We start from the raw sequence: 57,274 nt of genomic DNA on the forward strand, positions 1-57,274 counted from the left end.
CCTCGAAGTCACCGGCTCCGGCCAGGAACTCAAGGTCAACGACGCCAACGTCGTCTGCGGCGGCGTCCAGACCGCCAACGCCGTCGTCTACCTCATCGACACCGTCCTCACGCCCCCCGCCGGCTAAGGACCACGCAGACCTCCCTGGTGTCGTCCTCTAACGTGATCCAGGGACTACGGACGGACCCCTCACCCTCGTGGTGGGGGGTCCGTCCTGCATTCCCCCGCGGCCGCTCCTGGGTGGAACGGACAGGACGATCACCTACACTTGGGCTTCCAGACACCCCGCTCCCGAAGGATCGGGAGACCCCTGCCTGTTCGGAGATCGAAGCCTGTGAAGACCCCTGCCCCGCGCCGCACCCGCCACCGACGGGTCGGCGGTGGCGCGCTGGCAGCGTCCGTGGCGGCGGCTCTGCTCCTCACCTCCTGCACCGCGGGCGAGGTCGCTCCCCCGCAACCGTCCGCGACGACGGCGACACAGGCAGCGGAGGCCTCGACCTTCACCTTCGGGACCTCCGCGGACCCGAGGACGCTCGACCCCGCACTCGCCAACGACACCGAGTCCTATCGCGTGACGCAGCAGGTCCTGCAGGGACTCGTCGGTGTCGACCCCCTCACCTCCGGGCCGGCACCGCTGCTGGCCGAGGAGTGGGAGGAGAAGGACAGCGGTCGGGCCTACGAGTTCACCCTTCGGAACGACGTCGTCTTCCATGACGGCGAGCCCTTCGACGCGACGGCCGTCTGCGCCAATTTCGACCGCTGGTACAACCTGCCGGCGAGCGCCCGCTCCGGCACCTCCCGCCTGCCGTTCGAGAACGTGTTCAAGGCCTTCTCCGACCAGCCCGACGTCAGCCTGTACAGGGGCTGCACGGCGACGTCGGACGAGACGGTGGAACTCCGCCTCGCGAGCCGGATCACCGGGCTCGTCCCCGCGCTCGCCGCCCCGGCCTTCGCCATGTCCTCCCCCGCCGCCCTCGAGGCAGGTGCGGCCGACGAGCCGAGCGAATCGGAGGGCGGGACGGCCGTGTCCCGCTACGGCCGGGCGCCCGTCGGGACCGGCCCGTTCCGCTTCGTCTCCTGGGAACCGGGCGCCGTCGAGCTCGCCTTCTTCGACGGGTACTGGGGTGAGCGCGGCGACGTGGACCGTGTGCTGTTCACCACCATCGCCAACCCCGACTCGCGTGCCCGCGCCCTGACCTCGGGACGCATCGACGGGTACGACTTCGTCTCCGTCGACAGCGCCGTGGACCTCGCCCGCAACGGCCTGCAGTTCCTCCAGCGCGACCCGTACTCCGTGCTGTACCTCGGGTTGAACGAGGCGTTCCCGGGCGTCGACGACGTCCTGTTCCGACAGGCCGTCGCGCACGCCATCGACAAGGACTCGCTGATCGACGGACGGTTCCTCGAGGGGACGAAGCCGGCGCGGCACTTCATCCCAGAGAAGCTGGGGGTGGGTACCGACGCGGTCGAGGACTACGGCTACGACGTCGATCGCGCCCGGGAGCTGCTGGAGCAGTCCGGCTACGACGGGCGTGAGCTGCCGTTCTACTACCCGCGCAACGTCTCGCGGGCCTACCTGCCGTCGCCCGAGAAGGCCTACGCGGAGCTCAGCCGCCAGCTGACCGCGGCCGGCTTCAACATCAGGCCCGTGCCGGTCGAGTGGAGCGAGGGCTATGTGGACGCCGTCCAGGCATCCGGTGACCGTGCCTTCCACCTCCTCGGCTGGAGCGGGAGCTACCAGGACCCGGACAACTTCGTCGGCGCACTCTTCGGGAGCTACAGCGACGAGTTCGCCTACGAGGATCCGCAGCTGTTCAGCAAGATCAACCGTGCGCGGGGTCTGCCCGACGGCGAGGACCGGACGGAGGCCTACGCGGATATCAGTGCGCAGGTCTCGGCGCGGCTCCCGGCCGTCCCGCTCGCCTTCCCCATCTCGGCGCTCGCGATGAGCGCCCGCGTCACGACCTACCCCGTCAGCCCCGTGATGAACGAGGTCTTCAACCGGATCGATCTGGCGGACGTCGAGCCCCGGCCCACTCCCTCCGGATGACACACCGGCCGTGCCAGCGGAACGCCTCCGGGGGCTTCCCTGATTTAAATAAGGTCACTGCCAGACGCTAGGCTTTCCCTGCTAGGACCTCGCGACTGGAGACAACGTTGACCACACACAACCAGGGCACACCCGCCACGACAACCGACGTCGTACTGATCGGCGGCGGGATCATGAGCGCGACGCTCGGCGCCTTCCTGCGCCAGCTCCAGCCCGAGTGGGACATCTCCCTGTTCGAACGCCTCGACGCTGCCGGCCTCGAGAGCTCCGACCCCTGGAACAACGCGGGAACCGGACACTCGGCGCTGTGCGAACTGAACTACTCGCCCGCCGGCAAGGACGGTTCCGTGGACCCGGCGAAGGCCGTGGCGATCAACGAGCAGTTCCAGGTCTCGCGCCAGTTCTGGTCGCACATGGTGTCCGAGGGGCACCTGGGCGATCCGAGGAACTTCATCAACGCCGTCCCCCACATGAGTTTCGTCTGGGGCCAGGCCAACGCGGCCTACCTGCGGAAGCGCTACGAGGCGCTGAGCCCGCAGCCGCTGTTCAGCACCATGGAGCACAGCGAGGACCACGACACCATCGCCGGGTGGACGCCGCTCCTGATGAAGGGCCGCAATCCCTCGCAGCCCGTCGCCGCGTCGCGTGTCGAGGGCGGGACCGACGTCGATTTCGGCGGCCTGACCCGCCAGCTCACCGGCTACCTCGAGGGCGCCGGCGTCGATCTGCACTACAGCTTCGACGTGCTCGACGTCGCGCGGGCGACCGACGGCCGGTGGGACGTCAAGGTCCGGAACAGGGCCACGCGCGAGACGAGCACCGTCACCACCAGGTTCGTCTTCATCGGCGCCGGCGGCGGTGCCCTGCACCTCCTGCAGCGCAGCGGCATCCCGGAGGGCAAGGGATTCGCCGGCTTCCCGGTATCGGGCCAGTTCCTGCGCTGCACGGACCAGGAGCTCGTCGCACAGCACAACGCCAAGGTGTACGGGCAGGCGTCGGTGGGTGCTCCCCCGATGTCCGTCCCCCACCTGGACACACGCTTCGTCAAGGGCGAGCGGTCGCTGCTCTTCGGCCCCTACGCCGGTTTCTCCACCAAGTTCCTGAAGCGCGGCTCCTACCTGGACCTCCCCACCTCCATCCGGACCTCCAACCTGGTGCCGATGCTCGCCGTGGCCAAGGACAACATGTCGCTCACCAAGTACCTCGTCACCGAGGTCCTGAAGAACCGCGACGCCAAGAACGAGTCGCTCAACGAGTTCCTCCCGACGGCCGAGGGCGGCAGCTGGGAACTGATCTCCGCGGGCCAGCGGGTGCAGGTCATCAAGAAGGCCCCGAAGAAGGGTGGCGTCCTCCAGTTCGGCACCGAGGTCATCACATCGTCGGACGGTTCCGTGGGAGCACTGCTCGGCGCCTCGCCGGGCGCCTCGACCGCGGCCCCGATCATGGTCGAACTGCTGAAGCGGTGCTTCCCCACCAGGATGGCGGACTGGGAGCCCAAGCTGAAGGAGATGCTGCCCGGGTACGGGGTGCGGCTCAACGAGAACCCGTCCCTCGCCGCCGAGGTGCAGTCGCTCACCGATCAGGTCCTCAAACTCAAGTAGCCACGGCGCCGCCGGCCAGCCAGGCGACCGTCAGCATCGAAGGCAGGTCTCTTGTTCCGTCTGGCACAGCTGTCCCTGGGCAACCGGGCGCTCATCGCGCTCATCACCATCCTCGCTTCGGTCTTCGGCGTCATCACGCTCGGGTCGCTCAAGCAGGAGCTCATCCCGTCGCTCGAGTTCCCGCAGATCACGGTGCTGTCCTCGGCACCGGGCGCCTCGGCCGAGTATCTCGACCAGCAGGTCGGTGAGCCGCTCGAATCCGCACTCAGCGGGGTCGAGGGCCTGGAGTCGTCCTCGTCCACGTCGCGCACGGGTGTCTCGACCGTCAGCCTCGTCTTCGTGTACGGGACGGACCTGGACCGCGCGAGGGCGCAGGTGGACCGGGCGATCTCCACGGTGCGACCCACCCTCCCCGAGGACGTCGAGCCACAGGCGCTCGCCGGCAGTATCAGCGACCTGCCCATCGTCTTCATGGCGGTGTCCTCGGACCAGTCGCTCAGCGAACTCAACGGCGACCTCGCCCGCCTCACCGTCCCGAGACTCCAGAAGATCGAGGGCGTGCGGACCGCGGACGTCTCCGGCGGGACCACCCAGCATGTCGCGATCCTGCCGCGGGCCGGCGCCCTCGAAGCCGCAGGGCTGACCGTCGCCGACCTCACCAGCACGCTGGAGGACAACGGCGCGCTGTTCCCGGTCGGGACCCTCGAGGAGGACCCGCGGTCGCTCACCATCCAGGCCGGCAGCCGGATCGGGTCGCTGGAGGACATCAGCGCCCTGCCGGTGCTGCCCTCGTCCGGCAGCGCACCGTCAGGTCGGGCGACCACGATCGGCGACGTCGCGGACGTCGACCTCGCCGATGACGAGCCGACATCGATCACGCGGACCAACTCGGTGGAGACGCTCGCGCTCGCCGTGACCAAGGTGCCCGACGGCGACACCGTCGAGATCTCCCAGCAGATCGTGGCCCTGGTGCCCGAGCTCGAGGCCGAGCTCGGCAATGCCGCCGACATCACGGTCGTGTTCGACCAGGCGCCCTTCATCGAGCGCAGCATCGACGATCTGACCACGGAGGGCATCCTGGGACTCGGCTTCGCCGTGGTCATCATCCTCGTCTTCCTGCTGTCGGTCCGGTCGACGCTGGTGACGGCCATCTCGATCCCCCTCTCGTTGCTCATCACCTTCATCGGGCTCTACGCCGCGGGCTATTCCCTCAACCTGCTGACGCTCGGCGCCCTGACGATCGCCATCGGCCGCGTGGTGGACGACTCCATCGTCGTGATCGAGAACATCAAGCGGCACCTCGGCTACGGCGAGGAGAAACGGGTCGCGATCCTCACCGCGGTCCGTGAGGTGGCCGGTGCCATCACCGCCTCGACCCTCACCACGGTCGCCGTCTTCGCCCCGATCGGGTTCGTGGGCGGCCTCGCGGGCGAACTCTTCCGGCCTTTCGCCGTCACGACCGGCATCGCCCTCCTGGCATCCCTGGCCGTCGCGCTGACCATCATCCCGGTGCTCGCCTACTGGTTCCTGCCCCGCACGGCGTCGCGCGGCCGGCACGGGGCCCGCCACGATGCCACCGATGCCACCGATGCCACCGACGCCACCGGCGACCCGGCCGCGTCGCATGCCCCCGACCGCCCGTCGTTCCTCCAGCGCGGCTACCTCCCGATCCTCGCCGGCACCCAGCGGCATCCCGTCATCACCCTCGTGAGCGGTGTGGTGGTGCTCGGCGCGACGGCCGCCATGGTGCCGTTCCTCCCGACCAACCTCCTCGGCGGGTCGGGCCAGAACAGCTTCTCCATCACCCAGACCCTTCCCCCGGGGTCGAGCCTCGCGACGACCACGGAGGCAGCCGGCCGCACCGAGGAGATCCTGGCGGACACGCCGGAGGTCCAGGACGTCCAGCTGACCGTGGGCAACGCACAGGGCGGATTCGCGGCCCGGTTCTCGGGTGGCGCCTCCGTGGCGTCGTTCACGGTGATCACCGACGAGGAGGCCGATCAGGAGGACCTGCAGGAGTCGGTGCGCCGGGAGCTCGAGGCGCTCGAGGGTGCCGGGACGTTCTCGCTCTCGAGCCAGCAGGGCGGTTTCGGTACCTCGAGCACCATCGACATCGACATCACGGCCCCGGCGAGTGCCGATCTCGAGTCCGCCAACAGCGCCGTCCTCGATGGCATGCAGGGACTCGAGGGCGCAGGTGAGGTCTCGAGCAACCTGTCGGCCGCGCAGCCGCAGGTGCAGATCGACGTCGACCGGGCGGCTGCCGTGGCGGCGGGACTGAGCGAGGGCCAGATCGCCGGACTCCTCGGTGGCAGCATCAGCCCCGTGCCCGCCGGGTCGGTGCGTTTCGACGCCGACGACTTCCCGGTCCTGATCGGCGAGGGGACGCCCGTCACGAGCCTCGGCCAGTTGCGTGACCTGCAGATACCGACCGCCCGGGGGCCGATCCCGCTGACGGCGGTCGCGTCGGTCGAGGAGGTCCAGGTACCGCTCTCCGTCACGAGTTCCAACGGGGAGCGCACGGCGAGGGTCTCCGTGACGCCGTCCGGCGACGACCTCGGAACCCTCACGGCAGAGGTCACCGAGCGTCTCGACGCCATCGACCTCCCTGCCGGCGCCACCGCCACCATCGGCGGCGCCTCGAGCCAGCAGGCAGAATCCTTCGACCAGCTGTTCCTGGCGCTGTGGGCCGCCGTGGCGATCGTGTACGTCATCATGGTCGCAACCTTCAAGAGCCTCGTGCAGCCCCTGATCCTCCTCGTGTCCATCCCCTTCGCCGCCACGGGCGCGATCGCCCTGCTCCTGATCACGCGGATCCCGCTCGGACTGCCGTCCCTCATCGGCATGCTGATGCTCGTCGGCATCGTCGTCACGAACGCCATCGTGCTGATCGACCTCATCAACCAGTACCGGCGGCCGCAGGACGGGTCCCGCGGCCTGCTGGTCGCGGATGCCATCCGGGAAGGCGCTCGGCAGCGCCTCCGGCCGATCCTCATGACCGCTCTCGCCACGATCTTCGCACTGACGCCGATGGCGCTCGGGCTCACGGGCGAGGGCGGCTTCATCTCGCAGCCCCTGGCCGTCGTCGTGATCGGCGGGCTCGTCTCGTCGACGGCCCTCACGCTCGTCCTGGTACCGGTCCTGTACCGGCTGGTCGAGGGGCGGCGCGAGGAACGGGCCCTGCGCCGGGCGGCGACGCCCGCGGGCTGATCCACCTGCCGCGCAACCGCCGCCGAGCGTATACTAGATGCAAAGACATCTAGTTGCCGGTTCGCCGGCAGGAGGCGGGAAGCAGTCATGGCTGACCAGGTGGACGCCGCGGCGGAGCAGCGGGAGGCGGTGGCGACCGGCGACGACGGAAGCGGCGCCTCCGTGCGGCAGGCCTCCGAGAGCTGGGAATCGCTCTTCCGTGCCCAGGTCGGCGTCATGCGCCGCCTCCGGCAGGATCCGGTGTTCCGGGAACTGCCGATCGGCGAGTACGATGTCCTGTTCAACCTCAGCCGCTGCCCGACCGGATGGACGCGCCTGAACGAGCTGAACCACCACCTGCTCATCAGCCAGCCCAGCCTCAGCCGCATGGTGGACCGCCTCGAGGCCAAGGGGCTCGTGCGGCGCCGGCCCGCCGAGACCGACCAGCGCGGCGTCGAGCTCGCTCTGACGGACGAGGGCCGAGCCCTCCAGCGACGCATCGGCTCCGCCCACGTCCACCGCATCCAGGAGGTGCTCGCGCCCGTCCTCGATCCCGCCGAGATGGCGCAGCTGAAGGCGCTGACCGACAAGATCAACGCCGCGCTGGCCTGATCCCGACGGCGCTCCCCCGGAGCGTGGTCAGCGGAGGAAGTGCCTCTCGCCCGTCCGTTCCAGCGGGAGGTCGTCGACCGTCGCGGTCACCGTCAGGCGGGTCAGCTGCAGCGAGCCGCCGACCGTGGAGAGGAACGCGGTGTCGGTCGCGTCCCTGCCCGTCGCGATGCGGAGCATCGAGGCACGAGGGGCCAGGCCGGTCGCATCCAGGAGGTGCCAGCCGCCGTCGGTCCAGGCCTCGACGACGGCGTGGAAATCCATGGGGCTGAGCCCGGGCGCGTAGACGGACGCCAGCCGCGCCGGGATGTCGCGGGACCTGAGGAGGGCGATCACCAGGTGGGCGTAGTCCCGGCACACCCCCCTCCGGGACAGGAGGGTGTCCACGGCGCCGTCGGTGAAACGGGACGACCCGGGGACGTAGGACAGTTCACCCGACACCCAGTCACGGATACCCTGGACGAGCTCGGCGCCCTGCAGGCGGGGGAAGAGGGCGTACGCCGTCGGGAGGATCCTGTCCGATTCGCAGTACCGGCTGGGTCGCACGTACCGCACCAGGTCGACGTCGTCCCCGGGGGACCGCTCCGAGGTCCCCGTCACGGTGGCCCGGTACTCCACTTCGAGTGATGACGCGTGCGGCGTCGTGAGCAGGTGCAGTCGCGTGCCGTCCCCGGCCTGCCGTTCGCGGACCTCCGCCGGCTGCCCGTCGACCAGGACGGACAGGCGCTCGTCGACCTCGCGGTAGTCCCCGGGGTGTGCGACGGCGATCGACAGGACCACCTCGGTGCCGGCGATCGTCGTGGCACCGAGGTCGGCGGAGACAGTGCGTCGCATGGTTCGTTGCTCCCGGTAGGCGGCGTGATCGCCTCCAACTCTAAGCTGTTGGAGGCGGCGACCCTCGACGCCGGCCGGCATCATCCGGCCGGGCAGGACGCACCAGCACGGAAGGCTCCCCATGAGCAGTTTCACCGCGGACGCGATCGGCGATCTGACGGACAGGCGTGTCATCATCACCGGCGCCAACAGCGGGCTGGGACTGCAGACCGCCGTCGCCCTGGCCCGCAGGGGCGCCGACGTGGTCCTCGCCTGCCGCAACGAACAGCGCGGGCGGGACGCCGAGCAGAAGGTCCGGGCCCTGTCCGGCAGCGAGCGCGTCGGGATGCGCCTCCTCGACCTCGCGAGCCTCGCCTCCGTGCGGGCCTTCGCGGCCGACGTCACGGGTCCCGTCCACATCCTCGTCAACAACGCGGGGGTCATGGCCACGCCGAAGTCCACGACGGCTGACGGCTTCGAACTGCAGTTCGGCACCAACCACCTGGGTCACTTCGCGCTCACCGGCCTCCTGCTGCCGAATCTCCGGGAGGCGGGTCCGGCGCGCGTGGTCACGCTGTCGAGCCTCGCCCACAAGGGCGGACGCATCGACTTCGACGACCTGCAGTCCGAGCGCAGGTACCGCAGGTGGCGCGCCTACGGACAGAGCAAGATCGCGAACCTGTACTTCATGGTCGAGCTCGATCGGCGTGCGCGCGCCGCCGGCTGGGACCTGACCTCCGTGGCCGCCCACCCGGGCCTCGCCGACACCAACCTGACGGCAGGCATGCAGGCGCCCGCCGTGCTCGACGTCCTCGCGGGCTTCTCCAGACTGATGAGCCAGTCCGACGCCGCGGGAGCCCTGCCGACCCTGTACGCGGCAACCGCCGACGATGTCCGCGGCGGCGACTACTACGGGCCCTCCGGCCCGGGCGAGACGCGCGGCGCTCCCCGCCTCGTCGCCCCCGTGGCACGGGTGCTGGACCACGACATCGCCGTGCGGCTCTGGAATCGCAGCGTCGAGCTGACCGGGGTGGACTTCGCGGCCCTGCAGCCCGCCGCCTGACCCTCAGCTAGGCCGCGGGCTCGGCGGCGACTTGCACGGACCGGATCATCTCGCGGATGATCGCGAAGTCCGGCGTGGCGTAGTAGGCCTCGGCCTCCCCGAGGGTGCCGAAGGACACCGTCTGCGGACCGGTGTTCGCCGGTGCCTTCGGCGCCAGCGCCTCGAGGTCGCCGAAGCTGAACCGGCCGAGTGCCTCGCTCCCCTGCACGGTGTTCGGCAGGGAGCAGGCAAGGCCGTCCGCGCCGCCCACCTGGTCCGTGATGCCGTAGGCGCCGAAGAAGCGGAAGCCGGTGATCAGGCGGACCACGAAGCGTGGCTCGATGCCGGTGTCCGCCGGCGGTCCCCCGGTCAGCGCGAGCGGCTCGCTGCCGATCACGTAGTAGGAGGTGCGTTCGGCATCGGGACAGGGCAGTTCCGGCGTCAGGATGCCGGAGTGCAGTTCGGCCGCCGTCGTTCCCTCCGGTGTACGGACGGCATAGTGCAGCGAGTCCGGGGCGTAGGCGCCCGGTGCAGGTTCCAGCGGCTGCACCACCCAGGCCTCCGGCAGTTCGAAGCTCACGAGCCGGCCGGGGTCGGTGAAGATCTTCCAGCCCTCGCGCGCCTCGCGCAGGGGCACCGGCGGCACCGTCGGGGTGGCCGAGGGGGCGTCCGACGACGGCGCAGCGCTTCCGCCCTCCGGGCTCCCGGTGCACGCTGTGAGCAGCAGCGCTGCGAGCGCCCCGCCGGCGACGGCCCGGAGCACGCGCCGCACCGACAGCCGTGCCGCACTACCGTTGTCCATGGCGTCCCTCCCCGGCGGAATCCGGTGCCGCAAGTCTAGGCTCCACGCGCCGCGCCGAGCGATCGCACCGCCTCGACCGACGCGATCACGGCGCGTGCCGCCTCCGCGAGATCCGTCGGCGGGGTGTCCTGTGTCCAGGACAGCCGGACGGCGGAGTGGGCGGTCCCTTCGTCGATCCCGAGTGCCAGCAGCACGGCCGACGGCTCGGACGAACCGGCGGCGCAGGCCGAACCGCTGGAGCAGACGACCCCGCGGCGCTCGAGTTCCAGCAGGACCGCCTCACCGCCGACCCCCGGGAAGCAGAACGAGGCGAGGTTCGGGAGCCGCGCGTCGGGGTCACCCGTGACGAGGGCGCCGGGCACCGCGGCGAGGACGGCGGCGACCAGCGCGTCCTGCGCCGACCGCGATCGGGTGGCCGCGGCCGGCAGGGCGCGCTGCGCGAGGCCGAGCGCTCGCGCCAGCCCGACCGCTCCGGCGACGTTCTCCGTTCCCGAGCGACGGCCGCGCTCCTGGCCGCCGCCGTGCAGGACGGGTTCGCAGGGGGTGCCCGCGCGCAGGTACAGCAGGCCGATGCCTTTCGGGGTGCCCAGCTTGTGGCCCGAGATGCTGAGCGCGGTGACGCCCAGGGAGTCGACGTCGAGGGGAAGCCATCCCGCCGCCTGCACGGCGTCGGTATGGAAGGGGACTCCGGCGTTCCGGCAGACCGCCGCCAGCGCCGGGATGTCCTGGACCGTGCCGACCTCGTTGTTCGCGTACATGACGGTGCACAGCGTCGTCCCGGCTTCGAGCGCGGCCGCCAGCTCCTCCGCGGCGACCCGTCCTGTTCCGGAGACGGGCAGGGTCGTGATGCGGAAGCCGTGGAAGTCCCGGAGGTAGGACAGCGCGTCCAGCACTGCCGGGTGCTCGATGGCGCTGGTGACGATGTGGCGTCCGCGAGGCGCGGCCAGGGCGATGCCCTTGAGCGCGAGATTGTCGGCCTCGGTGCCGCCCGAGGTGAAGATGATCTCCGCGGGACGGCATCCGAGCAGACCCGCGATCCTCGACCGGGCCGCGGCGAAGGCGTTCGCGGCTGCCTCGCCGTAGGCGTGGTGGCTGGACGGATTGCCGAAGGTCGACGTCAGCAGGGGCCACATCTCCTCGAGGACCTCGCGGCGTGCCGGTGCCGTGGCGGCGGCGTCAAGGTACAGCATGGCCGCCGACCGGGGGCTGGTGGACCGGCGGGACGAAGTCCAGGCCGAGATCGAGCGATCGGACGCTGTGGGTGAGTGCCCCTGCGGAGATGATGTCCACGCCGGTGGCGGCGATGGCCGCCACGGTGTCGAGCCGTACGTTGCCGCTCGCCTCGACGAGCGCCCGGCCGGCCACCCGCCGCACTCCCTCCGCGAGGTCCTCGACGGTGAAGTTGTCCAGCATGATCGTGTCGACCTCCGCAGCGAGGACCGGTTCGAGCTGGTCCAGCCCGTCCACCTCGACCTCGACATGCACGGTGTGGGGCAGCCGGGACCTCACCGACCGCAGTGCGGCCGTGAGTGCGGCGGGCCCGTCGACCGCCAGCAGCGCCAGGTGGTTGTCCTTGACCATCACGGCGTCGGACAGACCGGCGCGGTGGTTCGATCCGCCCCCGCAGCGGACGGCCCAGCGTTCCAGGACCCGCAGCCCCGGTGTGGTCTTGCGGGTGTCGACGATGCGGGCACGCGTACCACCCGCGGCGTCGACGAAGGCCCGCGTCATGGTCGCGATCCCGCTCAGGCGCTGCACGATGTTGAGGGCCGTGCGCTCCGCGGTGAGGATGCCGGCCGCGGGCCCGCTGAGGTACGCGATCGTGTCGCCGGTCCCGAACGGCGTGCCGTCGGTCCTCGGGAAGGCGACGTGGATGCGCGGGTCGGTGAGCCTCATCGCCGCCTCGATCGCCGAGGTCCCGCAGAGGATGCCGGGCTCGCGTGCGGTCACGGCCGCCGTCGTCAGCAGATCGGGGTCGATGAGGGACTGGCAGGTCACGTCACCCCACGGCGCGTCCTCGGCGAGGGCCGCCGCGACGATGGCGTCGACCAGGTGCTGCGGTGGCCGCGCCGGCGCTGCGGCGGTGTCCAGCGGGCTGTCGGCGGTCTGCGTCATGGCTGTGTCCCTTCGGGGATTCGGAGGTAGGACCGGCTCGGGGCGGGCCGGCGGAGTGCGGGGTCGGGCTGGTCGGAGCGGTGGTGCGCTCCGCAGGACCCGGGCCGGTCCGAGGCGGCGCGCACGAGCAGCCGCGCGCACAGCAGCAGGTTCGCCGTCTCCGGATCGGTGCCGGCGCGATAGGACGCGAGCTGCTTCGCGGCGACGTCCAGACCGCTGCCCGTCCGCAGGACGCCGGCGTGGTCTGTCATCACTGCCTGGAGCTCGCGGCGCGTCACGGGGTGGGTTCCGGTCTCCGCGTCGAGGTCGAGGACCTCGGCCTCGAAGACCGGCGCCGCGCCGTCTCCGTCGGAGAGCGCCGCCGCGCACCGCGTAGCGAAGACCACGGCCTCGAGGAGGCTGTTGGAGGCCAGCCGGTTGGCGCCGTGCACACCCGTGCGCGCCACCTCACCGACGGCGAAGAGGCCCTGGACGGAGGTGCGCCCGTCCGTGTCCGTCCGCACGCCGCCCATCCAGTAGTGGGCGGCCGGGACCACCGGGACGACGGCGGCGGACCAGTCGTACCCGTGCCGTGCCGTCAGCGCGGTGAGCGACGGGAAGCGCCGGGCGAGGAAGTCGGCACCGAGGGCCGTCGCGTCCAGGTAGACGCACCGTGCCCTGCGGTCACCGGCCGCGGCCCCGGTACGGACGCCCGGGGCGTCGGTGGGCTCCTGGGCGAGGTGGCGCGCGATGCTGCGCGAGACCACGTCCCGCGGCGCGAGGTCGCCGTCGGGGTGGTAGTCCGCCATGAACCGGTGGCCACGGGCATCGACGAGGTGCGCGCCCTCGCCGCGCACGGCCTCCGAGATCAGCGGGTTCCCCGGGACGTCGAGCGCCGTGGGGTGGAACTGGAAGAACTCGAGGTCGGCGACCACCGCGCCGGCCCGCCAGGCCAGCGCCACGCCGTCCCCCGTGGCGATCGCCGGGTTCGTCGTGTGGTCGAAGAGCTGTCCGGCCCCGCCGGTCGCCAGCACCACGGCGGAGGCCGCGATCGGGCGCCGGATGCCGTCCTGCAGCACCTCGACGCCGGCGGCACGCGGCGGTCCCCCGGCGCCGTCGAGCAGTATCCGCTCGACGAAGGCGTTCTCGAGGACCCGGATCGCCGGGTCCCGGCGCACCGCCGCCGTGAGGGAGGCGATGAGCCCTGCGCCGGTCGCATCGCCGCCGAGGTGGAGGATCCGTGCCGCGGAGTGAGCCGCCTCGCGGCCCAGTGCGGGCGACGACGCGTCGTGCGGCGCGGCGTCGAAGACCACCCCGGCCCGCTGCAGGGCGTCGATCCCCTCGGCTGCGCCCCGGCAGAGGACTTCGACCGCCTCCGGGTCCGCCAGCCCGGCGCCGGCCGCGAGGGTGTCCGCGATGTGTGCCTCCACCGAGTCGCGACGGCCGCCGGCCGGTCCGGACGGGCGGCCGGACGCTCCGTGCCCGGCCGCGAGCACCGCGGCGATGCCGCCCTGCGCGTAGCCCGTGTTGCCGGAGCCGAGCGCGGCTTTGGAGACCAGCACGACGTCGGACCGGGGGTCGAGCCGCCGCACGGCGAGTGCCGTCTGCAAACCGGCGATGCCGGAGCCCACGATCACCACGCGGAGCGGCCCCCGGGTGGCCTCCGGCTCCTCCCGCACGCGTCCGGAGGTCACGGGCGGACCGCGAGCATCCGGTTCAGGGCCACGCGTGCCGGCCCGGCGACGCTCTCCGGCACGGTGATGCGGTTCGGCACGCGTCCTTCGACGAGGCCCTCCAGCACCCAGGCCAGGTAGCCGGGGTGGATGCGGTACATCGTCGAGCAGGGGCAGATGACGGGATCGAGGCAGAAGATGGTGTGCTGCGGGTACTGCGCGGCGAGCCGGTTCACCATGTTGATCTCCGTCCCGACGGCGAAGGTGCTGCCCGGTGCGGCTGCATCGATCGCCTTCCGGATGTAGTCGGTCGAGCCCGCCTCGTCGGCGGCGTCGACGACGGGCATCGGGCACTCGGGATGCACGATCACGCGCACTCCGGGGTGTTCCGCCCTCGCCTTCTCGATCTGGGCCACGGTGAAGCGCTTGTGGACCGAGCAGAACCCGTGCCACAGGATCACCCGGGAGTCGCGGAGTGTCTGCTCGTCCGTGCCGCCCCACGCCTTGCGGGGATTCCACAGGGGCATCCGCTCGAGCGGGACGCCCATCGCCTTGGCGGTGTTGCGGCCGAGGTGCTGGTCGGGGAAGAACAGCACGCGCTGCCCCCGCTCGAACGCCCACTCGAGCACGGCAGCCGCGTTCGACGACGTGCAGACGATCCCGCCGTGTTCTCCGCAGAATCCCTTCAGCGCCGCGGAGGAGTTCATGTACGTCACGGGGATCACGGGCCGCCGGCCGTCCGCGTCGGGCTCCGATCCGAAGAGCGCGGTCAGCTGGTCCCAGCACTCCGTCACCGAGTCGATGTCCGCCATGTCCGCCATGGAGCACCCCGCCGCGAGGTTGGGCAGGATCACGGCCTGCTCCGGCGTCGACAGCATGTCCGCGGTCTCCGCCATGAAGTGGACACCGCAGAAGACGATGGCCTCCGCGGCACTGCGCTCGGTGGCTGCGCGGGCGAGCTGGTAGCTGTCGCCGACGAAGTCCGCGTACTTCACCACCTCGTCGCGCTGGTAGAAGTGGCCCAGGACGACGACGGACTCCCCCAGCGTCTCCTTGGCGGCGAGGATCCTCCGATCGAGGTCGTCGGCGGAAGCGGTCCGGTACTCCTCCGGCAGCTCACCCTGGCGCGGGGTCGTGGGAGGGACCGGGTCGTGCATGGAAGCACCGGGGCCGTAGTCGGGCAGAGGGAGAGCGTCGAAGACCCACGGATCACGCGCCAGGTCGGGTGTGCAGGTGGTCGCGGGCGCAGGGAATCCTGCCTCGCCTCGCGAGATGAGCTGGATGGCGGTGGAAACGGACACGTGCTTCTCCCTCGATGGGCCGGCGCCGGGCTGGGCGGCGGACTGGGGTCGTGGACGGGGTGGGTTGCAGGGCTCGAGGTGCATCGCCCGGGGCCGGGCGTCGGACCCGTCTAGGACGGAGGCCGTCCGGCGTGCGGCCCGGTGTACCTGTACAGGCGCGGCGGCCGGTTGCGCCCGCCCTGGAGCACCTCGTCCGTGGCGGCGATGTCCTTCGCGGAGCGGAGCTGTCGCCGGAAGTTCGCCGGATCGAGGTGCCGTCCGAGCACCGCCTCGTAGACGCCGCGCAACTGCGCCAGCGTGAAACGGTCACCGAGGAAGTGGTAGGCGACCGATCCGTACTCGATCTTGCCGCGGAGCCGTTCGAGGGCGTAGGCGACGATCTCGTCGTGGTCGAACGCGAGCCCGACGACGTCGGAGGCCCGGAACCACCGCACGTTCTCCGATTCCTGCGCCAGATCGGCCTGGTCCGGGCGCACGAGCGCCCAGTAGACGATCGACACCAGGCGCTGCGTCGCCGAACGATCGAGCCCGCCGAAGGCGTAGAGCTGCTCGAGGTAGGTCGGCTCGAGCCCCGTGGTGTCCCGCAGGTTCCGTGCCGCGGCGTCCTGCAGGGACTCGCGGCCGTCGAGCGGGCCGCCCGGCAGCGCCCAGCGCCCGAGGTGCGGCTGGCGGATACGTCGGACGAGCGGGAGCCAGATCTCCGATCGGTCCGAGGCCGCATCCGTCCGGAGCGCGAAGATGACGGTCGAGATGGCGAGGGAGGGCGCCTGGGCCTGCCGTTCCGAGACGTTGGCGGAGCTGTACATGACCGGCCTTCCGCCTGGGTGATCGTCGACGCCTTGTTAGAGTCAGGATGACTATAACTCATGGCAGGCAGCCGACGGTCATGGTCCGTCGAGGAGTTCTGGACGGGGAGCCTCAGTCAGCGGGTTGCCACCGCTCCCGAAAGTGTCTAAAGTCACAGTCGTCGGTCCGCAGGGGCCGCGCGGCGGAGATGTGTTCAAGGACGCACATATCTCTGCCGCCCTTACGATGGGGTCATGGACCACCATTCCGTTCACGACGTCGAGGGTATCGATCCCCGCCTGGCCATCACCCGCAGCGACGCGGACACTCCCCGAGCGTTGCCCCCGATCCTCCTGCTGCACGGGTTCGGCTCCTCGTCGCGGCAGAACTGGGTGGAGACCGGCTGGGTCCGCTTCCTGAACGACGCCGGCCGCTCCGTGGTCATGGTGGACCTCCCGGGACACGGTGATAGCGCGGCGCCGGACGACGCCGGCGCCTACGCACCCAGCCGCATGCGCGCCGACATCCTGCAGGCGCTCTTCGACGAACGCATCACCCCCCTCCGGGAGGACGACCCCGCCTCCGGCGTCGATCTGCTCGGCTACTCCCTGGGATCCCGCCTCGCCTGGGAGTTCGGCGCGACGCAGCCCGAGCTCGTGCGCAGGATGGTGCTCGGGGGGCCCGGCAGCGACGACCCTCTCGCCGCATTCGACCTCGAGGGAGCCGAGCGCCACCTCGCCGGGGGGCCCGCCCCGCAGGACGCGACGACGGCGGACCTCCTCCGGATGGCCCAGGCGGGGTCCGGCAACGATCTGCCCTCGCTCCTTGCCATGGTCTCGGCCATCAAGACGGAACCCTTCGACCCCCGGGGCGCCGTCCCGAAGATGCCCCTGCTCCTCGTCGCCGGGGACCAGGACGACTACGCCGGCGGTATCGGCGACCTCGCCGACTGGGCCCCGTTCGCCGAGACGGCGACCCTGCCCGGCAGGAGCCACTCGAACGCCATCACCTCGCGACTGTTCAAGGATGCAGCCCTCGCATTCCTCTCCTGAGAGCCGGACCGGGCTCCGGCGGTGCGCGCGTCGCTGCCCGTGCAGGAGCGCGGCCGGTATACTCGGAACTGATCAGCAGCCTTATGGTGGGGCTCGGCGATGATCCACAATTCCAATCTGCTGCGGGAGGACACCCATGGATGTGCTCCTTGCTGACCGGTACCAGACCATGGAACTCCTCGGCGTCGGCGGAGCCGCGTCGGTCTACCGGGCCGTCGACCGGAACCTCGGACGCGACGTCGCCATCAAGATCTTCAATCCGACGACGGCGGACGACGACAACTACCGGCGCCAGCACACGGAAACGATGCTGCTGTCGACCCTCAACCACCCGGGCCTCGTGACGCTGCACGACGCAGGCATCCACGAGGACGACACGGGACGGACCACCGGCTTCCTCGTGATGGAACTCGTCGACGGCGAGGACCTCCGGCACCTGCTCAAGCGCGGCGCCCTCCCAGCGGAGGACGTGGCCCAGCTCGGCGCGGACCTCGCCGATGCACTGGCCTACATCCACTCCGAGGGCGTGGTGCACCGGGACGTGAAACCGGCGAACATCCTCATGTTCCACAGCGGGGACAACGCGACCCGCCTGTACGCCAAGCTGACGGATTTCGGCATCGCACGGATGGTGGAGGCCACCATGGCGACCGCCGCGGGAGCCACGATCGGCACCGCCAACTACCTCAGCCCGGAACAGGCCGAGGGCGGTCCGCTGGACGAGCGCAGTGACATCTACTCGCTGGGGCTCGTCCTCCTCGAGTGCCTGACGGGAGTGAAGGCCTTCCCCGGACCCGTGGTCGAGGCTGCCCTCGCTCGGCTGCTGCGGGATCCCGAGGTGCCGGATTCGCTCGGACCGGACTGGAGCGCCCTGCTGCGGAGGATGACATCGAGGAATCCCTCGGCCAGGCCGTACGCGCACGACGTGGCACTGCAGCTGCGGAACTATGCCGACGAGCACCTCGGAGCCCCGGGGCCGGCGGCCGGAGCCGCCAGGCCCGTGCTGTCCGCCTCCGGCTCCCCCGAGGCGGAGAGCGTCACCGGCGGAGTCTTCACGGGTAACGTCCGGATTCCCGAACCGCCCGATCGGGCCCCCAGCATCCGGTGACGCCCGGGCGGCCTAGGAACCGTCGCCGTCGTCCTCCTCGGGTTCGAAGTTGCTCGCCTCGTCCGTCGATCCCGCGGCCACCCCGTCGTCACTGACCGGGATCGTCCCCTCGGGACCCAATCCGCCGGTCGCATCCTCGGTGTCGTTCTGCTTGCTGCCTTCGGTGCTCATGCGTCCTCCTGCGTCTTGGATGTCCTTCGATCCTATGCTCGGCCCGGGCGGTTGCACAGCCGGCTGATGAACCTGCCTCAGGCTCTGCTGGTGCTCCGCAGGGCGACGGCCGATGCCGCTCCGAGCAGCAGCAGGACGCATGCTGCTGCTGCCGGGACCACCGAGGCGCCCGCCGGCCCGGAGGCTTCGGCGAGGGCCCCTGCCAGCGCCGAACCGGTCGCCGTGCCGGTGACGATCCCGGAGGCGAGCAGCGTCATGACCGTACCCAGCCGGTGTGCCGGCGCGACCATCGAGCCGATCGAGAAGATCGTCACCATGGTGGGACCCACGAAGATGCCGAGGAGGAAGAGCGCTCCCAGCATCGTCGGGATCGCGCCGGGCAGGGCCAGCGCGGCGGCGGCCATCGCCATGGCGGCAGCAGCCACCATCCACCGGCGTGTAGGGCCGAAGCGCTCGGGCCAGTAGGCGACCGACAGTGCGGCCACGGCCGAGCTGAGGCCCATGACCGCGTACAGGAGCCCGGAGGACTCGGCTGCCCCGAACTGGCCCGCGAACGCGGTCAGGAACGTCTGCGTGGAGCCGAAGAACGTCCCCATGGCGATCATCCCGGCGACGGGCAGCAGGACGAGCGCGGGGCGGTACTCCGCGGACTCCGGGGGCTGATCGCCGTCGTGCCCGTTCCCGTCGGCACCGGGATCGCGGCCCGCATCGCTGAAGGCGACCGTCGGGTGGACGGCGAACGCACTGACGAGGGTGATGGTCAGCACCGCGGCCAGGGCGAGTGGGAGCCAGGGGGCGATCAGGCTCGCGAGCAGGCCGACCAGGGCGGGGCCGAGGACGAAGGTGAGCTCGTCCGCCGTCCCCTCGTAGGAGAGGGCGGTGTCCAGGGCCGAGCGTGGGCTGCGGCGGGTCATCGCCATCCAGCGGACCCTGGCCAGCGGGCCGATCTGGGGACACGTGAACCCCATGGCGAGTGACGCCGCGAGGACGAGGGCGAGGGTGCTGCCCGTGATGCTTCCGCCGCGCAGCGTCACGACGAGCACGCCCGCGATGGCCAGGGTGTTCAGGACCGCCGAGACCAGGAGCACGATGCGCTGTCCGTGCTTGTCCGCGAGGAGGCCGAGCAGCGGGGCCCCGAGCGCCGAGCCGAGCCCGACCGCTCCGGCCGCGAAACCTCCCGCGGCGTAGGAGCCGCTGGCGGTCGTGACGAGCGTGAGGGCGCCGACCGTGAGCATCGCGAGGGGCAGCCGCGCGAAGAGGCCGATCAGGAGGAAGGAGGTGCCCGCGAGGTCCGGGAGGATACCGAACCTGCCGAGTCGGGACCGCCGGGAGCGGACCGGACCCGGCAGAGGGGACGGGGAGGAGTCCGGCGACGCCGGTGAGGGATTCTTGTACATGCGCTTTCCGGGTGCATCAAGCGCGCATCGTCCCCCCTCCCGATGCGCCCGACCCGGTAACGGCTCGAGTTTACACGCTGGCAGGCTGCTCCACGTAGCGCAGGACCGAGCCCTGGCGGCCCTTCACCACCTGCAGCTGCGTGCTGACCCGCTGCTTGAGTTCGGGCACGTGACTGACCAGTCCCACGACGCGCCCGCCGCTCCGAAGGCCCTCGAGCGCATCCATGACCTGCTCGAGTGCCTGGTCGTCGAGTGAACCGAATCCCTCGTCCACGAACAGGGTCTCGATGTCGAGCCCACCCGCTTCCTGCTGGACCACGTCGGCGAGCCCGAGCGCCAGGGCGAGCGAGGCCATGAAGGACTCCCCGCCGGACAGCGTCGAGGTGTCCCTGCGGTTCCCCGTCCAGCCGTCGATCACGTTCAACCCGAGTCCCGAGCGCTTGTTGCCCGCCGTGGCGTCGCTGTGCACCAGCGCGTACCGGCCGTCGGACATCTGCAGCAGCCGCTCCGTCGCGGCGGCCGCGACCTGCTCGAGGCGTGAGGCGAGGACGTAGGTGGCCAGCGACATCTTGTACAGGTTCTCCCCACCCCCGCGGGCCGTGTCGGCGACGGCGGCCGCCAGCCGCGCTTCCTCGCGCAGCGGTGCGATCTGCCGCTCGAGCTCGTCGAACTGCCGGGAGTAGGTCTCGAGCTGGGCGACCGAGTGCCCCAGCACCTCGGCACTGATACCGGCCCGCTGTGCGCGCACCCGGAGTTCGTCGGCGCCGGCGGCGGCGGTGCGCTCGTCCTCGTCGGAGGGTGGCTCCACGCCTTCCTGCTCCTCCCGAAGGGTCTCCCGGACGGCGCCGTCCTCCCAGGCGCCGGAGAGTCGGTGCCCGCGTGCCTCGTGCTCCTTCACCGCCTCGGCCATCCGGCTGCGGCGGTCCTCCGGGAGGAGCGCCGCGCGGGCCTCGTCCGACGAGCCGAAGGGGGTTCCGTGCAGCGCGTCCTCGACGCGCTGCACGGCATCCTGCCGACGGCCCACGGCCGATGTGAGCGCATCCAGGGCGTCCCGCGCCGCTTCCAGGTCGTCGAACGCGCGCTGCACGTCGCCGATGCGGGCCGTCAGCGACGGCGCATCGCCCTGGAGCCCGGTGAGCCGTTGCGCCAGCACGTCCTCCTGGTCGAGCAGCGACGACCGCCGTGACTCGGCGGCGGCCCGTTCCTCCCGCAGCACGTCGCGCTCGGCGCGGATCCGTTCCTCGTCCTCGGTGGCGCGCCGGATGCGCTCCTCGATCTGCTCACACTCGGCCTGGGCTGTCTCGGCGGCCTGGACCCTGGTCCGCGCCGCGAGCCTGGACGCAGCAGCGTCCTCGGGTGACAGCTCACCGCCCCGGGCGGCGAGGTCGGCAACGTCGAGGCGCGCACGGTCCCGGACCTCCCGGAGGTCCTGGAGCTCCTTCTCGGCCTCGGCCTGCAGGCGTCGCGCAACCTGTTCCTCCTCCAGGGTGATCCTCTCGCCGCCCGGCGACGCCACGGGTGCGGGATGCTCCGCGCTGCCGCACACCGGGCACGGCTCGCCGTCCGCCAACTGTTCGGCGAGTTCCTCGGCAGCCTGTTCCAGCCGCAGCTGCAGCTTGGTGAGCCAGTCCTCCTTGAGCGCGAGGAAGCGCCCCGATGCGGCATCGTACCCGGCGTCCGCGGTACCGCGGCGCAGTTCAGCCGCCCGGTACTGCCGGACCGTCTCCTCGGCCGTGACGGCGGCGGCAAGGTCCGCTCGCAGGTGGACCAGGCCGTCGGCGGCCAGCCGCAGGGGCGCGACGCGTCCGGCATCGGCCGCGCGCCGATGCTGGAGCGCGGTGAGGGCTTCGCCCGTCACGGTGAGCCGTTCGTCGAGCCGCCGGACCCCGGCCGACCCGTCGTCGAGCTCGGACCGCACGTCCAGCAACCGTTGCTCGTCGGGCAGCGCGGCGCGCAGGACCCCCAGCGCGGAGGACGACGCCGTGCAGCCGCCGGTGAGGACGCTCCGCGGGACCTCGTCCTGGACGGTGGGATCGACGTCGAGATAGTCCCGGACGACGTCGTTGTTCCGCAGCCGCTGGAGGGCCTCGCCGTGCCGGGCACGTGCGCCCTCCACCCCGATGCCTGCCTCGGACTCGAGTTCGAGGAGCGGGGCGAGCCCGCGGGCCTGGTCGTGCAGCCGAGCCTGCTCCATCAGGTCCGCGATCCCGTCGGAGCGTGCGTCGTGGTCCGCCTGCTGCCTCCGCAGGTCGCCGAGCGCGGTCCAGCGGGACCGGCGCTGCCTCAACGCTGCCGCTGCGCCGTCCGCGAGCGCACTCCGTTCCGCGAGCTCGGTGCTCTCGAGGGCTGCCGCGTCCCGGCGGTCGTGGAGGGCCGCGGCGAGTGCCTGCAGGGCTTCGGACCAGCCGCCCGGGCTGTCCGGGTCGATCCCCGTCTCGGCAAGGCTGAGGTCATGGCGCTCGGCCTCGTCGACCGCGCGCAGGAACACGTGCCGCTGCTTGCCCTCCTGGTCCGCGAGGTTCCGCGCGGTGCGATGACTCTCCTCGGTGAAGAGCCTCTCGAGATCCTCGAATCGCGTGGTCGAGAACAGCCTCTGCAGCAATTCCCGTCGGGGCTTCGCGTCGGCCCGGAGGAAGGCCGCGAACTCGCCCTGCGGAAGCATCACGACCTTGGTGAACTGTTCCTTGTCCATGCCGAGGAGGGACTGCAGCTCCAGTCCGGCCTCGTCGTTGCGCGCCGACTTCTGCACCCACTCGGCGTCCACCCGTTCGCTGAGGAGGGTGCGGGCCTGTTCCGTGGTGGTCCCGTTCCCGCGTCGCGCCGGCCTGTCCCACGCGGGTGACCGCACCACGCGGAAACGACGGTCCGCGACCGAGAATTCGAGGGACACCTCCGGAGCCACCGATTCCGCAGCATGGTCGCTGCGGAGCCTCTTCGCCGCCTGACGGGCGCCGGGGACCGAACCGTAGAGTGCGAAGCACACGGCGTCGAGGACGCTCGACTTCCCGGCGCCGGTGGGACCGTTCAGGAGGAACAGGCCCTGGCTGGACAGCGCATCGAAGTCGACGCTCTGCCGGTCGGCGAAGGGGCCGAAGGCCTGGATCTCGAGGTGGTGCAGTCTCATGCGCGCGTCCTAGCGTTCGTGGGCGAGGCTCAATGCGGCGTCGACGGTCGAGCGGATGAGCGCCTGCTCCTCGGGAGAGGCACTCCGGCCGCGGACATGGTCGAGGAAACCGCAGCAGATCTCGGCGTCGTCCCGCGCCTCGGCGATCCGCTGGCTGTACGTCCGCACGTCCTGTCGGTCCCCGCCCTCCGGGGCGAAGGAGAGTACGAGGGTGTCGGGGAACCGTGTTCTCAGGCGCTCCATGGCGCGCGCCGGCCGCTCACGGTCGGTGAGGGTGATGGAGCAGTAGGCCGATTCCGCCCAGGCGAGGTCGTCGCGTTCCAGGAGCTCGTCGAGGGTGCCGGTGAGCACGGCGAGGTCGCGCGGCGCCGGCCACTCGACGGGCCGGACGGCACCGATCCCGTCCGCGCCGACGTCCAGGAGCCACGCGCCCTTGTGCTGGTTCGCCTCGGAGAAGGAGTACGCGAGGGGCGACCCCGAGTAGCGCACGGTCTCGGACAGCCTCTGCCTGCCGTGCAGGTGGCCCAGCGCGCTGTAGTCGAAGCCCTCGAACAAAGCGAGCGGCACGGATCCGAGGCCGCCGATGGCGAGGTCGCGCTCACTGTCCGAGCCCTCGCCCCCGGCAGCGAAGGTGTGGGCCATCACGACGGACACCACGCGGCGCTCCCTGCTCCGGAGCGCGATGTCCTCGCGCACGCGGTCGAGGGCGGCGCGGGTCACGGCGGTGTGCGTGGTGCCGTCCGCCTGCAGCGCCTCCGCGACGACGCGGGGCTCTAGGTACGGTACGCCGTAGATCGCGAGTTCGGCCTCCGCCCCGAGCGGCCAGGTCACAGCCGTGCCGATGTCCTCGATGCGTGTGCGCAGGTGCACGCCGCCGCGGGCGAGGATGCGGCCGCCGAAGCCGAGCCGCGTGGCCGAGTCGTGGTTCCCGCTGCTGACGACCACCTGCGCGCCTGCGACGGTGAGCCGGTCCAGTGTCTCGTCGAAGAGGGCGACGACGTCCACCGCCGGCAGTGCTCGATCGTAGACGTCCCCCGCCACGAGGACCACGTCGACTGCTTCCTCGCGCACCGTCTTCTCGAGGTTGTCGACGAAGATCCGCTGGGCGTCGAGGGTCCCGGTCCCGTGGAAGGACCGGCCCAGGTGCCAGTCTGACGTATGGAGGATCCTCATGGATTTCACGCTACCGCCGCATGCCGACATTCGGAGGATCAGCGCTCGGCGGGCCCGGAATCCGGCTCAGCGCACCGGCCCGCTCGGGGAATCGTCGCCCCGGGAGGCGTCGTGTCCCGAGGAGGACCGTGCATCGAAGAAGGACTCGGCGTCGCCGGCAGGGCGCTCCGTGCCGCCGGCCCCGGGGGCGTCGTACTGGGAGGTGCCCGGCTGGGCCACGGGCTGCTCCGCGTCCTGCTGCGCATCGTGCTGGTGCACGGCGCCGTCGCTGTCGCCATGCGGCGTCGCCGGAACGGTCTTCCCCTCCGTGCGGGACGGGCGGCCCGAGTCCAGGCTGCGGTAGACCAGTCCCGCGATCACGCCGCCGACCACCGGTGCGGCCCAGAACAGCCACAGCTGCTGGAGGGCCCACGGCTCGGCGAAGACGGCCGAGGCGGTGGAGCGGACCGGGTTGACGCCGCCGTTCGTGACGGGCAGGAGGAAGGAGAGCAGTCCGGCGTAGGTGAGGCCGACGGCGAACGGCGCGAGGTCGCGCCCGCCGCGCTGCGACCGCGCCCCGAGGAAGACCGCGACGAGGAGTGCCGCCGCGACGACCTCCAGCAGGAAGGCGCTGGTCAGGGGGAACTGCGCCGCCGAGTGCTCACCGAACCCGTTGGAGGCCGAACTGAAGAACCCTCCGATGTCGGAGAGCTGAGCGTTGGCGCTCAGGACCAGCCAGATGAGTCCCGATGCGGCGACCGCGCCCAGCACCTGGGCCACGAGATAGGGCAGCACGGACTTCCAGTCGGTCCGCCCCGCCACCGCCGATCCGACGGTGACGGCCGGGTTGAAGTGGCCGCCCGAGACGTGGCCGAACGCGATCATCGCGGCGACGACGGCGAACCCGAAGACGAGGGTGGGCTGCAGCGACGTCTCGGTGGCCAGCATCGTGGCTCCGAGGCCGACGAGGATGACGAGGAAGGATCCGACCCCCTCGGCGATCGAGCGTGCCGCGAGTCCTGGTGCACGCCGGGTACCGACCTGCGGGGTGCCGGCGGTACCGGTGGGAACGGCGTCCGCCGTCGTCGTGTGGTGGGTCATGGATGCGCATTCCTTCGATCGGTGCTGCAGTGGGACGGCCCGGAGGGTCCGGGCCGCGGACAAGCCTTCCATCCTAGTCTGCACGGCTGCTGGGAGCTCCGGTGGCTCTGGTCCGTCCTACTCCTCCCTAGACTGGACGGGTGACGACTGACAGCACCGCCGGTCCCGGCCCCGGGGACACCACGCCGGACACGTACGAGGATCGGGTCCTGGGGTGCCTGCTCGGCACGATGGCCGGGGACGCCTACGGTGTCCTCACCGTGGCGGGTGACGATCCCGCGACCGCCCTCGACGAGCCGGGAGCCGTGGCCGTCTCCGAGGCCACGCAGCTCACCCTCTACACCGTGGACGCCCTCGTGGAGGCACTGGAGTGGGCGAACGACGGCGTCGCCGCCGACGAGACCGCCTGCGTGTGGCTCGCCTATCTCCGCTGGCTCTCGCGGCAGGGCGAGCACCTGCCGCCGAACGCACCGGTTCCTCCGCCGAGGTGGCTGGACCGGCAGGAGGAGCTGGTGGCCGTCCACAATCCCGACGCCGAGACCGTCCGCGCCCTCCTCACCGGCGAGATGGGGACGTTCGGCCGCCCCCTGAACCTCCGGGCGCAGGGACCGGGTGCGCTGATGCGCTCGGCCCCGTTCGGACTGGTCCCCCGGATCCCCGCCAGCATGGTCGAGCGCCTCACGCTCGACGCCGCCGCGCTGACGCACGGCTCGCACTCCGCCCGGGCCACCGCAGGCCTCCTCAGCGCCGTGATCCGCTCGCTGGCGATCGAGGGGACGACCCTGGACGATGCGGTCACCACCGCCCGCACCGGTGAACGGAGTTCCGCAGCGGACGCCGGGCACGATGCAGGCCGCGCGCTGGCTGACGGAGCGGACACCTCCGATGCCGGGTCGGACGGCACGGCAGCCGACGGAGCGACGGCGGCCGGCACGTTCGAGGCGGCACTGCAGGCGGCCGTCGAGGGCGCCGACGAGTCCTCGTCGCCGCGGGACCATCTCGTCGCGGCCCTCCGGCATGCGGCGCACGCCGGCAGGCCCGATGCCTCCCCGGTGGTCGCGGCGTCCCTGGCGGGCGGGATCGTCGGCGCACTGCACGGCACACGCGCCCTGCCGGCCGGCTACCTGACCTCGCCGGGGGTTCCCGCCGTCGTCCGCTCCATGGCCCGGACACTCCTGTCCGCGACGACAGGCACCTGAGTGCCGCGGCGGACCCGCGACGGCGGCAGCGGCCCGACGACGGGCCGGGACGGCTCGGACGCCTCGGACTGGGATCCGTCCGCCCTCCCCCGTCTGGACGGCCGTCGCTTCCTCGTCACGGGCGCCAACGCCGGTCTCGGCTACTTCGCCTCGGAGCAACTCGCGGGAGCGGGCGCGAGCGTGGTGCTGGCATCACGCAGTGAGGACAGGGCACGACGCGCGATCAGCGCCATCCGGGGCGTCCACCCCCGCGCCGACGTCACCTTCCAGCTCCTCGACCTCGCGGATCTGGCATCGGTCCGGGGCGCGGCCGCGGCGATAGCGGCCGGCCCGCCCCTGACCGGCCTGCTGGCCAACGCCGGGGTGGTCGGGTCCCGCGAGGAGCGCACGACGGCGGACGGCTTCGAGCTCCAGTTCGGTACCAACCACCTGGGCCACTACGCCCTGATCGCCCTGCTCCTCCCCGCGCTGACCGCCGCCGGGACCAGGATCGTCCACCTCGGCAGCATCAGCCACCGCTGGGCACGCCTCACGCCGTCGTTCCTCGAGCCGTCGTCGTACCGCGGCTCCGTCGCGTATGCGACGTCGAAGCTGGCGGTCACGGCCTTCGGGTTCGAGCTGGCCCGGCGCCTCGATGCGACAGGGAGCGCGGCGACGAGCGTCGTGGCCCATCCCGGCCTCGCACTCGGGATGCTCACGCCGGACCGGCCGGGCGTCGCGGCCCGCAAGGACGCGCCCCGGTGGCGGCGGACCGTCCTGGCCCACGTGGCGCAGGGGAAGGACGCCGGGGCGTGGCCCCTCGTCCGCGCGACGGCCGATCCCGGGATCCCGAACGGTGCCTACTGCGGTCCTGGCGGCGGATTCCAGCTCACGGGACCGCCGGCCCTCGTCCCGGCGGAACCGCACGCCCGTGAGCGCAATGCCGCGTCGCGGCTGATCGACCTGTCGGCCCGACTCACCGGCGTCCCGCTGCGTCTCTAGCCGGCCGCCGGGCTCGCGGCGGGCCAGCGGTCGCCGGTCATCTGCAGGAACTCGGCTTCCGAGAGCACCTCGATGGCCTGGCCCCGCTCGTGCAGTTCCAGCACGCGCCGGGCCTTCCCGGTCACGCGTCCGTTGCGCAGGTCGGATGCGACGAAGCCGTCCCCGACGACGAGGACGGTGGTGCGTCGGGTGACGGAGCTCGCCGGTTGTGCGCCGAGGTGGGCTGCCCGTTCCTTGGCCTGCGGCCGCGGGATGCCGAGGGTCCCGGTGAAGACGACCGTCTGTCCGTACAGCGGGTGGCGCGGATCGGCCTGGGGATTGGCGTGCGGATTCGCGCCCTCCTCCGGCCAGCCGGACCAGCCCGACGGCGACGAGCCGCGACCCAGTGCGGTGCGCGTGGCCTTCGACAGCTCGTCCACGCCCGGCGCGTAGGCCTCTGCCCGAGAGAGCGGCAGGCCATGGCACCCGAGGACGTCCTCGACGGTGCCTGCCTCGTACCGCCGGGCGAGGTCCATCATGATCCCGGCGCACGCCCGCGCGTCCTCGACGGCGTCGTGGTGGTTGAGCAGCGGGACCCCCGCCGCTTCCGCGACGAACGGCAGCGAGTAGGACGGCAGGGAGTAGCTCTTGCGGGAGAGCACGACGGTGCAGGCGTAGTCCCAGGCAGGGCCGGCGAGAGCCGACACCTCCAGCGCGGACCGGATGACGCCGAGGTCGAAGGCCGCGTTGTGCGCCACCAGCACGTCGGAGCCGATGAAGCCGCCGATCTCGGGGAACAGCTCGCCGAAGCGGGGGGCGTCCTGGACCATGCCCGAGGTGATGCCGTGGATGGCGATGTTCCGCGAGTCGAAGTGGTCGTGGCCTTCCGGCGGGCGCATCAGCCAGGATGCCTCCTCGACGATCCGGCCGTCCCGGACCTTCGTCAGGCCGACGGCGCACGGGGAGCCACGGAAGCCATTCGCAGTCTCGAAGTCGATGGCCGTGAATGCGATTCCCACGCAGCCAGTTTACCGCCGTTGCCCGTCCCGCCCGTTCACCCGATGTTCACCGGTGGCGGGGTCCTCTCGACGGCTGGGCGTCCTACCCTGAGTCATGGCCCGCATCGACAGCTCCCGCCGGTGGTACCTCTTCGACTACGGCAACGTGGTCTCCACCGCCCCCACGCCGCAGGACTGGGAGCTGCTCGCGGAGGCGACCGGCGTGGAGGGCCTGCACGGGCAGGCGTCGACCTACTGGCAGCACCGCCACGCCTACGACATCGGGGCGCTGACCTCCGAGGACTACTGGTCCCTCGTCACGGGCGGGCGCGTGGGCAGCGCGCGCTCCGCCTGGCTCGACGTCCTGGACGGCAACCAGTGGTCGCACCTGAACCTCGACACCCTGGATGTCCTCGAGGACCTGGACGGCCGGGGCGAGCGCCTCGCCCTGCTGTCGAACATGCCGGCGGCCATGGTAGCCCAGCTGGGCGACGCCCGCTGGACCCGGCTGTTCCGGCACCGCTTCTTCAGTTCGTCGCTGCGCCTCGTCAAGCCGTCGACGGCCGTCTTCGACCATGTGCTCACGGAGCTGGCGGTGGAGCCGGGCCTCGTGACCTTCGTGGATGACACTCCGGCGAACGTCGCCGCGGCCCGCGCCCTGGGCCTCGACGCCCGGCTGTTCGAGCCGGCGTCGGATCTCGCGCGGGTGCTCGCAGGACCTGCGCCCGACCGGGTCCTGTCCGCCGTGACGCCCGCGCCGGGGACGGAACTCAGCCTGCCGCCCCGCGCAGCGACCCGGGAATGAGCAGGGTCAGCGCGGCCTGCAGTCCCCGGACCTCGGCCACCCAGTCGGGCCGGACGAAGTCCTCCCGCGCGAGCAGCAGGTTCTGGAGCACCTGCACCTCTCCCCGTCTGGCCTCGGCCAGCGCGGTCCCGTTCGGGACGTAGCCGAGCCGGCGCGACACGCCGAGCGACGCGGCGTTCCACGCGGCCGCTCCCGACACGGCCGACGTCGCGCCGAGGTGGTCGAAAGCGAACTGGAGCACGGCGGCGCGCATCTCCGTCCCGAATCCCCGGCCGTGGGCGGCCCGGGTGAGCCAGGATCCCGTCTCGACACGGCGCAGCAGCGGGAACGAGCGCGCCGCCAGGTCCTGGACGCCGATCAGGCGGCCCTCGTGCAGGACCGCGAAGTTGACGGTCCACTCCCCTGCCGAGACGCCCGCCCGCAGGCGCCACTGGTGCTTGGCGGTCTCCGTGATCAGCACGTTGCGGGGCGCGTCCGTCCAGGGCACGCTGAAGGGCATCTCGGCGGGATCGTGGATCCCGGCGAGGACGGCGTCGACCAGCCCCGGCAGGTGCTCGTCCCGGACCGGCGTGAGGACCAGGCGCGGCGTGGCGATCTCCAGCCCGAACAGCGGCCAGACCTGCACGAGCGGGTCCGTCGCGTCGACCATGCCCGGGGCCGGCGTCACTGCACGCGCTTGTCCGCGCGGTGCTTGCGCACCTTGGAGACGACGAAGTACACGGCGAACAGCACGACAGCGACGATCACGATCTTCTGGAAGACATCCGCATACTGCTCGACGATGTGCCAGTTCTCCCCGAGGTAGAACCCGGCCAGCACGAAGAGGGAGTTCCAGATCAGGCTGCCGGCGGTCGTGAGCAGGAGGAACTTGCCGACGGGCATGCGTTCGATGCCCGCCGGGATGGAGACGAGGCTCCGGAACAGCGGGATCATCCGGCCGAAGAACACGGCCCGGTACCCGTGCCGGTTGAACCAGTCCTCGACCCTGTCGACGTCCTCGATGTCGATGAGCGGGACCTTGGAGACGAGGCGGCGCATGCGGTCGCGGCCGAGCCACGCGCCGAGGGCGTACAGCGCGTAGGCTCCGACCACCGAGCCCAGGGTCGTCCACAGGATCGCCTCGAACAGCGAGAAGTTGCCCCGGCTGGCGGTGAACCCGGCGAGGGGCAGGATCACCTCGCTCGGCAGCGGAGGGAAGAGGTTCTCGAGGGCGATGGCGAGCCCGGCGCCGGGCGCGCCGATGGTCTCCATGAGGTTCACGGCCCAGTCCGTGACTGCGCCGAGGGCCGATCCGTCCGACGTGGGGCTCGCCGTCGTCGCCTGGACGGCCTGGACGGCCTGGACAGTCTGGATGATGCTCACGGTGGTATTCGTCCCTCTCGTTGTCCGTCCTGCTGGACGGACGGCGTGCGGTGCTGGTTGGTCTACTCGGGTTCGTGCTGCGCTGCCGTCCTGCCCGGCGCTCTCAGGACAGGGCGTCGACGAGGTGCGGCAGCAGCGCCCGGAAGGCGATGCCGCGGTGGCTGATGGCGTTCTTCTCCTCCGGCGCGAGTTCGGCGCAGGTGCGCTGGAGCCCCTCGGGCACGAGGATCGGATCGTAGCCGAAGCCACCTGCCCCGCGGGGGGCGGTCAGGAGGGTGCCGCGCAGCTCTCCGCGCTCCGCACGGCTCCCGCCGGAAGCACCCGGTCGTGCGAGGGCCGCCGCGCAGACGAACGCCGCTCCCCTGCGGTCGGCCGGGATGTCGGAGAGCTGCGCCAGGAGGAGTTCGAGGTTCGCGGCGTCGTCGCCGTGCCGCCCGGCCCAGCGGGCCGAGAAGATGCCGGGCGCTCCGCCGAGGACGTCGACGGCGAGGCCCGAGTCGTCGGCGACCGCGATGAGCCCGGTGGCCTGCGCGGTCTGCTCCGCCTTGAGCAGGGCGTTCTCCTCGAAGGTCACACCGCTCTCGACGACGTCGGGCGCGCCCGCCGAGGCGGCGTCGACGACCTGGGTGTCGACGTCGAGCCCCGGCACCTGGCCGCGCAGCAGCTCGCGCAGTTCCCGCAGCTTGCCGGCGTTGCGGGTGGCGAGGACGAGCCGGGGCGCATCAGCCACCGGAGGAGTCCCGGAGGGTGTCGAGCTGGATCTGGGCGAGCTGCGCGGTGCCGAGGAGCGCGAGGTCGAGCAGGGCGTCGAGTTCGGCGCGGTCGAAGGGGGCGCCCTCCGCGGTGCCCTGCACCTCGACGAACGTGCCAGATCCGGTGACGACGACGTTCATGTCGGTCTCCGCGCGCACGTCCTCGACGTACGGGAGGTCCAGCATGGGGACGCCGTCGATGATCCCGACGCTGATCGCGGCGACGGTGTCCGTCAGCGGGGAAGCCGACGCCGGGATGAGCTTCTTGTCCTTCGCGTAGCGGATCGCGTCGGCGAGCGCCACGTAGGCGCCCGTGATCGCCGCCGTACGCGTGCCGCCGTCGGCCTGCAGGACGTCGCAGTCGAGGACGATCGTGTTCTCGCCCAGCGCCTTCGTGTCGATGATCGAGCGCAGGGAGCGTCCGATCAGCCGGGAGATCTCGTGCGTGCGGCCGCCGATCCTGCCCTTGACGGACTCGCGGTCGGAGCGGGTGTTGGTGGCGCGCGGCAGCATGGCGTACTCCGCCGTCACCCAGCCCTTGCCCTCGCCCTTGAGCCACCGGGGCACCCCGCTGGTCAGGGACGCCGTGCAGAGCACGCGCGTGTTGCCGAACTCGATCAGCGCGGACCCCTCGGCCTGCTTCGACCAGCCGCGGGTGATGCTGATGTTGCGCAGCTGGTCGGGCGTCCGTCCGTCCGCCCGCAGCACGGGGGCAGCGGTGCCGGCGGAGGGAGGCAGGGAGGGGGAATTCGCGGGGGTCATGACTTCCAGTCTAGACGGGAGCACATGGGAGATCGCTGGCAGTGCCGCAGTGGACGGTCGACCGGCGACCGGCTGCCTGCCGGTTCAGACGGTGTAGGACACCCCGGCGACCGCGACGGCGAGGTGGCCGTCGTAGCTCTGGCGGGCCTCGCTGACGGCCAGGTTCGCGTCGTTCCACACGGGCAGGTGGGTGAGCAGGAGCCGTCGGGCGGCCGCGCGGGTCGCCACGTCCCCTGCGCGCTTACCGGTCAGGTGCACACCGGTGATGGCGTCGTCGCGCCCCTCGTGGAACGCGGCCTCGCAGAGGAAGACGTCCGCGTCCCGGGCGGCGTCCACCAGTCCGTCGCACGCGTCGGTGTCCCCCGAGTAGGTGAGGACATGGGGGCGGAGGACACCGTGCTCGTCCGTCTCCGCGACCTCGACGCGCAGCGCGTACGCCTCCTCGATGGGATGCAGGACCTGGAACGGCGTGATGGTGAAGGGACCGACGGTCACCGGGTCCCGATCCCGCCAGGGCTGGAAGTCGAAGTCCTCGTGCATGCCCGGGTCGAGCTCCAGCCCGTAGGCGCTCGCCATCCGATCGGCCGTCGCGGCCGGCCCCCAGACCGGGATGCGGGGCAGGCCCCAGCCCGCCGGATCCCAGTGGACGGCGACGTGGAGTCCGCACAGGTCCATGCAGTGGTCCGGGTGGAGGTGTGAGAGGAACACCGCGTCGATCTCGCGCAGGTCCATGTACCGCTGCAGCGCGCCGAGCGATCCGTTGCCGAGGTCGAGCAGGATCCGCCAGGTGCGGCCCTCCCACTCGGCGCTGAGGAGATAGCAGGAGGCCGGTGACTGCGGGCCGGGGAAGGACCCGCTGCACCCCACGATGGTGAGTTTCATGCCCGGGGGAAGCCGGCGGCGGCGATCATCTCGGGGGTGATCCGGGCGAGGCTGCCGGTCGGGTACTGCGCGGCGACGTGGTCCACGTGCTGCACGCTCAGCACCTCGGGGCCGAGGAACCGGCGCGCCAGCACCTCGAAGTTCCCGGCGTCGCCCGTCGCGATGAAGCGGTGCACGGCGGGATCCACGCTGTCCCGCTCGAGGTCGTGCGAGACCAGCGCACGGTAGACGTCCTTGGCCGTCTCCTCCGCGCTGGAGACGAGGGTGACGGCGTCGCCCATGACGTAGGAGATGACGCCGGTGAGCAGCGGATAGTGGGTGCAGCCGAGCACGACGGTGTCGACGCCCGCGTCCTTGAGCGGCTCGAGGTACTCCTCGGCCGTCCGCAGCAGGGCCGGACCGCCGGTGATGCCGGCCTCGACGAACTCGACGAACGCCGGACACGCCACGGAGGTGACCTCGAGATGCGGGGCGGCCGCGAACGTATCGTCGTAGGCGCGCGATCCGACGGTCGCCGTCGTGCCGATGACGCCGATGCGACCCGAGCGGGTGGCGGCGACGGCCCTGCGGACGGCGGGCTGGATGACCTCGATCACGGGGATGCCGTAGCGAGCCGTGTAGCGCTCGCGCGCATCGCGGAGCACGGCCGCCGAGGCCGAGTTGCAGGCGATGACGAGGAGCTTGACGCCCGAGTCCACCAGTTCGTCCATCACCCCGAGGGCGTGGGCGCGTACACGGGCGATCGGCAGCGGTCCGTAGGGGCCGTTCGCGGTGTCGCCGACGTACATGATCGATTCGTGGGGCAACTGGTCGATGACGGCTCGTGCGACCGTCAGTCCGCCGACGCCGGAGTCGAAGATGCCGATCGGCGCTTCGCTGCGGTCCGTGTTCGCTCGCTCTGGGCTCATGATCCTCTGAGAATATGACGTGCTGCCCCCGAAAACTATCCGCCGACCCGTGGGGTATGTCACAGGCCTCCTCGGCGGGCCCGGGCGGGTCAGCGCTCGAGCCGGACGGCCTTCAGCATCGCCTGCACCAGTGACTCCTGCAGCCAGGTGATGAAGTTGTACACCAGCGCGAGATAGGACTCGACGTTGTCGACGTCCTTCGAGTCGGCGATGTCGTGGAGCCGCTCGGCGTCCTCCTCCGTCTCGATGGCGAGCCGGTCGGCGAGGACCAGGCGGACGTCGTTGAGCGCCTGCGCGAAGAGGCGGGCCTGCTCGTCGTTGAGCGTCATGGGGCTCGACTCGATCAGGAGCGCCGTGCCGCGCAGCGCGCCGATCTTCTGCTCGCGCAGGGACCGCTCGGTCAGCCGCCGGAAGGCGAGCGCTTCGTCGTCGTCGCCGCGCACGGCGTCGGGCAGCAGGCGCCGGACGGCCGAATCGTCGGGTGCGGTGGCCTCGGCGTCCGCCCCGGACATGCCCACGAGGGCGGCCAGGGGGTCCTCGCTGGGGCCCGTCTCGGGTTCCAGCATCGAGATGACGTCGTCGAGCAGGGCGCCCAGGAGCCGCGCCTCCCCCGGTTCCAGCGCACCGGTGATGCCGCGGCGCGTCGATTTGAACGGTTTCGCCAAGGGGCCTACTCGCTTCCGGCTTTTTCGAAGGTCGCCCACAGTCCGTACGAGTGGAGCGCGACGGTGTCCTGCTCCACCTTCTCCCGGCTGCCGGAGACGACGGCGGAACGGCCCTGCTCGTGGACCTCCAGCATGAGCGTGCGAGCCTTGGCCTCGCTGTACCCGAAGTAGGTCTGGAAGACGAAGCTCACATAGCTCATGAGGTTCACTGGGTCGTTCCAGACCACCACCACCCAGGGCTGGTCCAGGTCGGTCTTCTCGGCCGTCCGCACCTCTTCCTGGGTGTCGGTGCCGGTTGCAAAGCCTACGGTCATATCCCTCATTCTAGGTGCGATGACCCGGCCCCGGTGGCCGGGTACTCTCACGGCGGACGCCCGGCTATCGTTCTGTGGGTGACCAAAGCCCTGACCACAGATCCTCCGGCCGACGCCGGTCCGACGCCTGCGGCGGTGAACGCGGCGAACAGCGCGCTCTTCACCGACCAGTACGAACTCACCATGCTGCAGGCCTCGCTGCACTCCGGGGCGGCGTACCGCCGCTCGGTGTTCGAGGCCTTCGCCCGCCGACTCCCCGCGGGCCGGCGGTACGGCGTCGTCGCCGGGACCGGACGCCTGCTCGAGGAACTGGCCACGTTCCGTTTTGACGACGCGCAGCTCGCGTTCCTGAGCGATCACCGGATCGTCGACGACACCACGCTCGCCTGGCTGGCCGGCTTCCGGTTCTCGGGCTCGATCTCGGGCTACGCGGAGGGCGAGGCGTACTTCCCGAACTCCCCGATCCTGACCGTGGAGTCGACGTTCGCCGAGGCGTGCATCCTCGAGACGCTCATCCTCTCGATCCTCAACCACGACAGCGCCATCGCGTCGGCGGCGTCCCGCATGACGGGTGCGGCAGCGGGCCGGCCCTGCATCGAGATGGGCTCGCGGCGCACGCACGAGGAGGCAGCCGTGGCCTGCGCGCGTTCCGCGATCATCGGCGGCTTCGCCAGCACGTCCAATCTCGAGGCGGGGCGCCGCTACGGCCTCCCCACCGTCGGCACGGCGGCGCACTCCTTCACGCTGCTGCACGATTCCGAGCGTGCCGCGTTCGAGGCGCAGGTCGCCTCGCTCGGTCGCGGCACCTCGCTCCTCGTGGACACCTACGACGTCGAACAGGGCGTGCGGACCGCCGTCGAGGTGGCAGGTCCCGAGCTCGGCGCCGTCCGCCTCGACTCCGGCGACCTCGTCGCCCAGGCCCGCTGGGTCCGTGAACTGCTCGACGACCTCGGCAACCACAGCACCAAGATCGTGGTGACGTCCGACCTGGACGAGTTCGCGATCGGCCTCCTCGCCTCGGCGCCGGTCGACTCCTACGGGGTCGGCACGTCCCTGGTCACCGGGTCGGGTGCGCCGACCGCCGGCATGGTCTACAAGCTCGTGAGCCGGGAGGACGACGACGGCACCTTCGTGTCCGTGGCCAAGGCCGCCAAGAACAAGGCCTCCGTGGGCGGGCTGAAGCGCGCGCTGCGGCGCCTCGACGGGCACGGCACGGCGCAGGCCGAGGTGGTGGGCATCGGGATCAGCCCGGCCGACGACGGCAACGATCGCCCGCTCACCCAGCAGTTCGTGGCCGACGGCGTCCTTCTGCCCGGCTGGACCGGACCCGAGGCCGTGGTCCGCGCCGCCGAGCGCCACCAGCAGTCGCTCGCCGAACTTCCCGGAGCCGTCCGGCGCCTGCAGCGCGGCGAACCGGTCATCCCCACCGAGTACGAGGAGGCAGCACCATGACACGCGCACTGATCATCGTGGACGTGCAGAACGACTTCTGCGAGGGCGGCTCGCTCGCCGTCGCCGGCGGTGCGCAGGTGGCGGCCGACATCAGCGACCACATCGACGAGCAGGCCGGCGCCTACGACTACATCGTCGCCACGCAGGACTGGCACATCGATCCGGGGAGCCATTTCTCGGAGACCCCGGACTTCGTCGACTCCTGGCCCGTCCACTGCGTGGCGGACACGAAGGGCTCGGACTTCCACCGCGATCTCGACACCGAGAGCATCGACGCTGTGTTCCGCAAGGGACAGTTCGAGGCGGCCTACTCGGGCTTCGAGGGCGTGAAGGCGCCCGACGACGAGGTGCCGACGGGTGAGCAGAAGCTCGGCGGAGCGGCGGAGGACAGCGATGTCGAACCCATGACGCTCGATGACTGGCTGCAGGACCACGAGGTCGACGACGTCGTCGTCGCGGGCCTCGCGACCGACTACTGCGTCCGGGCGACGGCCCTCGACGCGCTGCAGGCGGGCTACTCCGTGACGGTCCTGGCGGACCTCACGCGGGGCGTCCACGCGGACCGGTCCGAGGAGGCGCTGGACGAGATGGAAGCTGCCGGCGTCGAACTGACGCGCTAGGCCCTCGACGCGACAGGCCGGGCTGGTCCGACCAGCCCGGCCTTAGTTCTCGTTCTCGTTCTCGTTCTCGTTCTCGTTCTCGTTCTCGTTCTCGTTCTCGTTCTCGTCGGGACGGTCCTACTTCTTGCCGATGAACCAGTCCTGCAGCTTCTGCAGTCGGCGCTGGAGCTGGTCCTCGTTGGCCTGCGCCACGGCGGGTCCGCCGCACTGGCGGCGCAGCTCGGTGTGGACCTGGCCGTGCGGCATGCCGGTCCGGGCCGCCCAGGCGGAGACGTTCTTGGCGAGCTGCCCCCGCAGTTCCGTGAGCTGCCGGTGGTCGACGACGATCGGCTCGGCTGCAGGAGCTGCCGTCGGCCTGCCCTTCCGGCGGGACTGCTGCTCCTGCTGGCGCTGGCGCAGCAGCTGGCCCACCTGGTCGGCGTCGAGCAGGCCAGGGATCCCGAGGAAGTCGAGCTCTTCCTCGCTGCCCATCTCGCCACCCGTGCCGAACTCGCCGCCGTCGAACAGGACGCGGTCGAAGGACGCCTGCGACTCGAGGGCCTCGAACTTCTGCTTGGTCAGGGCGTCCGACGCCTTGTCCTCGCGGTTCGCGGCCTCCATCAGCCCGTCCTCGAGGCCGAAGCCTTCGTCGTCCTTCTCGGGGCGGTCGAGGGCGTGGTCTCGCTCGAGTTCGAGCTGGTTCGCCAGCGCCATGAGGTTCGGCACCGAGGGCAGGAAGATCGACGCCGTCTCGCCCCGCCGGCGTGCACGGACGTACCGGCCGACGGCCTGGGCGAAGAACAGCGGCGTCGCCGTCGAGGTGGCATAGACGCCGACCGCCAGTCGCGGGACGTCCACGCCCTCGGACACCATGCGGACCGCGACCATCCAGCGTTTGTCCCCCTCGGAGAACTCCTCGATCTTGGAGGAAGCCTTGGCGTCGTCGGACAGGATGACCGTCGGGGACTCGCCCGTGATCTTCTTCAGCTGGCCGGCGTACGCCCGCGCGTCGTCATGGTCCGTCGCGATCACGAGGCCCCCGGCGTCGTGCACGGTGCGCCGCACCTCGGTGAGCCGCTTGTCGGCGGCCGCGAGAACGGCGGGGATCCATTCGCCCGCCGGGTTCAGCGCCGTGCGCCAGGCCTGGGCCGTGATGTCCTTAGTGACCGCGGCCTCGCCGAGCGACGCCGCCATCTCCTCGCCGCCGCTCGTCCGCCAGCGCATCTGGCCCGAGTACGCCATGAACATGACGGGCCGGACCACATGGTCCCGGAGCGCCTGGCCGTAGCCGTAGGTGTAGTCGGCGCGCGATCGGCGGATCCCGTCGCGGTCCTCGGCGTATTCGACGAAGGGGATCGCGGCGGTGTCGGACCGGAACGGCGTCCCGGTGAGCGCGAGGCGTCGGGCCGCGGGCTCGAAGGCCTCCCGGATACCGTCGCCCCAGGACAGCGCGTCACCGCCGTGGTGGATCTCATCGAGGATCACAAGGGTGCGGGCCGCCTCCGTCTTGGCGCGGTGCAGCATCGGCTTGCTGGCGACCTGCGCGTAGGTCACGGCGACACCGATGAACGCGCCACCGTGGCGGCCGTCGGCATTCTTGAAGTTGGGGTCGATCGCGAGACCGACCCGCGCCGCGGCGTCGGCCCACTGGCGCTTGAGGTGGTCGGTCGGAGCGACGACCGTGATGCGGTTGACGATGCCCCGGTCGACGAGCTCGGTGGCCACGCGGAGCGCGAAGGTCGTCTTGCCGGCGCCCGGGGTCGCCACGGCGAGGAAATCGCTCGGGGACTCCCGGAAATACTTCTCCAGCGCTTCGCTCTGCCACTGGCGCAGCTTGGGGGCGGTCCCCCAGGCTGCGCGCTCCGGATATGCGGGAGGCAGGGCTGCGCCGGTACCGAACAGGGTGTCACTACTCACGCCGGGACAGTACCTTCCATTGACTTGCTGGGGGTGAGGCCGGAGCCGTCATCCGATGACCGGGCCCCTCTCAGACCCGAAACTATACCTGCTGCCGTGAACACCCACAGAGCGAGCCAAATGGCAACGAAGGTTGGCACCTGTCCTGGATCCGCCGGGTCGTGCAGGAGGGCGAAGAGCGCACCCGCGCCGGCGGTGCCTGCCACACCGCCGAGCTGGTCGGAGATCTGCAGGGCCGCGGAATTACGTCCCTGTTCGGTGGCGGCCGAGAGTTTCAGCACCAGGACCGAGGTGCTCGAGAGGGTCATCCCCATGGCGAAGCCCGACAGCCCCCAGACGACGACGAGGACCCAGAGCGGGGCCTCCGTGGCCGTGGCGAGGGCGAACCCCCCGAGCGAGAGGGACAGCACGGAGGAACCGGCGACGAGCAACCACTGACGGCCGAATGTGACCCGGGCCTGCACGAAGGACCCGGCGCTCCAGCCGAGGGCACCTGCGCTCAGGGTCAGGCCGGCGGTTCCCGGGTCGATACCGCGGGAACTCACGAGCATCAGAGGGATGAAGGCCTCCGTCCCGAAGAACGCCACATTGACGATCCCTCGCGTCGCGATGATGCTGGGAAGCCCGCGGGCCAGGACGAGGGTGCCCCGGGGCAGGAGCGCGGGCAGGACCGCGAGCGCGACGACCACCCCGGCGGCCGCCAGGACCACGAGTCCCACCACGGTCCCGGTTCCAGGATCATCGGTGTCGGCGAGCCGGACGACCGCCCACTGCGCGGCGAACACCCCGCCGGCCAGCGCGAGACCACGGACCACCCGCGCCTTCGCCGGAGCGGCGTCGGCCGCCGCCATGGCCCCGAGCTCCCTCGTCTTGGGCCATACGATCACGACGGCGGCGATCACCACCGGGGCGACGCCGAGGAACACCCACCGCCACCCGAACTGCTGCGTCACGAAGCCGGCGACCACCGGGCCGATGAGTGCCGGCAGCACCCACGCGGCTGCCAGCCAGCCGAACACGACGGGTTGGGCGCGCTGCGGGAAGGACCTGCCGATCACGACGTAGACCGCCACGATCATGAATCCGCCACCCAGGCCGGATACGGCCCGCCCCACGGTCACGAGCCAGAAGTCCGGGGCGGCTCCTGCTGCGAGCAGCCCGAGGATCATGAGGGACATCCCGACGGCAAGGGCCGGCCGCGGTCCCTTGCGGTCGCACCAGGACCCGGCCACCACGGTGCCCAGCAGCGACGCCGTCAGGTACATCGAGAAGGCCAGCCCGTAGCTCGATTCGCCGGAGAGTTCATCGGCGACCACGGGCATGGCGGTGATGACCGCCATCGCCTCGAAGGCGGCGCAGGTGATGATCGCGAGGATCCCGATGGTGAGGGGGCGGAGCTCGGGCGACATCGCTCCGGCGTCCTGGCTCGCGGTCTTCTTCATGCCACCTTGTCCTGCTTGTTCGGGTTCGTGTCCGGGTTCGTGTTCGGGTGCGTGTGTGTCGCCGGACTGTGTTCGGGTCCGTGCGCGTTGAGGAGCTCGGGTCCTGGCTCGAGTTCCGGGTCGGGCTCGGGTGCGTGTCCGGGCTCGAGTTCCGGGTCGGGCGCGGCTGCGTGTCCGGGCTCGAGTTCCGGGTCGGGCGCGGCTGCGTGTCCGGGCTCGAATTCCGGGCTCCAGTTCCGGGCTCGAATTCCGGGTCGGGCGCCGCTGCGTGTCCGGGCTCGGGTGAATGTCCGGGCTCGAATTCTGGGCTCGAATTTCGGACTCGAATTTCGGGTCAGGCTCGGGTGCGTTTCCGTGTGCGTCTTCGGTCAGGCCGGTGTCGCTTCGGTCCTGGGACCCGCCGTCCTCAGGCCGGCCGTGACGACCGTGGGCGCTCCTCGCTGCGGGCACGCCCCGGCCGACGCTTCCTCCCGGAAGCGCTGGGTGGAACCTGTTCAGCCCTCGGGCTTGTCGTTCCCCGGGCGGAGGCCGTTGTAGATCTCCTTGCACTCGGGGCACACGGGGAACTTCTCAGGGTCACGGCCCGGGGTCCACACCTTGCCGCAGAGTGCGATCACTGGCTCGCCGGTGAAGGCCGACTCCATGATCTTCTCCTTGCGGACGTAGTGCGCGAACCGCTCTGCGTCACCGGGCTCGACTTCCTGGCGTACTTCCTCACGTTCGATGGTCGCCGTGGAGCCGCCCATGCCGGCGTCGAGGGGATCGTTTGCGAAGGGGTCTGCAGGCATCGTCATGCATCCAGTCTATCGCTCGGCCGGGCGACAGGCAGGGGCGCGAGGGATGACGCGCCGTCGACGGCCGCGGAAACAATTCAGCTGTCATATCCGATTCTTCGTGCGGCCGCCCGTCGACCGGTTCATTCCCTCCCCGAATTGTCAGTGGTGGAGGCGACAATAGCGGTATGAAAAACTCGGCGGAGCAATTGAGGGACATGGGGCGGATCAACGACCGTATCACCTCACTGAGCGCCGAGAAAGCCCGGATCGACGCGGAGATGGTCGACGCCGCCAATGAATTGCGTGAACTCCTCGAAGACCGTTTCCTGCAGGATTTTCCCACCCCGAAGCTACCCCCGGAGAATGGGCGGGGGAATTCACGACGGCGGCGGACCAACCTCGCCGACACGGCAACCGCGACCGAGATCGCATGCCTGCTGCGCATCAGCGAACGGTCCGCCCACCGCCTCGTCCAGCACGCGGCACTCCTCGCCCAGCATCACCCGAGGACGCTGACGGCATTGCGCACCGGCACGATCACCTGGGCACACGCCACCACGCTCCTCCACGAGTACGCCGGACTGCCAGCCGGCACTGCCGCCCGGATCGAGGACGCCCTGCTGCCCGTGGCATCCGCCACCACGGTGCCCCGGCTGTCCTACCGGGCCCGCCGCCTCCGCACGCAGGCCCATCCCACTACCCTCGAGACCCGCGCGCGCAACGCGGTCGATCACCGGCGCGTGGACCTCGAACCCGCCGACGACGCCATGGCCTGGCTCCACATCCAGCTTCCCGCCACCGACGCGGCGGCCATCGACACACGCCTCACCACGACCGCCCGGGCTCTGCAATCACCCGGCGAACACCGCACCCTGCCCCAGCTCCGCACCGACGTCCTCACCGACCTTCTCCTCGCGGACTGCACCTGTCCCACCACGGAGGCCGCGGAAGGAAAGGTTCCGGCAGGAGCAGGAGCAGGACCAGGGGCGGGTTCGGCCACAGGCGCCGGAACCGGCGCAGGTGCTCGCTCCAGCCTTGGTCATGACGGTGGTACCGGGTGCCGGCTCCATGCAGACGGTTACAGGGTTCGTGCCTCCATCAACGTCACCGTGCCGGTCCTGACACTCCTCGGGGTCGACGACGCACCTGCAGACCTCGAAGGATACGGTCCCGTCCCCGCGGACATCGCCCGGCGCCTCGCCGCCCATGCCCCCTCCTTCACCAGGTTGCTCACGCACCCCGAGACGGGTGCAGTCCTGAGTGTCGGTCGGACCACCTACGCCGTGCCCGCGGACCTCAAGAAATGGTTGCGTGTCCGCGATCGAACCTGTCGGCACCCGGGCTGCAACGTCGCGGCGTCACGATGCGAACTCGACCACATCCAACCCTGGTCCCAGCAGGGCACCACGACGCAGACCAATCTCGCCCACCTCTGCCGCAAGCACCACATGCTCAAGAGCGAGGGCATCTGGCATTACCGACAGTCCGACGCCGGCACCCTCACCGCAACGTCACCGACAGGCCGCACGTATACCAGCGAACCCGAACCACCACCCTTCTAGCGCGGATGTCGCGGAGAGGTGTGCCTGCTCATCGGTCGTGCATCTGAAGCGCGTTGCGCGTGCCGAATCAGCGGGTGGGCGCTTCGCAGCCGATACCTGCTGGGTTCTCGATGCAGTTCTCACTGACGCTGTGGCCCTTGGTACGCCAGATGCTCATCAGGTGTGGCGCGGACACCACAGCAGCCTCGCCCGCAACGGGCTGGAACGGGCCTCCGTCCACCGAGTAATCGCCGGCGAAGTAGGTGGTCAGTGTGAGATCGAAGTCGCCCGTCTGCGCGTACTGGTGGCTGGTCGGTGTCCTGGTATCGAACGCGTCGCCCTCCACCGGCCCACCGGGAGTCGTGGTCGTCGCTGTCGTTCCGTCCCCGTAGTCCCACTGATACGTCACGGGCCGGGCCTTGAGCACGATCGTCGCGTCCTGGAACTCGAAGGTGAACTCCTGCTCCTGCGCTTCGGCGTAGATGTTCGAGTGGGCGTTCCGTAGACCGAAATTCAGGGGTTGGGAGATGATCGTGGCGGCCAGGACCGGGCGCTTCTGGAACTCCTCGAGGGTGATCACGATCGGCGCTTCCTCGGCAGCAGGGGCTCCCGCGATCGGCGCTTCGGGCACCTCGCCCGGATACATGCACGACGAGCGACCAGTCGGGGTCTCGGTCGCGGGCTGCACGTTGTTGTTCACCTCGATCCAATTGACGAGGACACCGCCCTCGCGGGCATCGCACTGGGCGTTCACGATGGGGCACGTGGCAGGATTCAAAGCCTCGCCAACGCCGGCAGTACACGCGCGCTGGAAGATGTACTCGATGCCGTCGCTAATTGGAAGATCCACGGCGGCAGTCTCCGCCGGTGGCACCGCAGGTTGCAACGCGACGCCTCGGGATTCAGTCCTAGAGACGCTGCGCGCATTAACTAGACCTTCGTCGGAGAATCCCGCGCCCACGTCTTTCATGTCTGCCGATGTAACTTGGACAGGAATTAGGAATACGGTAAAAAGTAGGGCGATAAGGCTAACACCGACTACTGATTGCTGTCCCATTTTATGTTCCTTCAGGAGAGCCGAAGTCAAGCATTATCCAATGACTTTCACTCCATAAAGCAATCGTAACATTTATCGTTGATGGGAGCGCCTCAGACCTATTAATTTCAGAGCCCTCTTGATCATAATAAATCAGGCTGTCCTGCTCTAAGTCGACGAAGGAGTTGATCGAGCCAGCGGTGTTTTTTATGTATTCAGTTTGTACCGAGTTCAGTCGGACGAGTCCTCCTTCTATCCAGCCTCCCTCTGCGTACAAATCGCGGACCTGCCCCGTCAAGTTCGCACAAGTTTGACAGCCCGGGTCGGTTACTTCGTCGTACGCCGCCCAGTCATTTGTTTCGTAGCCATAGGAGAACAACTCGAACCAGTACTTGGTGAAGGCCTCCAGGCCCTCCTTCGAGTTCTCGTCCGCAAGAGCAGGCTTGACGGGGACCGGGACATTGGCAGCAGGACCCGCCGACGACGCTGGCGACGGCTCTGGGGCCACCGGAGCTGTGGGGGTTGGCCCACCCGTGGTGGGTGCTGCCGGCGATGACGCCTTCGCAGTCGTCTGATTGGCTGAAGGATCGCCGTCGCCCTGACATCCCGTCAGCAGCATCACCGCGATGACCGCTCCCGCCAGCGCCGGCGTTCCCCGCTCCCGGCTCCTTGCACCCACAGAGAACACGGCACGCCCCCATCGAAGTCGGTCACCTACCCGGAATCGCCCTAGCATAGCCCCGAGCCATCGGGCAGCTACAGGTTATGCACAGACCAAAGCCGTGAAAATTCCGACGTCCGGAGCAACCCTCGCCAGCCGTACTGACTCCGCTCAGGTGCTTCGACCCCGCCGGGCCGATCAGCAGGTCACCGGTTGGCGGACACCGACAGCAGCAGTTCCGGAGCCCTCCGGTCGTACCATCGACCTCCGGAGCGGATGCCTACGACGAGCAGGATCACGCCGAGCACCGATCCGATGACCAGGGTCAGCCAGCCGAACAGCGCGTCTCCCGTGACGAAGTACACGATGGCCAGGATTATCTCGGGCAACGAGAGCAGCAGCATCACGAACCAGCCGATGAACTGCACGGCGAACATCGTGAAATTCGTCCCCGGCGGCGTCTTGAAGGCGCTCTCGCCGGGCAGCGGCACGTTGTAGGTGTAGCGGGCCGACACGACGCTGGCCAGTCCCGTCCCCGTGAGCAGCAGTCCGATCGACAGGCCGAACAGGACCGGCAGGTCCTCGGCACGCCCCGTGATGAGCGGCGGCACCACCGTGAACGCCAGAGTGATGGGCAGCGCGAAGACCAGCAGGGCCGCCGCCCGGCCCAGACGGTCATCACGTCCGCTCACCCCGGTGGAGAGGTGCAGGCTGAAGGCGGTGTTGTCGTACGAGATGTCGGCGGAGATGGACCAGGCCAGCAGGAACGCGCTGATGGGTCCGAGGAAGGCGAACCCGCCGCCCGATGCCCCTCCGGAGAAGTAGAGCAGCACGGCGATGAACGGGATGACGATGAGCGAGGCGAAATACCGCGGGTCCCGCAGCCAGTAGGTCAAGGCCCGGGCAGCGATGGCACCTGCGGGCGTCGACGGGAACCGGCCGAGCCAGCCGAGGTTGCCACCCGCTCGTTTGGTGACCGCGTTGTAGGGAGGAGTGACGAGGGCGTGACCGAGGCTGCGGCTCCACAGCACCAGGAACAGCACCAGGGTCGCCGCACCGATCAGGAAGCGTACGACGGCGAGCCCGGGCTCCCCCGCGGCGACATCGGCCGGGGCCGCCCACAGGGCGCCCAGTGGAGTCCAGGCGAGGACGTCGGCGAGGGACGCGGCGAAGCCGGGCGAATTCTGGAATCCGGCCGTCACTCCCCCGATGATCGGTCCGAGGAAGATCAGCGGGATGAACGCCACGATGCCGTTCACGTCCTTGAAACGGCGCGACCCCGTCATGGAGGACACGGCCGTCGTCACGAGGCGCGACGCGACGACGCACAGCAGGACGGCCACAAGGCCACAGACCAGTGCGGTGAGGGCGGCGGCGGGGTAACGGATCCAGGTGGCCACCTGCGCCAGTGCGGCGATGAGCGTCACCACTCCGGGGATACCCAGCAGGCCGCCGAGGACGAGGCCGGCCAGCAGTTGCCGCATCGGGATCGCGAACGTCACGAACCTCGCCGGATCGAGCGTCATGTCGATGCCGGTCGCTGCGATCGGGATGATGATCCAGCCGAGCACCGCCGCCGATCCGCCGATCACGAGGATCGTGCGGATGAGGGAGATGTCCGCGGTGCCCAGGAGCACGAGCCCGACCACGATGACGGACAGCAGGCCCAGGCCGTACAGGCCACCCAGGATCACGCCGATCAGCTGCGCAGTACTCCGCTTGAACGAATTGCGCAGCAGGAGGAGCTTCAGCTTCAGGAGGTCCGCAACCACGACAGCCCTTCCGACGTGTTGCGTCCCCCGACCAGTTCGACGAAGCGCTCCTCGAGCGTCGCCTCTCCGCGCACCTCGTCCACCGTCCCTGCGGCGAGGACGGTGCCGGCGGCGATGACGGCGACGTGGTCGCACATGCGCTGCACGAGGTCCATGACGTGACTCGAGACGATGACCGAACCGCCGGACCGGACATAGCCCGCGAGGATGTCACGGATGTTCGCCGCCGAGACGGGATCGACGGACTCGAAGGGCTCATCGAGCACCAGCAGTTTCGGGGCGTGGATGAGCGCCGACGCCAGCGCGATCTTCTTCGTCATGCCCGCCGAGTAGTCCACCACGAGCGTGCCTGCGTCACCGGTGAGGTCGAGGGCACGCAGCAGGTCCCCTGTCCGCTCCATGACGGTCTCGCGGTCCATGCCGCGCAGCAACCCGGCGTAGGTGACGAGCTGCTCGCCGGTCAACCGGTCGAAGAGCCGCACGCCGTCGGGCAGGATGCCCATCAGCTTCTTGGCCTCGAGGGGCTGTGCCCACACATCCACACCGTGGACGAGGGCCTGCCCGAAGTCGGGGCGCAGCAGGCCCGTCGCCATCGACAGGGTGGTGGTCTTGCCGGCACCGTTCGGTCCCACGAGCCCGTAGAACGAACCCGGCGGCACCTCGAGATAGACACCGTTGACCGCGATCTTCTCGCCGAAGCGCTTGGCCAGTCCGCGGATGCTCAACGCAGCCGTGCCGGCCTTCGCCTCGGAATTGTTCTCGTCGGACGGTGGTGGCACAAGGGAACTCATGCTTCCACGCTAGCAACGCGCCCTCGCGCCTCTCGTCATCCCAAAGGAGGAGAAGGCACGCCCGTCAGAACGATCCCGCGCGTTCGTACTGGGGCGCCGGCACCAGGTCCTGGCCGAGCTCGTGGGCCGCCCGCATCCACCAGTGCGGATCCCGCAGCGCCGCCCGTGCGATCAGGACGACGTCGGCACGCGCGTTCCGGATGATCTCGTCCGCCTGGGCCGGCTCGCTGATCATCCCGACGGCACCGGTGGGCACGCCGGAGGTGCGCACCTCCTCCGCGAGGGCTACCTGGTAACCCGGCCCGACCGGGATGGACGCCGACGGTACCGCGCCACCGGACGAGACGTCGACGAAGTCCACGCCCTCCTCGGCAGCCCGCTTCGCGAGCCGTGCGGAGGTGGCGCCGTCGAGCCCGCCCTCGGTCCAGTCGGACGCCGAGATGCGCAGCAGGAGTGGCATGGTCTCCGGGGCGGTGCGGCGGACCTCGCGGATCACGTCGAGGGTCAGCCGGAAACGTGCCTCCTCCGAGCCACCCCAGCCGTCCGTCCGGGTGTTCACCAGGGGCGAGAGGAACTGGTGCAGCAGGTAGCCGTGGGCTGCGTGGATCTCGAGGGCGTCGAAGCCGGCGTCGACGGCGAGTGCGGCGGCCGCTCCGAAGTCGCGGACGACCTTCTCGATATCGTCCTCGGTCATGGCGCGCGGCGCCGCGTACCTGCCGAACGCCTCGTCGGTGGGAGCGAGCGTCTGCCAGCCGCCCTCCGATTCCGGCACCGAGCCGTTCCTGCCGCTGAACGGCCAGTAGGTCGACGCCTTGCGGCCCGCATGGGCGAGCTGCACGGCGGTCTTCGTCCCGACGGCGCTGTGCTCGTGGATGAAGTCGTTGATGCGGCGCCACGCCTCGGCCTGCTCGCGCGTGTAGATGCCGGCGTCGCGGGGGCTGATCATCCCCTCGGGGCTGACGGCCGCGGCTTCCGTGATGATCAGCGCTGCACCGCCCGTCGCGAACTGGCCGAGGTGCACGAGGTGCCAGTCGGTCGGCACGCCGGCCGCGACGGCTGGATCGCAGGAGTACTGGCACATGGCCGCGACCCAGCCGCGGTGCGCGAGGTCGAGGGATCGGAGCGAGATGGGGTCGAAGAGGCCGGAGGTACCGGCCGCTGCAGCTGGGGAGGTCATGCCATCCTCGGGATCGGGAACTGGGTCGGAACGTGTGGATCGGGGCAGGGCCCGGACGACGCCTAGAACAGGGCGCGGGCCAACGCCGCGCGGGCCTTGGTCACGCGCGGGTCGGTGACGCCCACGACGTCGAACAGCTCGAGCAGGCGCTTGCGCGCCGCTTCCTTGTCCTCGCCTGCGGTGCGTCCGATGAAGGCGATGATGCGGTTGAACGCGTCCTCGACATGGCCACCCGTGATGTCCAGATCGGCGACGGCGAGCTGGGCGTCGACCGCGTCCGGCTCGTCGGCCCCGCGCTGCCGCACGTCCGCGGCGTCGAGGTCCTGGACGCGCTGCATCAGTTCCACCTGAGCGAGCCCGGCCTTGGCGTCGGCGTCGGCCGGCTGCTCGGCGAGCGCCCGGCGGTAGGCCGCCGCGGCAGCCGGATAGTCGCCCGCCTCGATGGCGTCGAAGGCCGCCTGGTGCAGCGGCGGCAGCGGCGGCTCCTCCGCGTCGGCAGGACCGGGCTGGGAACCGTCGTTGAGCGTTCCGGTCACGCCATTGGCCTCGGCGACCTTCATGAGCTCGTCGAGGTACGCACGGATCTGGGGGTCGGGCAGGACCCCCTCGAACAGGGGTACCGGCTGTCCCTTGACCACGGCGACGACCGTGGGAGCGCCCTGCGCCTGGAACGCCTGGGCGATCTGCGGCTGCGCCTGGAGGTCCACATTGGCCAGGAGGATCCGTCCGTCGAACTCCACGGCCGCGGCTTCGAGGACGGCCGTCACCTGGTTGGACTGCTCGCTCCAGGTGGCCCGGAGGTTCACCACCACGGGCACCTGGGACGAGAGCTGCACCAGCTGCGGGAACGTCTGCTCCGTCACCTCGACGATGTACGGGCTGGGCGCCGCGGACGCCTGCCGCGCCGCTGCAGGGCGTGCGGCGGCGTCGGCGCGTGCCTTGAGCGCGGACAGGTCCACCGCTCCCCGCAGGTTCATGCTCGACGGCGGCATCCCGCCGCGCTGTGCTGGTGTGGACAATGCTCTGCCTTTCTCTGACTGCTGGTGGTGGGACCCGGGTCGCTTCCTGCCGGTTCGGCTCAGCGGAGCGTGGCGGACAGCAACTGCTGGGCGGCGCCGATGACCCGGATCTTATCGTCGCTGCCTGCGGGTGGTACGTACATCATGACGGCCTCCCCATAGTTGACGTCGATCCCCTTCTCGCTGGTGTCGGTGCCGGTCAGGGACTGGTACACCGTGCCTGTGAGGTCGATCGTGTCACCGGCGGCCTTGGGCACGCTGGAGTAGGTGTGGGTGAGGTACCCGAACACCATCGCCCCGCCGTCGCCCGTCAGCAGCGCCTGGGTGCGGTCCGCCTGGGACTGGTGCGTGAAGGTGATGTTCGCGGCCGTGTTGCCCGGGTCCGCCACGACGCCGGCCTGGAACCCCGTGATCGCCTCGGCGAAGGAGTTCTCCTCGAAGGTACCGGCATTGGCACCCGCAGGGGTCGTGAGGAAGTCGGCGATCGAGGCGACGGCACCCTGCGGCGCGACCGCGAGTGGCCCGGACGCGTCGAGCGGGATCGGGCCGGCCGCGCCCGGCGCCGGCGGCGACGGGAAGGTGCTGCCCGGGAGCATCTGGACCGCGGAGGTCAGCCTGTAGTTGTCGCGGGGCGTGTCCTGCACGAGCAGCAGGGCCTGCGGCACCGCGTTGTCGTCGCCCTGCGTCAGCGCGACGATCGTCCGGGGCCATTCGGCGCCGGTCGGGATCATGTCCAGCAGGACCGGGTCGGCGGCGACGGGCGCGGGAGCGGCAGCGTTCTGGTCCTTGGCGCGGACGGCGTAGGAACCGGTGCGCAGGTCCAGCGCAGCACCGGCGACCCGGGGTGCGAGGAGTGTTGCGTCGGCGGCGGCATCGGCGTCGGACACGGTCGAGGCGACGGCATCGAGGATGCGTTCGAGCTGGCTCTCGACGACGACCGGCGGACCGCTGGCCTCGCTGCCGGCCGACGGCGCGCCGGTGGCAGCCGCGGTCGGGGAGGCGGTGGACGTGGAGGACGGGGTGACCGAGGGCGACGGCGTCGTCGTCGCCATCCCCGGCGCGATGCCCAGGAGCGATCCGGCACCGACCAGGCCCGTGACGATCAGGACGGGACCGGGCGCGGCCATGGTGGCCGTCGCGCCCCCCTTCCCTGCCTGTGCGTGCCTGCGGGCGTAGGCCCGGGTGCCCTCGGCCGCGTCGGTCCCGCGGTCGCCCCGACTCCGCGGTGCGATGAACAGGAGCGCGATGCCGAGGACGGTGACGAGCGCGCCGCCGATGACCAGCGGCAGGGCGAAGGGCGTGGACTCGTCATTGGGTCGCGTGACCGAGACCTGGCTCGGCGCAGGATTCTGGCCGTCGGCCGCGAGCAGGATGGACCAGTCGCCTTCCGCCGGTTCGCTCCAGCGGTAGGTCAGCGTGCCGTCGCCGGGCTCCTCGCTGACCCAGAGGTCGCTGCCGCGGGGATCGGGCACGCTCGCCTCACCGTCGGAGTACTCCGAGGTCAGCGTCTCCTCGCTGATGTCCGTGACGCTCAGGTGGGCGGCCGCCCCCACCCATGCCTCGACGTCGGAGGCACGGCCGACGGCGAGGGTGAAGGGGCCGTCCGCCTCCACGGTGACCTCCACGGGTCCGCTCGTCCCACCGCGCGCGCCGGACTCGATCACCGTCACGGGCGCCGCCTGGGTGTCCTGCGCGAGACTCGCGGTCACGGTCTCGGCGGGAGCCCACACGGTCCGCTGCCCGATGCCGAGGAGCATCAGCAGGAGCCCTGCCACGATGATCGGTACTGCTGTCTTTCCGCGCACTGATTGCCTATCGTCGTCCGTTACGGCGGACCGCGTGGCCCCTTCCGCTCTGATGGCCCGGCGCAGCATGCCGCGCCAGGCCACTCAGGAATAGTCACCCAATGGTAACGAACATCGCCCGGCCGGACCGGTCACGCGCACAGGCCCACCAGCACCAGGGTGAGTCCGGGGCCGCACGGCACACGGCGCGGGTCCCTCTTCGTCAAGAACGCCGTCCGGATCCCCCTCACTGTTAGGGTTTCGCTAGTCGGACCACCCGCGGTGACAGCACCGGACACGTGAAAGCAGAGCTCTTCGTTGACAGACCACCAGGACGTCCCGCTCGACCAGCCGCTCCCGCGGCCCGAGCAGACGGGGAGCGAGGACGCACCGCTTCCCGCGGGTCCTCCGATCGGTGGAACCCCGCCGTCGACCCTGCGGTCGCTCTTCACCGTCGCACGCAGGGCGCTCCCGTCGGCCCAGCCCCGGCCGCGCTTCGAGTTCCCGCCGGAGCGCGAGCCTGATCCTGTCGCCGTCGACCCGGACGTGTCACTGAGCGACGAACGGCTGAAGTTCGGTGGCGCCTATCCCCGGAGCATGCGCGCGCACCCCATCCACTTCGGTTTCATGATGAGCGTGGGCGTGGGGCTCGCGCTCCTGGCGTTCTTCATCATCACGAACGTCGGCCAGCTCCTCGTCTGGATCGGGGCGGCGCTGTTCATCGCGCTCGGACTCGACCCGATCGTGCGGTGGCTCGAGACCAAGCACGTACCGCGGCCGGCGGGCATCGCGGTGTCCCTCTCGATCCTCGTCGGTATCGTGGCAGGCTTCTTCGCCCTCCTGATCCCGACGATCGTCAGCCAGACCTCGCAGATCGTCGATCGGGCCCCGGGCTACGCGGACGACTTCCTCAAGTCGGAGTTCTTCACCACGGTGGACGCACAGTTCCAGTTGCGGGACCGCGTGAGCTCGGAGATCGACAGGTTCTTCGCCAACAGCGAGGCGGTCGGCGGCATCTTCGGCGGCGTCCTCGGGGTGGGCACCGTGATCCTCAACGGACTCTTCGGCACCCTGGTGATCCTGGTCCTCGCGCTGTACTTCCTCGCATCCCTGCCCTCCATCAAGAAGTGGGCGTACAGGCTCGCCCCCCGCTCGCGCAGGCCCCGCGTCGAGGTCCTCTCCGAGGAGATCACGCGCAGCGTCGGCATGTACGTCATCGGGCAGGCCTGCGTGGCACTGCTGAACGGCTCCTTCGCGTTCATCGTGATGTCGCTCGCCGACGTCCCGTTCTCCGTGCTGCTGGCGTTCGTCGTCGCACTCCTCGCCTTCATCCCGCTCGTGGGCGGCACGATCGCCGCCGTCCTGGTCAGCCTGATCGCGCTCACCGTCGGCTGGCACACGGCCCTGCTGTTCGCGATCCCCTACGTGGCCTACCTGCAGTTCGAGGCGTACTTCATCTCACCGCGCATCATGCAGCGCGCAGTCGCCGTACCGGGCGCGGTCGCGGTGATCGCGGTGATCGCGGGAGGCAGCCTCCTCGGCGTCCTCGGCGCGTTGATCGCCATCCCGACGGCGGCGGCCGTGATGCTGCTCCTGAAGGAAGTCTTCATCGCGCGCCAGGACAGCCAGTAACCGCTTCCGAGCTCAGCCTGCCGGTGACGGCGCGACGGCGGCCGGTCCCAGCCACTGCGAGGGCAGCGGCAGGGACAGCTCGGGGCGGACGACGCCGACGATCTCGTTGAGCGCCCGGGCCGCGTACTTCTCCCCCACCCACAGGTGCTTGGCCCCGTCGATGCCCGTCACGTCGGCCTGCGGGACCCGCGAGAAGCGTGCCGCGGCGTCGTCGGGCACCAGGTAGTCGTCGAATTCGGGGACCAGGACCTTCAGGGGCAGTCCGCTCGCGCCCCAGGCATCGAGATCGCCGTCGTCGGCGCGGTGCAGCGGCGGCGAGAGCAGGATGGCCCCCTCGATGAGTTCCGCCACCGGATCCGTGGCTCCGTACTTCAGGCACAGTTCCGTCCCGAAGGACCAGCCCACGAGCCAGATGTGATGGAGTCCCTGCGCCACCGCCCAGTCGACCGCGGCCTGCAGGTCGAGGCGTTCCCCGTCGCCGCCGTCGAACGCCCCCTCGCTGCAGCCGCGCGGCGAGCACGTGCCGCGGGTGTTGAAGCGCAGCACCGCGATGTCGGCGAGGGCGGGCAGCCGGAAGGACGCCTTGCGGTACACGTGGGAGTCCATGAAACCGCCGTGCGTCGGCAGGGGGTGGAGCGTCACCAGGGTGGCTGCGGGGGCGCGTCCTGCGGGCGCCGCGAACTCCCCCACGAGGGTGAGGCCGTCCGCGGTCCGCAGTTCGATGTTCCGGCGGTCCGCGGGGAGTACCGTCGACGCCCGGATCTCCACCGCCTCGTCGCTGGTCGTGAAGGTGTAGGAGGGGGTATCGCTGGCCATCCCCCCAGTCTAGGTCGGCCGCGTTCCGCCCGGCTGCACGACCGGCAGGACGACGGGCAGGACGACGGGCTGCACGATCGGCAGCGCATCAGTAGCGTGTCGGCAGGACGACCGGCAGCGCATCAGTAGCGAGTCAGTAGCGGAAGCTCCGCGTCTGCCAGCACCTCACATGCCAGTGCCGCCGGTCCGCGAGGGCCGTCTCGGGTCCGAACAGCGAATCCTCGCGCCACACGACGAGGTGGGCGATACCCGGCAGGATGGCCGAGTTGCAGCCCGGGCAGGTGTAGGTCTTGGCCGCGTTCCGTTCGGTGATGCGCCGGACCGACCACTCGCCGTCGGGAGCCGACTCACGGAGCGGCAGTCCCGCGCGGGCCCGCTCGAGGTCCACCTCCGGCGGTGCGGCCCACTTGGGTCGGGCGGAACCACGCGGGCGGTTCGGACGGTTGGAACGGGGCACCGTCCCAGTCTGCACGATCGACGGGGAATGCGCGGACCGGTGCTACCGGAGCCTGCGTCCGTCGGCGCCCTTCCCGGTCCTGGTGGGGACGGGAAGGGTCGCGCGTCGGGGGACCCTGTCAGCAGCGGTTGGCGCGCTGGGCCGCCGTCGAGGGATTGTTGAAGCAGGTGCTGCCGGTTCCGCGGGTGCTGACGGTCACGACGGGTGGTCCGGGCACGGTGGTCTCGGTGACGATCGGGTCCAGATCCTCTCGTGCGACCGTGATCACGGGGGCGGCCGGAGCCGAGACGCTCTCCACGTCCTCGGTGGTCTCGCCGTCGGCCGTCGTGATCTCGGGGGCGATAGGAGCGCAGGTCGTGGTCACGATGTCCTGGCCCGGCAGCGTCTCGACGGTGACCTGCGGCGGACCGGCGATCAGTCCGACCGTCGCCACGAGCGGCTCCGCGGCGGTGGTGGAGGTCTGCACCCGCGGATTGGGGGCTACCGGGAAGACGACCAGTTCCAGCGTGCCGGGTCCGCCGCCGACGTACCGGAAGGTGCTCGTGGTCGTCGTCGTCATGGTCCGCTGCTGGTAGGTCACGATCTGCGACTGCGTGGTCAGCTGGGTGCTGGTCCTGGTGAACGACGTCGGCTGCGTGGTGGTGACGCACGACTCCTGCTGCTGGGTCGAGGTGAAGACGTCCGTCACCGGCGTCGTCGTCGTGGTGACGGTCTGCCTCGGCTGGGTCGTCGTGGTGACGCGCTGCTGGGGCGTGGTGGTGGTGGTGGTGACGGTCGTCGGGGTGGTCGTGGTGGTCACGACGGTCCGCTCGCACCGCTCGATGCCCCTTGTTCCGTTCTCGTTGTTGACCCGCTCGCAGTTGCGCGTGCCGGGTGCGTCGGTGCTGGTGGGTGTTCCACGCTCGGTGCGGCTTGCGACCTCGGGTGTCCCGGCGACGACGACCGGAGCTACCGTGGCCTCGCCGGCGTCGACCTCCTCCGAGGTCACCTCAGGTTCCCCGCGACGCTCACCCTCGACGACGACGGGGTCCCCGACGTCGCGCGTCTCCGTCCGCACGCCCGGCGCACCGGTCGGGACGACAGGCGTCTCGGTCGTCAATGGGGAGTTCACGGCCACCGGATCGCCCAGCGAACTCGTCGGACGGCCGAACGGCCCGGTGATCGAAGTGGTCACGACCACGACGCAGCGGTCCTGTCCCGGCAGTGCACCCTGGGTGAACTGGCCGCCGGCCTGGTCGCAGGTGTGCTGCCGGGTGTGGTCGGCATGGGCGGCCGGCGCGAGCGGTCCCACCGCACCGCCGACGAGGAGAGCGACGGCGGCGACGCTGGTCGCGAATCTGCGTGATCTCATGGTTGTGTTCCTGCCTCGCGACGTCGCGGGTAGTCGGCTCATGTGGGATCTTCGGGGAGGACCAGGCGAAGGAGAACGATCGCATCGGATTCCTGCGTGGCGGCTCCCCCTAAAGTCTGAGCGGGCAGGATGGTGCGGACAACGCCCGCGGATACTCGTCTTCCCCGGAGGGGCGCGTATTCTGCGGCCGGCGCTACTGGCCTCTCGCCCGCACGCCACTCACGAGGTCGTGGACGGTACCCGTCGGGTTCGGTGGGCGTGCCGTGCGCCCCTAGAATGGACAGGTCCTGCGCACCGATGGTCCATCGCCCGCAGGACGGTCCGTCCGGTAGATCTGAAGGATGCTTGTGCGTTTAGTGATAGCCCGTTGCTCCGTCGACTACGTCGGCCGCCTCCGGGCGCATCTCCCTCTTGCCACCCGGCTCCTGATGGTGAAGTCGGACGGGTCGGTCCTGGTGCACTCGGACGGCGGCTCCTACAAACCCCTCAACTGGATGAGCCCGCCCGCGACGCTCCGCGTGAGCGAGCCCGACGACGCGGACCGCGCCGAGGGCATCACCGCGGTCTGGACGGTGCAGCACGCCAAGAGCGATGATCGGCTCGTCATCAGCATCCGTGAGCAACTGCACGATTCCTCGCACGACCTCGGGGTGGATCCGGGACTCGTCAAGGACGGGGTCGAGGCAGACCTCCAGAGACTGCTCGCAGAGCAGATCGAACTGCTGGGAACGGGCTTCACCCTGATCCGGCGTGAGTACATGACCGCGATCGGTCCCGTCGACATCCTCGCCCGGGACGCGGCCGGGCGCACCGTCGCCATCGAACTGAAGCGCCGCGGGGACATCGACGGCGTCGAGCAGCTCACGCGCTATCTCGAGCTGCTGAACCGCGATCCCCTCATGTCGCCGGTGCGGGGCGTCTTCGCCGCCCAGCAGATCAAGCCGCAGGCCCGCGTGCTCGCGCTGGACCGGGGCATCGACTGCCTCACCCTGGACTACGACGCCATGCGCGGCGTCGACGACAGCGCGTCGCGGCTCTTCTAGCCCGCACGGCCCTGGGGCCGACACCCTAGAATCGGACCATGGCCCTCGCGAGCGGAACGCCCACTGCCCTGTCCGGACGACTGGTGACCGAGTCGGGGATCGTCGAGGACGGCGTCCTGCGCTGGGAGGGCACGCGCATCACCGGCGCCGGGGTGGACGACCAGGACCAGGCGGTGGAGCAGCTGCCCGAGGGATTCCTGATCCTGCCCGGGCTCATCGACCTCCACTGCCACGGCGCGGGCGGCGGCGATTTCACCTCGGGGTCCGCCGCCGACATCGAGGCGGCCGCCGCCCACCTCCATCGCAGCGGCTCGACGACGGTGCTCGCCAGTACCTGCGCCGCGCCCCTCGAGGACCTCGAGTCGGCCTTCGGCAGGCTCGCCGCCGCGGCGGAGTCCGGGCTGGTCGCCGGCATCCACGCGGAAGGCCCGTTCCTCTCACGCCGGCGCAACGGGGCGCACGACCCGGAGTTCCTCCTCCTGCCGACGCAGCAGGACGTCGCCCGGCTGGTGACCGCTGGCCGGGGGCACCTCGCCTCCATGACCTACGCCCCGGAACTGCCCGGCAGCGACGTGCTCGTCTACGAACTCGTGATGCACGGGGTCATCCCGTCGATCGGCCATACGGACAGCACGACGGAGGAAGCCACGGCAGGGCTGGACCTGATCAACGAGGAGCTGGCAGCCACGGGGTTCGCGGGATTCAGCGGACGCCCGACCGCCACGCACCTCTTCAATGCGATGCCGGCCATCCACCACCGCTCCCCCGGCCCGGTACCCCTGCTCCTGCAGCGGGCACGAGCCGGCGAGATCGCCGTCGAGCTGATCGCCGACAACGTGCACCTGCACCCGGAGACCGTGCGGATGGCCTTCACGATCGCGGGGTCGGAGAACATCTGCCTGGTCAGCGATTCGACGGCGGCGGCGGGGTGCGCGACCGGCACCTACCGCCTGGGGCGCAGCGAGATCTCGCTCGTCGGGGACTCCGCCGTCCTGACCGCGACGGGAGCACTCGCCGGGGGCTCAGGGAGCCTGCTCGATGTGGTGCGCTGCACGGTGGAGGCCGGCGTGGGCCTGGCGGACGCCGTCCGCTCCGCGGCCGCGGTCCCGGCGGTGGTCCTGGGACTCGCCGACGAGCTCGGCAGCCTGCGCACCGGGCTGCGTGCCGACGCCGTCGTGGTGTCGCCGGACCTGGAACTGAGGGGCGTGCTCCGCGCCGGCGCGTGGGTCCGGCCGCTGGACATCTGAGCCGCCCGGCCCGGCTGCCTCGGGAGGCGTCCGCTCAGCGCCAGGTGCCGATACCGATGACGGGACCGGCCTCGATCCAGGAGGAGAGC

General features: G+C 70.7%; 52 protein-coding genes (1 of these 52 cut by a window edge). 17 read left to right on the forward strand and 35 right to left on the reverse strand.

Annotated features, from left to right (window positions below; genetic code table 11):
• From ACX80U_RS15435 to ACX80U_RS15455, 5 genes are all read left to right on the forward strand, one after another.
• Positions 1-127, forward strand: a 127-nt coding sequence (locus tag ACX80U_RS15435) for a fasciclin domain-containing protein (RefSeq protein ID WP_459269122.1), incomplete at its 5' end; no start/stop codon positions are given.
• A 207-nt stretch (positions 128-334) separates the two neighbouring features.
• Entirely contained in the window at positions 335-2,050 is a 1,716-nt protein-coding gene (locus tag ACX80U_RS15440; RefSeq protein WP_459269068.1) for an ABC transporter substrate-binding protein, read from the forward strand.
• A gap of 107 nt (positions 2,051-2,157) precedes the next feature.
• Positions 2,158-3,651 carry a malate:quinone oxidoreductase gene (locus ACX80U_RS15445; protein WP_459269069.1) on the forward strand — a complete coding sequence of 498 codons (1,494 nt, stop codon included), beginning with the start codon at positions 2,158-2,160 and terminating at the stop codon, positions 3,649-3,651.
• Between the two features lie 51 nt (positions 3,652-3,702).
• On the forward strand, positions 3,703-6,861 hold the full coding sequence (locus ACX80U_RS15450) for an efflux RND transporter permease subunit (protein ID WP_459269070.1): 3,159 nt from the start codon (positions 3,703-3,705) through the stop codon (positions 6,859-6,861).
• A gap of 87 nt (positions 6,862-6,948) precedes the next feature.
• Positions 6,949-7,452, forward strand: a complete 504-nt coding sequence (locus ACX80U_RS15455) for a MarR family transcriptional regulator (protein ID WP_133080797.1) — start codon at positions 6,949-6,951, stop codon at positions 7,450-7,452.
• 27 nt (positions 7,453-7,479) lie between these two features.
• Here the strand turns inward: ACX80U_RS15455 and ACX80U_RS15460 are convergent, their stop codons facing one another.
• The gene (locus ACX80U_RS15460; RefSeq protein WP_459269071.1) at positions 7,480-8,283 is read right to left on the reverse strand and encodes a transglutaminase-like domain-containing protein; all 804 of its coding nucleotides are present in this window, start codon (positions 8,281-8,283) and stop codon (positions 7,480-7,482) included.
• Between the two features lie 121 nt (positions 8,284-8,404).
• On the opposite strand from ACX80U_RS15460, the gene ACX80U_RS15465 reads away from it, so the two are divergent.
• A complete protein-coding gene (locus tag ACX80U_RS15465; RefSeq protein WP_459269072.1) occupies positions 8,405-9,325 on the forward strand; it encodes an oxidoreductase in 921 nt (306 codons plus the stop codon).
• Positions 9,326-9,332: 7 nt separating this feature from the next.
• On the opposite strand, the gene ACX80U_RS15470 is transcribed toward ACX80U_RS15465, so the two are convergent.
• The 6 genes from ACX80U_RS15470 to ACX80U_RS15495 all read right to left on the reverse strand — a co-directional run bounded on the left by ACX80U_RS15470 (position 9,333) and on the right by ACX80U_RS15495 (position 15,980).
• Entirely contained in the window at positions 9,333-10,106 is a 774-nt protein-coding gene (locus ACX80U_RS15470) for a hypothetical protein (protein WP_459269073.1), read from the reverse strand.
• A gap of 35 nt (positions 10,107-10,141) precedes the next feature.
• A complete protein-coding gene (locus ACX80U_RS15475) occupies positions 10,142-11,296 on the reverse strand; it encodes an aminotransferase class V-fold PLP-dependent enzyme (protein WP_133080801.1) in 1,155 nt (384 codons plus the stop codon).
• The gene (nadC, locus tag ACX80U_RS15480) at positions 11,283-12,221 is read right to left on the reverse strand and encodes a carboxylating nicotinate-nucleotide diphosphorylase (protein WP_459269074.1); all 939 of its coding nucleotides are present in this window, start codon (positions 12,219-12,221) and stop codon (positions 11,283-11,285) included. The genes ACX80U_RS15475 and nadC overlap by 14 nt, the downstream gene beginning before the upstream one ends.
• A complete protein-coding gene (gene nadB, locus ACX80U_RS15485) occupies positions 12,218-13,894 on the reverse strand; it encodes an L-aspartate oxidase (protein WP_459269075.1) in 1,677 nt (558 codons plus the stop codon). Before nadB ends, nadC begins: the two co-directional genes overlap by 4 nt.
• Positions 13,891-15,174 carry a quinolinate synthase NadA gene (gene nadA / locus ACX80U_RS15490; RefSeq protein ID WP_459269076.1) on the reverse strand — a complete coding sequence of 428 codons (1,284 nt, stop codon included), beginning with the start codon at positions 15,172-15,174 and terminating at the stop codon, positions 13,891-13,893. The genes nadB and nadA overlap by 4 nt, the downstream gene beginning before the upstream one ends.
• Positions 15,175-15,284: 110 nt before the next feature.
• Positions 15,285-15,980: an NUDIX hydrolase gene (locus ACX80U_RS15495; RefSeq protein WP_459269077.1), complete on the reverse strand. Its 696-nt coding sequence runs from the start codon at positions 15,978-15,980 to the stop codon at positions 15,285-15,287.
• A 234-nt stretch (positions 15,981-16,214) separates the two neighbouring features.
• Here ACX80U_RS15495 and ACX80U_RS15500 point away from each other — a divergent pair, with 234 nt between their 5' ends.
• Together ACX80U_RS15500 and ACX80U_RS15505 are read left to right on the forward strand one after the other, a co-directional pair.
• Positions 16,215-17,012 carry an alpha/beta fold hydrolase gene (locus ACX80U_RS15500; RefSeq protein WP_459269078.1) on the forward strand — a complete coding sequence of 266 codons (798 nt, stop codon included), beginning with the start codon at positions 16,215-16,217 and terminating at the stop codon, positions 17,010-17,012.
• A gap of 136 nt (positions 17,013-17,148) precedes the next feature.
• Positions 17,149-18,120 carry a serine/threonine-protein kinase gene (locus ACX80U_RS15505; RefSeq protein WP_459269079.1) on the forward strand — a complete coding sequence of 324 codons (972 nt, stop codon included), beginning with the start codon at positions 17,149-17,151 and terminating at the stop codon, positions 18,118-18,120.
• A 12-nt stretch (positions 18,121-18,132) separates the two neighbouring features.
• Here the strand turns inward: ACX80U_RS15505 and ACX80U_RS15510 are convergent, their stop codons facing one another.
• The 5 genes from ACX80U_RS15510 to ACX80U_RS15530 all read right to left on the reverse strand — a co-directional run bounded on the left by ACX80U_RS15510 (position 18,133) and on the right by ACX80U_RS15530 (position 25,065).
• On the reverse strand, positions 18,133-18,291 hold the full coding sequence (locus ACX80U_RS15510) for a hypothetical protein (RefSeq protein ID WP_208741469.1): 159 nt from the start codon (positions 18,289-18,291) through the stop codon (positions 18,133-18,135).
• 77 nt (positions 18,292-18,368) lie between these two features.
• Positions 18,369-19,688, reverse strand: a complete 1,320-nt coding sequence (locus tag ACX80U_RS15515; protein WP_459269080.1) for an MFS transporter — start codon at positions 19,686-19,688, stop codon at positions 18,369-18,371.
• Between the two features lie 70 nt (positions 19,689-19,758).
• Complete coding sequence (locus tag ACX80U_RS15520; protein WP_459269081.1) at positions 19,759-22,812, reverse strand: AAA family ATPase; 3,054 nt, start codon at positions 22,810-22,812, stop codon at positions 19,759-19,761.
• 9 nt (positions 22,813-22,821) lie between these two features.
• The gene (locus tag ACX80U_RS15525) at positions 22,822-23,985 is read right to left on the reverse strand and encodes an exonuclease SbcCD subunit D (RefSeq protein ID WP_459269082.1); all 1,164 of its coding nucleotides are present in this window, start codon (positions 23,983-23,985) and stop codon (positions 22,822-22,824) included.
• Positions 23,986-24,051: 66 nt separating this feature from the next.
• Positions 24,052-25,065, reverse strand: a complete 1,014-nt coding sequence (locus ACX80U_RS15530; RefSeq protein ID WP_459269083.1) for an aquaporin — start codon at positions 25,063-25,065, stop codon at positions 24,052-24,054.
• 140 nt (positions 25,066-25,205) lie between these two features.
• Between ACX80U_RS15530 and ACX80U_RS15535 the strand changes: the two genes are divergently transcribed.
• Together ACX80U_RS15535 and ACX80U_RS15540 are read left to right on the forward strand one after the other, a co-directional pair.
• Complete coding sequence (locus ACX80U_RS15535) at positions 25,206-26,264, forward strand: ADP-ribosylglycohydrolase family protein (RefSeq protein WP_459269084.1); 1,059 nt, start codon at positions 25,206-25,208, stop codon at positions 26,262-26,264.
• Positions 26,265-27,245, forward strand: coding sequence for an SDR family NAD(P)-dependent oxidoreductase (locus tag ACX80U_RS15540; protein WP_459269085.1), 981 nt, complete (start codon positions 26,265-26,267; stop codon positions 27,243-27,245).
• On the opposite strand, the gene ACX80U_RS15545 is transcribed toward ACX80U_RS15540, so the two are convergent.
• Positions 27,242-28,243: an exonuclease domain-containing protein gene (locus tag ACX80U_RS15545; RefSeq protein ID WP_133080813.1), complete on the reverse strand. Its 1,002-nt coding sequence runs from the start codon at positions 28,241-28,243 to the stop codon at positions 27,242-27,244. The genes ACX80U_RS15540 and ACX80U_RS15545 overlap by 4 nt on opposite strands.
• 94 nt (positions 28,244-28,337) lie before the next feature.
• Between ACX80U_RS15545 and ACX80U_RS15550 the strand changes: the two genes are divergently transcribed.
• Positions 28,338-29,027 (forward strand): HAD family hydrolase, encoded by a 690-nt coding sequence (locus ACX80U_RS15550; protein WP_459269086.1) that lies wholly within the window; start codon positions 28,338-28,340, stop codon positions 29,025-29,027.
• Here ACX80U_RS15550 and ACX80U_RS15555 read toward each other — a convergent pair.
• The 8 genes from ACX80U_RS15555 to clpS all read right to left on the reverse strand — a co-directional run bounded on the left by ACX80U_RS15555 (position 28,993) and on the right by clpS (position 34,672).
• Positions 28,993-29,694, reverse strand: coding sequence for a GNAT family N-acetyltransferase (locus ACX80U_RS15555; protein ID WP_459269087.1), 702 nt, complete (start codon positions 29,692-29,694; stop codon positions 28,993-28,995). The two genes, ACX80U_RS15550 and ACX80U_RS15555, sit on opposite strands and share 35 nt — an antisense overlap.
• Positions 29,691-30,278, reverse strand: a complete 588-nt coding sequence (locus ACX80U_RS15560) for a DedA family protein (RefSeq protein ID WP_133081032.1) — start codon at positions 30,276-30,278, stop codon at positions 29,691-29,693. Before ACX80U_RS15560 ends, ACX80U_RS15555 begins: the two co-directional genes overlap by 4 nt.
• A gap of 214 nt (positions 30,279-30,492) precedes the next feature.
• Complete coding sequence (gene rdgB, locus ACX80U_RS15565) at positions 30,493-31,119, reverse strand: RdgB/HAM1 family non-canonical purine NTP pyrophosphatase (RefSeq protein ID WP_133080815.1); 627 nt, start codon at positions 31,117-31,119, stop codon at positions 30,493-30,495.
• Entirely contained in the window at positions 31,112-31,903 is a 792-nt protein-coding gene (gene rph, locus ACX80U_RS15570; RefSeq protein ID WP_279628602.1) for a ribonuclease PH, read from the reverse strand. Before rph ends, rdgB begins: the two co-directional genes overlap by 8 nt.
• A gap of 84 nt (positions 31,904-31,987) precedes the next feature.
• On the reverse strand, positions 31,988-32,785 hold the full coding sequence (locus ACX80U_RS15575) for an MBL fold metallo-hydrolase (protein ID WP_133080817.1): 798 nt from the start codon (positions 32,783-32,785) through the stop codon (positions 31,988-31,990).
• Positions 32,782-33,693 carry a glutamate racemase gene (gene murI, locus ACX80U_RS15580; protein ID WP_459269088.1) on the reverse strand — a complete coding sequence of 304 codons (912 nt, stop codon included), beginning with the start codon at positions 33,691-33,693 and terminating at the stop codon, positions 32,782-32,784. Before murI ends, ACX80U_RS15575 begins: the two co-directional genes overlap by 4 nt.
• 89 nt (positions 33,694-33,782) lie before the next feature.
• Complete coding sequence (locus ACX80U_RS15585) at positions 33,783-34,358, reverse strand: DUF2017 domain-containing protein (protein ID WP_459269089.1); 576 nt, start codon at positions 34,356-34,358, stop codon at positions 33,783-33,785.
• Between the two features lie 5 nt (positions 34,359-34,363).
• Positions 34,364-34,672 (reverse strand): ATP-dependent Clp protease adapter ClpS, encoded by a 309-nt coding sequence (gene clpS, locus ACX80U_RS15590; RefSeq protein WP_133080820.1) that lies wholly within the window; start codon positions 34,670-34,672, stop codon positions 34,364-34,366.
• A 135-nt stretch (positions 34,673-34,807) separates the two neighbouring features.
• On the opposite strand from clpS, the gene ACX80U_RS15595 reads away from it, so the two are divergent.
• Both ACX80U_RS15595 and ACX80U_RS15600 read left to right on the forward strand, forming a co-directional pair.
• The gene (locus ACX80U_RS15595) at positions 34,808-36,124 is read left to right on the forward strand and encodes a nicotinate phosphoribosyltransferase (RefSeq protein WP_459269123.1); all 1,317 of its coding nucleotides are present in this window, start codon (positions 34,808-34,810) and stop codon (positions 36,122-36,124) included.
• Complete coding sequence (locus ACX80U_RS15600) at positions 36,121-36,744, forward strand: isochorismatase family protein (protein ID WP_459269090.1); 624 nt, start codon at positions 36,121-36,123, stop codon at positions 36,742-36,744. Before ACX80U_RS15595 ends, ACX80U_RS15600 begins: the two co-directional genes overlap by 4 nt.
• A 117-nt stretch (positions 36,745-36,861) precedes the next feature.
• On the opposite strand, the gene ACX80U_RS15605 is transcribed toward ACX80U_RS15600, so the two are convergent.
• From ACX80U_RS15605 to ACX80U_RS15615, 3 genes are all read right to left on the reverse strand, one after another.
• The gene (locus tag ACX80U_RS15605; protein ID WP_133080822.1) at positions 36,862-38,640 is read right to left on the reverse strand and encodes a DEAD/DEAH box helicase family protein; all 1,779 of its coding nucleotides are present in this window, start codon (positions 38,638-38,640) and stop codon (positions 36,862-36,864) included.
• Complete coding sequence (locus tag ACX80U_RS15610; protein ID WP_459269091.1) at positions 38,637-40,082, reverse strand: MFS transporter; 1,446 nt, start codon at positions 40,080-40,082, stop codon at positions 38,637-38,639. Before ACX80U_RS15610 ends, ACX80U_RS15605 begins: the two co-directional genes overlap by 4 nt.
• A 494-nt stretch (positions 40,083-40,576) precedes the next feature.
• Positions 40,577-40,876 carry a DUF3039 domain-containing protein gene (locus tag ACX80U_RS15615; RefSeq protein WP_208741494.1) on the reverse strand — a complete coding sequence of 100 codons (300 nt, stop codon included), beginning with the start codon at positions 40,874-40,876 and terminating at the stop codon, positions 40,577-40,579.
• Positions 40,877-41,043: 167 nt separating this feature from the next.
• On the opposite strand from ACX80U_RS15615, the gene ACX80U_RS15620 reads away from it, so the two are divergent.
• Positions 41,044-42,420, forward strand: a complete 1,377-nt coding sequence (locus ACX80U_RS15620; protein ID WP_459269092.1) for an HNH endonuclease — start codon at positions 41,044-41,046, stop codon at positions 42,418-42,420.
• 67 nt (positions 42,421-42,487) lie between these two features.
• On the opposite strand, the gene ACX80U_RS15625 is transcribed toward ACX80U_RS15620, so the two are convergent.
• The 7 genes from ACX80U_RS15625 to ACX80U_RS15655 form a co-directional block, all read right to left on the reverse strand.
• Positions 42,488-43,249 (reverse strand): PKD domain-containing protein, encoded by a 762-nt coding sequence (locus ACX80U_RS15625; RefSeq protein ID WP_459269093.1) that lies wholly within the window; start codon positions 43,247-43,249, stop codon positions 42,488-42,490.
• Positions 43,250-43,457: 208 nt separating this feature from the next.
• Positions 43,458-44,123: a DUF6318 family protein gene (locus tag ACX80U_RS15630; RefSeq protein WP_459269094.1), complete on the reverse strand. Its 666-nt coding sequence runs from the start codon at positions 44,121-44,123 to the stop codon at positions 43,458-43,460.
• A gap of 179 nt (positions 44,124-44,302) precedes the next feature.
• A complete protein-coding gene (locus ACX80U_RS15635; protein WP_459269095.1) occupies positions 44,303-45,868 on the reverse strand; it encodes a transporter in 1,566 nt (521 codons plus the stop codon).
• Positions 45,850-46,659 (reverse strand): ABC transporter ATP-binding protein, encoded by an 810-nt coding sequence (locus ACX80U_RS15640; protein WP_459269096.1) that lies wholly within the window; start codon positions 46,657-46,659, stop codon positions 45,850-45,852. The genes ACX80U_RS15635 and ACX80U_RS15640 overlap by 19 nt, the downstream gene beginning before the upstream one ends.
• Before the next feature lie 64 nt (positions 46,660-46,723).
• The gene (locus ACX80U_RS15645; protein WP_459269097.1) at positions 46,724-47,836 is read right to left on the reverse strand and encodes an NADH:flavin oxidoreductase/NADH oxidase; all 1,113 of its coding nucleotides are present in this window, start codon (positions 47,834-47,836) and stop codon (positions 46,724-46,726) included.
• A gap of 62 nt (positions 47,837-47,898) precedes the next feature.
• On the reverse strand, positions 47,899-48,855 hold the full coding sequence (locus tag ACX80U_RS15650; RefSeq protein WP_133080830.1) for a tetratricopeptide repeat protein: 957 nt from the start codon (positions 48,853-48,855) through the stop codon (positions 47,899-47,901).
• 59 nt (positions 48,856-48,914) lie between these two features.
• Complete coding sequence (locus ACX80U_RS15655) at positions 48,915-50,660, reverse strand: hypothetical protein (RefSeq protein WP_133080831.1); 1,746 nt, start codon at positions 50,658-50,660, stop codon at positions 48,915-48,917.
• Positions 50,661-50,957: 297 nt separating this feature from the next.
• Here ACX80U_RS15655 and ACX80U_RS15660 point away from each other — a divergent pair, with 297 nt between their 5' ends.
• Positions 50,958-52,271: an AI-2E family transporter gene (locus ACX80U_RS15660; RefSeq protein ID WP_459269098.1), complete on the forward strand. Its 1,314-nt coding sequence runs from the start codon at positions 50,958-50,960 to the stop codon at positions 52,269-52,271.
• A 12-nt stretch (positions 52,272-52,283) separates the two neighbouring features.
• Here the strand turns inward: ACX80U_RS15660 and ACX80U_RS15665 are convergent, their stop codons facing one another.
• The 3 genes from ACX80U_RS15665 to ACX80U_RS15675 all read right to left on the reverse strand — a co-directional run bounded on the left by ACX80U_RS15665 (position 52,284) and on the right by ACX80U_RS15675 (position 54,895).
• Positions 52,284-53,087 carry an alpha/beta hydrolase gene (locus tag ACX80U_RS15665; protein WP_208741500.1) on the reverse strand — a complete coding sequence of 268 codons (804 nt, stop codon included), beginning with the start codon at positions 53,085-53,087 and terminating at the stop codon, positions 52,284-52,286.
• A 133-nt stretch (positions 53,088-53,220) separates the two neighbouring features.
• Positions 53,221-53,544, reverse strand: a complete 324-nt coding sequence (locus tag ACX80U_RS15670; RefSeq protein ID WP_133080833.1) for a hypothetical protein — start codon at positions 53,542-53,544, stop codon at positions 53,221-53,223.
• Positions 53,545-53,662: 118 nt separating this feature from the next.
• A complete protein-coding gene (locus tag ACX80U_RS15675) occupies positions 53,663-54,895 on the reverse strand; it encodes a hypothetical protein (RefSeq protein WP_459269099.1) in 1,233 nt (410 codons plus the stop codon).
• 347 nt (positions 54,896-55,242) lie between these two features.
• On the opposite strand from ACX80U_RS15675, the gene nucS reads away from it, so the two are divergent.
• The gene (nucS, locus tag ACX80U_RS15680; RefSeq protein WP_208741502.1) at positions 55,243-55,938 is read left to right on the forward strand and encodes an endonuclease NucS; all 696 of its coding nucleotides are present in this window, start codon (positions 55,243-55,245) and stop codon (positions 55,936-55,938) included.
• Between the two features lie 38 nt (positions 55,939-55,976).
• On the forward strand, positions 55,977-57,185 hold the full coding sequence (locus ACX80U_RS15685) for an N-acetylglucosamine-6-phosphate deacetylase (RefSeq protein WP_208741503.1): 1,209 nt from the start codon (positions 55,977-55,979) through the stop codon (positions 57,183-57,185).
• A gap of 34 nt (positions 57,186-57,219) precedes the next feature.
• On the opposite strand, the gene ACX80U_RS15690 is transcribed toward ACX80U_RS15685, so the two are convergent.
• Positions 57,220-57,274, reverse strand: the 3' portion of a protein-coding gene (locus ACX80U_RS15690) for a DUF2550 domain-containing protein (RefSeq protein ID WP_133080837.1). 377 nt of this gene lie beyond the right edge of the window; only the last 55 of its 432 coding nucleotides appear in the window; its start codon lies off the right edge, out of view — the gene reads right to left on this strand; the stop codon is at positions 57,220-57,222.

Source organism: Arthrobacter sp. TmT3-37, assembly GCF_054510835.1.

What these genes read in the sequence shown, in the direction of transcription:
- ACX80U_RS15525 (WP_459269082.1), bottom strand. Translation starts at nt 23,985, where the DNA reads ATGAGGATCCTCCATACGTCAGACTGGCACCTGGGCCGGTCCTTCCAC.
- ACX80U_RS15465 (WP_459269072.1), top strand. Translation starts at nt 8,405, where the DNA reads ATGAGCAGTTTCACCGCGGACGCGATCGGCGATCTGACGGACAGGCGT.
- murI (WP_459269088.1), bottom strand. Translation starts at nt 33,693, where the DNA reads ATGAGCCCAGAGCGAGCGAACACGGACCGCAGCGAAGCGCCGATCGGC.
- ACX80U_RS15520 (WP_459269081.1), bottom strand. Translation starts at nt 22,812, where the DNA reads ATGAGACTGCACCACCTCGAGATCCAGGCCTTCGGCCCCTTCGCCGAC.
- ACX80U_RS15495 (WP_459269077.1), bottom strand. Translation starts at nt 15,980, where the DNA reads ATGTACAGCTCCGCCAACGTCTCGGAACGGCAGGCCCAGGCGCCCTCC.
- ACX80U_RS15685 (WP_208741503.1), top strand. Translation starts at nt 55,977, where the DNA reads ATGGCCCTCGCGAGCGGAACGCCCACTGCCCTGTCCGGACGACTGGTG.
- ACX80U_RS15470 (WP_459269073.1), bottom strand. Translation starts at nt 10,106, where the DNA reads ATGGACAACGGTAGTGCGGCACGGCTGTCGGTGCGGCGCGTGCTCCGG.
- ACX80U_RS15500 (WP_459269078.1), top strand. Translation starts at nt 16,215, where the DNA reads ATGGACCACCATTCCGTTCACGACGTCGAGGGTATCGATCCCCGCCTG.
- ACX80U_RS15620 (WP_459269092.1), top strand. Translation starts at nt 41,044, where the DNA reads ATGAAAAACTCGGCGGAGCAATTGAGGGACATGGGGCGGATCAACGAC.
- ACX80U_RS15515 (WP_459269080.1), bottom strand. Translation starts at nt 19,688, where the DNA reads ATGTACAAGAATCCCTCACCGGCGTCGCCGGACTCCTCCCCGTCCCCT.
- ACX80U_RS15475 (WP_133080801.1), bottom strand. Translation starts at nt 11,296, where the DNA reads ATGCTGTACCTTGACGCCGCCGCCACGGCACCGGCACGCCGCGAGGTC.
- ACX80U_RS15505 (WP_459269079.1), top strand. Translation starts at nt 17,149, where the DNA reads ATGGATGTGCTCCTTGCTGACCGGTACCAGACCATGGAACTCCTCGGC.
- nadC (WP_459269074.1), bottom strand. Translation starts at nt 12,221, where the DNA reads ATGACGCAGACCGCCGACAGCCCGCTGGACACCGCCGCAGCGCCGGCG.
- ACX80U_RS15530 (WP_459269083.1), bottom strand. Translation starts at nt 25,065, where the DNA reads ATGACCCACCACACGACGACGGCGGACGCCGTTCCCACCGGTACCGCC.
- clpS (WP_133080820.1), bottom strand. Translation starts at nt 34,672, where the DNA reads ATGACCGTAGGCTTTGCAACCGGCACCGACACCCAGGAAGAGGTGCGG.
- ACX80U_RS15610 (WP_459269091.1), bottom strand. Translation starts at nt 40,082, where the DNA reads ATGAAGAAGACCGCGAGCCAGGACGCCGGAGCGATGTCGCCCGAGCTC.
- ACX80U_RS15600 (WP_459269090.1), top strand. Translation starts at nt 36,121, where the DNA reads ATGACACGCGCACTGATCATCGTGGACGTGCAGAACGACTTCTGCGAG.
- ACX80U_RS15665 (WP_208741500.1), bottom strand. Translation starts at nt 53,087, where the DNA reads ATGGCCAGCGATACCCCCTCCTACACCTTCACGACCAGCGACGAGGCG.
- ACX80U_RS15615 (WP_208741494.1), bottom strand. Translation starts at nt 40,876, where the DNA reads ATGACGATGCCTGCAGACCCCTTCGCAAACGATCCCCTCGACGCCGGC.
- ACX80U_RS15550 (WP_459269086.1), top strand. Translation starts at nt 28,338, where the DNA reads ATGGCCCGCATCGACAGCTCCCGCCGGTGGTACCTCTTCGACTACGGC.
- ACX80U_RS15575 (WP_133080817.1), bottom strand. Translation starts at nt 32,785, where the DNA reads ATGAAACTCACCATCGTGGGGTGCAGCGGGTCCTTCCCCGGCCCGCAG.
- ACX80U_RS15675 (WP_459269099.1), bottom strand. Translation starts at nt 54,895, where the DNA reads ATGAGATCACGCAGATTCGCGACCAGCGTCGCCGCCGTCGCTCTCCTC.
- rph (WP_279628602.1), bottom strand. Translation starts at nt 31,903, where the DNA reads ATGACCCCCGCGAATTCCCCCTCCCTGCCTCCCTCCGCCGGCACCGCT.
- ACX80U_RS15645 (WP_459269097.1), bottom strand. Translation starts at nt 47,836, where the DNA reads ATGACCTCCCCAGCTGCAGCGGCCGGTACCTCCGGCCTCTTCGACCCC.
- ACX80U_RS15460 (WP_459269071.1), bottom strand. Translation starts at nt 8,283, where the DNA reads ATGCGACGCACTGTCTCCGCCGACCTCGGTGCCACGACGATCGCCGGC.
- ACX80U_RS15640 (WP_459269096.1), bottom strand. Translation starts at nt 46,659, where the DNA reads ATGAGTTCCCTTGTGCCACCACCGTCCGACGAGAACAATTCCGAGGCG.
- ACX80U_RS15455 (WP_133080797.1), top strand. Translation starts at nt 6,949, where the DNA reads ATGGCTGACCAGGTGGACGCCGCGGCGGAGCAGCGGGAGGCGGTGGCG.
- ACX80U_RS15560 (WP_133081032.1), bottom strand. Translation starts at nt 30,278, where the DNA reads ATGGAGACCATCGGCGCGCCCGGCGCCGGGCTCGCCATCGCCCTCGAG.
- ACX80U_RS15510 (WP_208741469.1), bottom strand. Translation starts at nt 18,291, where the DNA reads ATGAGCACCGAAGGCAGCAAGCAGAACGACACCGAGGATGCGACCGGC.